This is a genomic window from Paenibacillus herberti, from assembly GCF_002233675.1.
GTDB classification, from domain to species: Bacteria; Bacillota; Bacilli; order Paenibacillales; family Paenibacillaceae; genus Paenibacillus_O; species Paenibacillus_O herberti.
On sequence record NZ_NMUQ01000003.1, the window covers coordinates 538,767 to 596,437 of the forward strand.

General features: G+C 48.8%; 44 protein-coding genes and 1 pseudogene (1 of these 45 only partly in view). 30 read left to right on the forward strand and 15 right to left on the reverse strand.

What is annotated here, in order from left to right; all coding sequences use genetic code 11:
• Window positions 1–147 precede the first annotated feature (147 nt).
• Complete coding sequence (locus tag CGZ75_RS25655; protein ID WP_141136864.1) at window positions 148–615, forward strand: hypothetical protein; 468 nt, start codon at window positions 148–150, stop codon at window positions 613–615.
• Between the two features lie 730 nt (window positions 616–1,345).
• Here the strand turns inward: CGZ75_RS25655 and CGZ75_RS21870 are convergent.
• Both CGZ75_RS21870 and CGZ75_RS21875 read right to left on the reverse strand, forming a co-directional pair.
• Window positions 1,346–2,668: pseudogene (locus CGZ75_RS21870) on the reverse strand (FAD-dependent oxidoreductase); the annotation flags it as partial.
• A gap of 722 nt (window positions 2,669–3,390) precedes the next feature.
• Window positions 3,391–4,575 (reverse strand): MalY/PatB family protein, encoded by a 1,185-nt coding sequence (locus CGZ75_RS21875; RefSeq protein WP_089526377.1) that lies wholly within the window; start codon window positions 4,573–4,575, stop codon window positions 3,391–3,393.
• A gap of 403 nt (window positions 4,576–4,978) precedes the next feature.
• Between CGZ75_RS21875 and CGZ75_RS21880 the strand changes: the two genes are divergently transcribed.
• Complete coding sequence (locus CGZ75_RS21880) at window positions 4,979–5,986, forward strand: iron-hydroxamate ABC transporter substrate-binding protein (protein ID WP_089526378.1); 1,008 nt, start codon at window positions 4,979–4,981, stop codon at window positions 5,984–5,986.
• A 59-nt stretch (window positions 5,987–6,045) separates the two neighbouring features.
• On the opposite strand, the gene CGZ75_RS21885 is transcribed toward CGZ75_RS21880, so the two are convergent.
• The 6 genes from CGZ75_RS21885 to desA form a co-directional block, all read right to left on the reverse strand.
• Entirely contained in the window at window positions 6,046–7,146 is a 1,101-nt protein-coding gene (locus CGZ75_RS21885; RefSeq protein ID WP_089526379.1) for a Ger(x)C family spore germination protein, read from the reverse strand.
• A complete protein-coding gene (locus tag CGZ75_RS21890; RefSeq protein ID WP_089526380.1) occupies window positions 7,143–8,240 on the reverse strand; it encodes a GerAB/ArcD/ProY family transporter in 1,098 nt (365 codons plus the stop codon). The genes CGZ75_RS21885 and CGZ75_RS21890 overlap by 4 nt, the downstream gene beginning before the upstream one ends.
• Window positions 8,237–9,604: a spore germination protein gene (locus CGZ75_RS21895; RefSeq protein WP_176444964.1), complete on the reverse strand. Its 1,368-nt coding sequence runs from the start codon at window positions 9,602–9,604 to the stop codon at window positions 8,237–8,239. The genes CGZ75_RS21890 and CGZ75_RS21895 overlap by 4 nt, the downstream gene beginning before the upstream one ends.
• Before the next feature lie 139 nt (window positions 9,605–9,743).
• Complete coding sequence (locus CGZ75_RS21900; RefSeq protein WP_089526382.1) at window positions 9,744–10,343, reverse strand: response regulator transcription factor; 600 nt, start codon at window positions 10,341–10,343, stop codon at window positions 9,744–9,746.
• On the reverse strand, window positions 10,340–11,479 hold the full coding sequence (locus CGZ75_RS21905; RefSeq protein WP_089526383.1) for a sensor histidine kinase: 1,140 nt from the start codon (window positions 11,477–11,479) through the stop codon (window positions 10,340–10,342). Before CGZ75_RS21905 ends, CGZ75_RS21900 begins: the two co-directional genes overlap by 4 nt.
• 132 nt (window positions 11,480–11,611) lie before the next feature.
• A complete protein-coding gene (desA, locus tag CGZ75_RS21910) occupies window positions 11,612–12,718 on the reverse strand; it encodes a Delta(5) desaturase DesA (RefSeq protein ID WP_089526384.1) in 1,107 nt (368 codons plus the stop codon).
• A gap of 236 nt (window positions 12,719–12,954) precedes the next feature.
• On the opposite strand from desA, the gene CGZ75_RS21915 reads away from it, so the two are divergent.
• From CGZ75_RS21915 to CGZ75_RS24875, 5 genes are all read left to right on the forward strand, one after another.
• A complete protein-coding gene (locus tag CGZ75_RS21915; RefSeq protein WP_089526385.1) occupies window positions 12,955–13,437 on the forward strand; it encodes a zinc ribbon domain-containing protein in 483 nt (160 codons plus the stop codon).
• Between the two features lie 454 nt (window positions 13,438–13,891).
• Window positions 13,892–14,746: a cation diffusion facilitator family transporter gene (locus CGZ75_RS21920; RefSeq protein WP_089526552.1), complete on the forward strand. Its 855-nt coding sequence runs from the start codon at window positions 13,892–13,894 to the stop codon at window positions 14,744–14,746.
• A gap of 599 nt (window positions 14,747–15,345) precedes the next feature.
• Window positions 15,346–17,025, forward strand: coding sequence for a C40 family peptidase (locus tag CGZ75_RS21925; RefSeq protein ID WP_176444965.1), 1,680 nt, complete (start codon window positions 15,346–15,348; stop codon window positions 17,023–17,025).
• Between the two features lie 254 nt (window positions 17,026–17,279).
• A complete protein-coding gene (locus CGZ75_RS21930; RefSeq protein WP_089526387.1) occupies window positions 17,280–17,618 on the forward strand; it encodes a hypothetical protein in 339 nt (112 codons plus the stop codon).
• A gap of 973 nt (window positions 17,619–18,591) precedes the next feature.
• Window positions 18,592–19,134, forward strand: coding sequence for a hypothetical protein (locus CGZ75_RS24875; RefSeq protein ID WP_141136867.1), 543 nt, complete (start codon window positions 18,592–18,594; stop codon window positions 19,132–19,134).
• Here CGZ75_RS24875 and CGZ75_RS21935 read toward each other — a convergent pair.
• Both CGZ75_RS21935 and CGZ75_RS21940 read right to left on the reverse strand, forming a co-directional pair.
• Window positions 19,052–20,464: an NAD-dependent malic enzyme gene (locus tag CGZ75_RS21935; RefSeq protein WP_089526388.1), complete on the reverse strand. Its 1,413-nt coding sequence runs from the start codon at window positions 20,462–20,464 to the stop codon at window positions 19,052–19,054. The genes CGZ75_RS24875 and CGZ75_RS21935 overlap by 83 nt on opposite strands.
• A 122-nt stretch (window positions 20,465–20,586) precedes the next feature.
• Window positions 20,587–21,705 carry an MGDG synthase family glycosyltransferase gene (locus tag CGZ75_RS21940; RefSeq protein WP_089526389.1) on the reverse strand — a complete coding sequence of 373 codons (1,119 nt, stop codon included), beginning with the start codon at window positions 21,703–21,705 and terminating at the stop codon, window positions 20,587–20,589.
• Window positions 21,706–21,839: 134 nt separating this feature from the next.
• On the opposite strand from CGZ75_RS21940, the gene kapB reads away from it, so the two are divergent.
• From kapB to CGZ75_RS22000, 12 genes are all read left to right on the forward strand, one after another.
• A complete protein-coding gene (gene kapB / locus CGZ75_RS21945) occupies window positions 21,840–22,226 on the forward strand; it encodes a sporulation phosphorelay system protein KapB (protein ID WP_089526390.1) in 387 nt (128 codons plus the stop codon).
• Between the two features lie 573 nt (window positions 22,227–22,799).
• A complete protein-coding gene (gltB, locus tag CGZ75_RS21950) occupies window positions 22,800–27,407 on the forward strand; it encodes a glutamate synthase large subunit (protein ID WP_089526391.1) in 4,608 nt (1,535 codons plus the stop codon).
• 213 nt (window positions 27,408–27,620) lie between these two features.
• Window positions 27,621–28,079 carry a hypothetical protein gene (locus CGZ75_RS21955; protein WP_089526392.1) on the forward strand — a complete coding sequence of 153 codons (459 nt, stop codon included), beginning with the start codon at window positions 27,621–27,623 and terminating at the stop codon, window positions 28,077–28,079.
• Window positions 28,080–28,264: 185 nt separating this feature from the next.
• Window positions 28,265–30,478: an AraC family transcriptional regulator gene (locus CGZ75_RS21960; RefSeq protein ID WP_089526393.1), complete on the forward strand. Its 2,214-nt coding sequence runs from the start codon at window positions 28,265–28,267 to the stop codon at window positions 30,476–30,478.
• 152 nt (window positions 30,479–30,630) lie between these two features.
• Window positions 30,631–31,581 (forward strand): ABC transporter permease, encoded by a 951-nt coding sequence (locus CGZ75_RS21965; RefSeq protein ID WP_245851040.1) that lies wholly within the window; start codon window positions 30,631–30,633, stop codon window positions 31,579–31,581.
• Between the two features lie 12 nt (window positions 31,582–31,593).
• Window positions 31,594–32,457, forward strand: coding sequence for a carbohydrate ABC transporter permease (locus CGZ75_RS21970; protein WP_089526394.1), 864 nt, complete (start codon window positions 31,594–31,596; stop codon window positions 32,455–32,457).
• A 30-nt stretch (window positions 32,458–32,487) separates the two neighbouring features.
• Entirely contained in the window at window positions 32,488–34,038 is a 1,551-nt protein-coding gene (locus tag CGZ75_RS21975) for an extracellular solute-binding protein (RefSeq protein ID WP_089526395.1), read from the forward strand.
• 12 nt (window positions 34,039–34,050) lie between these two features.
• Complete coding sequence (locus CGZ75_RS21980; protein ID WP_089526396.1) at window positions 34,051–35,421, forward strand: sulfatase family protein; 1,371 nt, start codon at window positions 34,051–34,053, stop codon at window positions 35,419–35,421.
• 151 nt (window positions 35,422–35,572) lie between these two features.
• Entirely contained in the window at window positions 35,573–37,126 is a 1,554-nt protein-coding gene (locus tag CGZ75_RS21985) for an RICIN domain-containing protein (protein WP_089526397.1), read from the forward strand.
• Window positions 37,127–37,633: 507 nt separating this feature from the next.
• Window positions 37,634–38,839 (forward strand): acyltransferase family protein, encoded by a 1,206-nt coding sequence (locus CGZ75_RS21990; protein WP_176444967.1) that lies wholly within the window; start codon window positions 37,634–37,636, stop codon window positions 38,837–38,839.
• 39 nt (window positions 38,840–38,878) lie between these two features.
• Window positions 38,879–39,427: an acyltransferase gene (locus CGZ75_RS26390; protein WP_089526399.1), complete on the forward strand. Its 549-nt coding sequence runs from the start codon at window positions 38,879–38,881 to the stop codon at window positions 39,425–39,427.
• A gap of 359 nt (window positions 39,428–39,786) precedes the next feature.
• Entirely contained in the window at window positions 39,787–40,806 is a 1,020-nt protein-coding gene (locus CGZ75_RS22000) for a carbohydrate-binding family 9-like protein (protein WP_089526400.1), read from the forward strand.
• Between the two features lie 231 nt (window positions 40,807–41,037).
• On the opposite strand, the gene CGZ75_RS25480 is transcribed toward CGZ75_RS22000, so the two are convergent.
• The 3 genes from CGZ75_RS25480 to CGZ75_RS22010 form a co-directional block, all read right to left on the reverse strand.
• Window positions 41,038–41,211, reverse strand: coding sequence for a hypothetical protein (locus tag CGZ75_RS25480; RefSeq protein ID WP_176444968.1), 174 nt, complete (start codon window positions 41,209–41,211; stop codon window positions 41,038–41,040).
• 238 nt (window positions 41,212–41,449) lie between these two features.
• Window positions 41,450–42,601: an IS4 family transposase gene (locus CGZ75_RS22005; RefSeq protein WP_089523815.1), complete on the reverse strand. Its 1,152-nt coding sequence runs from the start codon at window positions 42,599–42,601 to the stop codon at window positions 41,450–41,452.
• Window positions 42,602–42,923: 322 nt separating this feature from the next.
• Entirely contained in the window at window positions 42,924–43,292 is a 369-nt protein-coding gene (locus CGZ75_RS22010; protein ID WP_089526401.1) for a helix-turn-helix domain-containing protein, read from the reverse strand.
• A 239-nt stretch (window positions 43,293–43,531) separates the two neighbouring features.
• On the opposite strand from CGZ75_RS22010, the gene CGZ75_RS22015 reads away from it, so the two are divergent.
• From CGZ75_RS22015 to CGZ75_RS22040, 6 genes are all read left to right on the forward strand, one after another.
• On the forward strand, window positions 43,532–43,957 hold the full coding sequence (locus CGZ75_RS22015; RefSeq protein WP_089526402.1) for a hypothetical protein: 426 nt from the start codon (window positions 43,532–43,534) through the stop codon (window positions 43,955–43,957).
• Window positions 43,958–44,089: 132 nt separating this feature from the next.
• Window positions 44,090–44,989, forward strand: a complete 900-nt coding sequence (gene galU, locus CGZ75_RS22020; protein ID WP_089526403.1) for a UTP--glucose-1-phosphate uridylyltransferase GalU — start codon at window positions 44,090–44,092, stop codon at window positions 44,987–44,989.
• Between the two features lie 6 nt (window positions 44,990–44,995).
• Window positions 44,996–45,694 carry a sugar transferase gene (locus CGZ75_RS22025; RefSeq protein ID WP_089526404.1) on the forward strand — a complete coding sequence of 233 codons (699 nt, stop codon included), beginning with the start codon at window positions 44,996–44,998 and terminating at the stop codon, window positions 45,692–45,694.
• Between the two features lie 18 nt (window positions 45,695–45,712).
• Window positions 45,713–47,092 carry a sugar phosphate nucleotidyltransferase gene (locus tag CGZ75_RS22030; protein WP_089526405.1) on the forward strand — a complete coding sequence of 460 codons (1,380 nt, stop codon included), beginning with the start codon at window positions 45,713–45,715 and terminating at the stop codon, window positions 47,090–47,092.
• Between the two features lie 14 nt (window positions 47,093–47,106).
• Window positions 47,107–48,444, forward strand: a complete 1,338-nt coding sequence (locus tag CGZ75_RS22035; protein WP_089526406.1) for a UDP-glucose dehydrogenase family protein — start codon at window positions 47,107–47,109, stop codon at window positions 48,442–48,444.
• Window positions 48,445–48,460: 16 nt separating this feature from the next.
• Window positions 48,461–49,420 carry a glycosyltransferase family A protein gene (locus tag CGZ75_RS22040; protein ID WP_089526407.1) on the forward strand — a complete coding sequence of 320 codons (960 nt, stop codon included), beginning with the start codon at window positions 48,461–48,463 and terminating at the stop codon, window positions 49,418–49,420.
• Window positions 49,421–49,526: 106 nt separating this feature from the next.
• Here the strand turns inward: CGZ75_RS22040 and CGZ75_RS22045 are convergent, their stop codons facing one another.
• Both CGZ75_RS22045 and CGZ75_RS22050 read right to left on the reverse strand, forming a co-directional pair.
• Window positions 49,527–50,738 (reverse strand): IS701 family transposase, encoded by a 1,212-nt coding sequence (locus tag CGZ75_RS22045; protein ID WP_089526408.1) that lies wholly within the window; start codon window positions 50,736–50,738, stop codon window positions 49,527–49,529.
• Between the two features lie 191 nt (window positions 50,739–50,929).
• Complete coding sequence (locus tag CGZ75_RS22050; RefSeq protein WP_141136868.1) at window positions 50,930–53,800, reverse strand: PA14 domain-containing protein; 2,871 nt, start codon at window positions 53,798–53,800, stop codon at window positions 50,930–50,932.
• Between the two features lie 184 nt (window positions 53,801–53,984).
• Here CGZ75_RS22050 and CGZ75_RS22055 point away from each other — a divergent pair, with 184 nt between their 5' ends.
• The 5 genes from CGZ75_RS22055 to CGZ75_RS22070 form a co-directional block, all read left to right on the forward strand.
• Window positions 53,985–55,964: an asparagine synthase-related protein gene (locus tag CGZ75_RS22055; RefSeq protein WP_089526410.1), complete on the forward strand. Its 1,980-nt coding sequence runs from the start codon at window positions 53,985–53,987 to the stop codon at window positions 55,962–55,964.
• Window positions 55,924–56,046, forward strand: a complete 123-nt coding sequence (locus CGZ75_RS24880; protein ID WP_141136869.1) for a paeninodin family lasso peptide — start codon at window positions 55,924–55,926, stop codon at window positions 56,044–56,046. Before CGZ75_RS22055 ends, CGZ75_RS24880 begins: the two co-directional genes overlap by 41 nt.
• Before the next feature lie 85 nt (window positions 56,047–56,131).
• Complete coding sequence (locus CGZ75_RS22060) at window positions 56,132–57,088, forward strand: phosphoenolpyruvate carboxykinase (ATP) (protein ID WP_089526411.1); 957 nt, start codon at window positions 56,132–56,134, stop codon at window positions 57,086–57,088.
• Window positions 57,064–57,360 carry a lasso peptide biosynthesis PqqD family chaperone gene (locus CGZ75_RS22065; RefSeq protein WP_089526412.1) on the forward strand — a complete coding sequence of 99 codons (297 nt, stop codon included), beginning with the start codon at window positions 57,064–57,066 and terminating at the stop codon, window positions 57,358–57,360. The genes CGZ75_RS22060 and CGZ75_RS22065 overlap by 25 nt, the downstream gene beginning before the upstream one ends.
• A gap of 3 nt (window positions 57,361–57,363) precedes the next feature.
• A protein-coding gene (locus CGZ75_RS22070; RefSeq protein WP_245851041.1) for a lasso peptide biosynthesis B2 protein crosses the window boundary here: on the forward strand, window positions 57,364–57,671 show its 5' portion. Its footprint extends 175 nt past the window's final position; 308 of the gene's 483 nt are visible here — the first part of the coding sequence; its start codon is at window positions 57,364–57,366; its stop codon lies off the right edge, out of view.

The window sequence follows — 57,671 nt, forward strand, 5'->3', positions numbered from 1 at the left end:
GAGCTGAAAAGTCCGAATCAAGTAGTCAAAGCTACTTGAAAGGCGTGCCGCGAGCTGAAAAGTCCGAATCAAGTAGTCGAAGCTACTTGAAAGGTGGTGCCGCGGGCTTGATGGCTGAATCAAGTAGTCGAAGCTACTTGAAAAGCGGTGCCGCGAGCTGAAAAGTCCGAATCAAGTAGTCGAAGCTACTTGAAAGGCGTGCCGCGAGCTGAAAAGTCCGAATCAAGTAGTCGAAACTACTTGAAAGGTGGTGCCGCGGGCTTGATGGCTGAATCAAGTAGTCGAAGCTACTTGAAAGGTGGTGCCGCGGGCTTGATGGCTGAAGCAAGTAGTCAAAGCTACTTGAAAAGCGTGCCGCGAGCTGAAAAGTCCGAATCAAGTAGTCGAAGCTACTTGAAAGGCGTGCCGCGAGCTGAAAAGTCCGAATCAAGTAGTCGAAACTACTTGAAAGGTGGTGTCGCGGGCTTGATGGCTGAATCAAGTAGTCGAAGCTACTTGAAAGCGCAGCCGAAACTTCGTTTAAAGACAAAAAGGTACAACCAAGGCGTTATAATACGCACGAGGTTGTACCCAGAAATAGCAAGTAACATTGCCTTTATATTGAATCTATTATAACGGGGCAGAGAGTGGCGTGACAACCTTCAATCGCAGTTGGTGGAGGTAGATAAGTCACTTTGTAGGCCGGAGTTACATCTAGAACTATTAGGTAGCAAAACCGAAGCAAGTTTCTAACTAGTCAAGACTTTGAATTCTAGGCTTTCCATGTAAGCGCTCATGCCCACATACCTGCTAACCTGCACCGTGCTACCTACAAGTAAGCTCCGACGCAGAAACGGAAGACCGCACTCCGCGGGGCTACCGACATGCCTCGCCTCCATGCGCCGCTCTATAGACTGTTGATTCTCGCGGTCCTCAAGCGCTGACGCGCTGAGCTTTGCCCTGCTTGCACTTCGCGGTGGTTGCCGCAATACTGCGCCCTCATGCCCCGCACATAACCTGCCAGAGCGGGCAGTCCTCAAGCGCTGACGCGCTGAGCTTTGCCCTGCTTGCGCTCCGAAGCAGCATCGGCCCCTTGTTCCTCCGCAGCTTTGGCTCCATGATCCTCAGCGGCTTCCTCCGCAGCTTGGGCCCCTTGCACCTCAGCGGCTTCCTCCGCAGCTTGGGCCCCTTGCACCTCAGCGGCTTCCTCCGCAGCATCGGCCCCTTGTTCCTCCGCAGCTTTAGCTCCATGATCCTCAGCGGCTTCCTCCGCAGCTTGGGCCCCTTGCACCTCAGCGGCTTCTTCCGCAGCACCGGCTCCATGATCCTCAGCGGCGTCATCCGCAGCTTTAGCGCGTTGCTCCTCAGCAACCAAGCCGGCTTTATTCAGCAGGTTCCACGGATGGTTGTAATGAGGCTGGAAGAAGAAGTCTACATAAGCCAAGTCCTCGGCGGTCATGCGGTTCTGGATGCACACCGAGAGTGTATTGGCCGCCTGGGTCAGATCCGCCTTCGAAAGAATCTGCGCGCCGAGGAGGCGTCCGCTGTCTTTTTCGTAAACGATTTTCAGCAAAACTTCCTCGATATCCGGCATGAAGTCTGGTCGATGCGACTCGCGCAGCGTGACGGCAGCGGCGTTCAGGCCAGCCGCTTCCGCAGCTGCCTCAGTCATGCCGGTCGAGGCAATGTTGAGGTCGAATAGCTTAATTGCCGACGTACCCTGCGTTCCGCGATATTTTACTTTCTGCTCAGTCAGATTCTTTCCGGCCAGCGTGCCCATGCGCACAGCATTCGTCGCCAGTGGGATATAGGCAGCCTTGCCTGTTGGATTATAGCGCACCGCGCAGCTGTCCCCAGCGGCGAGCACATCAGGATTACTTGTACGCATGTACTCATCCACCAGCAACGCGCCGTTATCTAGCATGTCGAGTTGGCCTTTCAGCAGATCCGTGCCTGGGCGGAACCCGATGCAAAGGACGACAAGATCCGCCTCGTACTCTCCTTTGTCCGTAATGACTGTGGTTACACGTCCGTTCTCGCCCTTGAAGCGACTAACCTTCTCACCAAGTGCAGCACGGATGCCGCGGGCAGTCAGCTCTTCTTCGGCGATTTCCGTGAACTCGTGATCAAGATACTTCGCCATGACGCGGTCCATGTTGTCGAGGAGCGTAACCTCCTTGCCCAGCTCGCAAAAGGCTTCCGCCAGCTCGATGCCGATATACCCGGCCCCGATTACGGCTACACGACGCGCACCTTCGGCACGAGCGATAATCTCTTTGGCATGGAAGTAGTTTTTGCACAGCTGGATATTGTCCAGCTTGATGCCTTCCATGTCAGGTACAATTGGCCACGAGCCGGTCGTAACAACAAGCTTGTCGTAGCTATCTTGGAATTCCTCACCGCTCGTGAGGTTGCGAATGCGGAGCATTTTCGCAGCGGCGTCTACTTGAAGCACTTCATGGCGCATACGAGTGTCAACACCAAGTGCGGCCAGTTGCTCGGGGCTGCTATAGAAAAGTCCCTCGGGATCCTTCACCACGCCGCCTACATGAAGAGCGATACCGCACGACAGGAACGAGATGTTGTCGTTGCGCTCATAAACGGTAATCTGGGCTCCCGGGTGTTCAGCAGCGATAGCTTTGACGGCGGCGGTTCCGGCATGTGTACATCCAATAACGGCGATTTTCATAAGTGAATTCCTCCTAGGGGGATTGGTTTTTACCTATAACATTGTGAAAAAAATCACATAAAAAGATAAAATGGAGCCGGTCTTTACATAGCAATCGTTGATGGAGGTTATCGCTTGTTGCGCGAAAACGAAGCCGGATCGCAGTTGAGTGAAGCTAGACCGTCTAAATTCTATGTTGTGAAATTAATCACAATGTCTTTATGTGCTCATCATACCATTGGGGCGAGCATCATGCAAGGGGCGTTTGCAATGCAATTTTGCAATTGTGTGACAGGATTATATATTTGACATCTAATGAGCCTTCTTGCGAATTACATCTATTTATTAGTTAATTTATTAATTTAATTAGATTGCTAGCTAAGTATCGTGTTAGGTTTAAAGGTATCACTATGAAAAATTAACCATAAAGTGGTGATTTATTTATGCAGAAAAATGTTTCGTTATATCAGGCAATTACCATTATTTTAATGCTTGTTATTGCAGGAAGTCTCATTTACATCTGTAATGTTTTAGTTGATGTGGTTCATCTGCTTAATCTTATCTCTGAAGCTACTGCAAATGGTTAAATCTTATTCGTTTAGAGCTGCCCTCACGGGCAGCTTTTTTATTTAACTCCAGTTGATTATCGTAATGCTGGCCATCATAACATCGTTGAAAGAATAAACAGTCCCGGCAAGTGTTCCGCTGAGGAATCGTATCCCGATTCCTCAAGAACTAACGAACTAAGACTCCTCCGCCCGAAGCTCTTGCACAGCTGCCGCAATTCTCCGAGCCGCTTCCTCGGCGGTCTTTCGCGAGCAGGCGGCATTAAGCCGCATGAAGCCTGCGCCGCCCTCGCCAAACGCTGATCCAGCGCTGAGCTGCAGCCTGGCCCGCTCAAGGAAAAATAGCTGAAGCTCCCTGTCGTTAAGGCCAAGGCCTCTGCAGTCCAGCCAAAGCAAATAGGTTCCTTCGGGATGCACGACGTTAATCTCCGGGGCATGGAGTGCAAGCTCGTCCATGATCAGTTTCATATTGCCGCGGATATGGGCCAACACATCCTCCAGCCATTCCTCGCCATGATTGTAAGCCGCAATTACGGCTGCATGACCGAGTGCAGAGATGGAGCTAACCGAACTACGCCGCAGCTCAGCCGTAACGGCGGAGCGAAGCTGCTCGTTTGGAATGATCATATTGGAGGTGTTCATGCCGGCAATATTGAACGTTTTGGATGGGGAAGTGCACACGAGTACACGGTCTGCAATCTCATCCGACAGGGAAGCGAACGGAATGAACGCATCCTGCCGATGGGCCAGATCTCCATGGATCTCATCCGAGGCGACAAGTACGTCATACCGGATGCACAACTCCGCGATCCGCTCCAGCTCTTGGCGCGACCATACACGGCCGACCGGATTATGAGGATGGCAAAGAATCAGCATTCGAACCTGTTCGTCGGCAAGCTGCTGCTCCAGCTCAATGAAGTTTACCTCATATGAGCCGTCTTCCCGGCGCAGCAAAGGATTGAGCACAAGCTCCCGGCCGTTATCCTTTACAACGGAATGGAAAGGCGGATATACGGGCGGCTGGATTACGATGCGATCCCCCGGCGATGTACAAGCTCGCACGATAACGGAGAGCGAGGTGACAACTCCCGGGCAAAATCTTACCCATGACGGGTCGGCCTGCCAGCCGTACCGCCGGTTCATCCATCCGGTCACGGCTTCTTTATAGGAGGGCGTAATGTTGGTATACCCGAGCACACCATGTCTGATTCTTTCCTCCAGCGCGGCGAGTACCGCAGGTGGAGCGGGGAAATCCATATCTGCTACCCACATCGGCAAGATGTCCTTACCGCGATGGAGCTCCCATTTTTCGGAGGCGATGCCCTCGAAGGAAGGCAACTGTTCAAACTGATGAAGGGTCATGGAGACAGTCTCCTCTCTGTTTCTCCTGTATGAGGTTGTTCAAAAAGGCCACCATTGATCACGAAGTAAACCAGGAAGCGAACTCGACATCGAATCTTGTATTCACCTTCGAAGTCCGGTGCTCATGTAGGCTAACCTACACTCCGCTCCTCCTTCTTCTGGTTCATACAACCTTCTCGGTGCTGAATGGCAACCTTTTTGAACTTGCACTATAAGTTAAAGTTTGCTCGATCAGTCTACGGGATGCATCAGAAAAAGTCACGTCCCCCATTCCGAAAGCTAGGTAAATAATGGATTTGGCAAGCTCAATAACTTATGCTATATTGAAAACGATTCTCATTATCAGCAAAAAATTCAATCGATAGTGAGCACCTAAAACTATATAGATCAGGGGTTGAAGTTCTTGAAGTTTGTTTCTAACCGATTTTCCCGCCTTACGCTTCTCTCGATACCACTGACGCTTTCGCTGCTGCTTGCAGCTTGCAGTCAATCCTCCTCCTCATCACCGTCACCATCCCCATCCGCGTCGCCAGCGGCATCCGCTGAGCCGTCCACATCGCCAGCTGGTACAGGCGAGACGATGGTATTCAAAGCTGCAAATGGAGACATCACCGTGCCGAAAAACCCGCAGCGCATCGTGGATCTGACCGGTTCCTTCACAGGACATTTCCTTGCCCTTGGCATTAAGCCAGTAGGCATTCTCGACCAAGCGTTCAAAAATCCATTCTTCGAAGGATTGCTGGAGGGAGTAGGGAATGTCGGGAGCGGCGGTGAAGTAGAAAAAATTATCGCGCTTGATCCGGACCTTATTATTATGTTCAGCGGCGGAGAAGGTCTGGAGAAGTTGGAGAAAATCGCTCCGACAGTCGCGGTCCAGTATGGCCTCAAAACCTACAAAGAGCAGCTCAAGGAATTCGGTGTTCTGACGGGACAAGAGAAGAAGGCGCAGGAGTGGATCGATCAATGGGATGCCAAAATTGCTGAGGCCAAACCTCAGGTCGTCGAAGCTGTCGGCGATCGTACCGTTTCTATTTTGAACCCTTTCGCCAAGGGGCTGTATGTATTCGGACATAACTTCGGTCGCAGCGGCGAGATTATCTATGGCGAATTTGGTCTTAAAGCTCCTGCAATCGCGCAGAAGGAAGCGATCGACAGCGGTACAGGCTGGGCTGAAATCTCCCTGGAAAAGCTTCCGGAATATGCTGGCGATATTATTTTTACGAGCCCATGGTCAGGTGATGACGCCGACCCGAAGGTTGTTTATGACAATACACTTTGGAAATCCCTTCCTGCTGTTAAAGAAGGACGTGTATTCCAACTGAACGCCGATGGCGCCTACTTCAATGACCCGATCTCGTTGGACAAACAATTTGAGTTTGTTAAGGAAAGCCTGCTCTCCTTGAAAAAATAACCTCGAAAATTCAAAGATAGCCGGACGCCAATCCAAGCGTCCGGCTTTTAACTGTTCCGTTATTTCAGGAATTCCAAACCCGTATTGCGAAGCCTGACGTGGTATTGAACATCGATGTCGGCTTTTCTATAAAGCTCCGGCCAGCTTGTATATGTTTCTGGACGCAGTCTGCCGCGGTACCAGTTGCCGAAGCCGACGATATCAGAGCCGCTGCTCTGGGTTTTTTGCAGCATGGACTTAGTTAGTTTTTGTAACTGTTCGTTTAACTCCGCTTTGATGGTATCTTCAGTGACATTTTTCTCCTGGTGAGATTTATCTGTCAGCGCTACGCTAACCCAGATGGACACTTTAATCATGGGTTTTCCATCAACCAGTTTGGTTTTGATGCGAGTTTTTTTGTGGACGATTTTGAGGTCGGAGCGGCTCATCAGCACAATTTCGGAGTGGACCAATCTTTGGGTAATCATCTCATAAATGAGTGTTTCGTCCATCGTGAGCATTCCGGCGATTTTATCTTCGACAAAGTAGGCATTGCCGATCTGGGTAAAGAGACTTCTCTTGTCTTCCCTAAGTACGGGAATCAAATTGGCTTGCAACGGATTAAGCAGCTTGGAATAGACTTCCCACAGCATAGCCTTGTTTTTACGAGGGATGCCCCCCGCATAAGGTTCGAAGTACAGCTTGGTGTAAATGCCCGTCAATTCTCCGATAGGATTGGATCGTACAAAGATCGACCGCATATTTCCATCCACGATGGCGATAACGGCATCAAGAGGGACAGAACGGTCGCGGACGGCAAATTCCAAATAGGGTAGCAGTCCGGAATTAGCGATATCCTTGCTCAGCATCACGGTTCGAGTAGAGGAAACGTCAAGTGCTTTGGGAAGTTTGTACTGTAACTTGTTGATGGCGTCCATGACCGTTTCCCCATGTTGAATGAGCGAGAAAAAAGTGTCTTTTTCATTCCCGATTGCCGAACTGGTTATAGGCATGCGAAACCAGGCATTCAGTCGGCCGTCTTTCGTACTTTCAATACCGATTGCTCCGACTAACAGGCGGTTGTCCACATCTTTGGAGTCCCAACAGCCGCCCGCGGCAAGCAGGCAGAGGACTGCAGCTCCGATTGCAGTTAGACGTTGCGTTCTATGGAGTAAAGTCATGCTCCCCCCGCCTTTCTCTGCTTGAAATGCAGCCCAGCTAATGTAATCCCGGGAAAGACAAACATCGCGTAGAAGCGGAGAAAATAACTGTTAAACACCCATTTTTCCAAATCTCGCCATTCTGGAATAAGTTCCGCAGCGATGTAAATGATGACCGTTACGACGGCTAGTCCCCAATTTATTGAAACTTTTGGCCAGATGCCGGTCATGATACTCATTAGTGCCTTGAGTTTTAGAGCAATGACAAGAAGCAGACATAACATCGTAGCAGACATGAATATCGCCGTCAGGTTCTCGAGGACGATCCAGTATTGATAAATAGAGTCCATCTTCGAGACAAATGGAAATGTCAGTTGGCTGCTCATCTCCCTGCCGAATGTCATCACAGGAATGTAGATGAAACAGCCTACCATGAGGACGGATAGTACGAGCGCGATCATATTTCCTTTCTGATACAGCTTTGCTTGTTTAATTGTGAAAGGAGCAATCATAGCGATATAGGTAAATCCCATCCAGACGAAGGAGCCTCCGTAGAAATCGCCGTCTGTGAAAAAGTCTGCACTCATCTGAAACCAGGGGCCGCCAAGCTCCCAATGGGAGCCGCTCGTTCCAATTATCAAAAGAGAGATAATGGTTCCGGCACCCAAGAGAAATATCACTTTGGCAGCGCGGATAATGGGCATCAATCCTGCTGCCGCCAAGGCCGATGAGGCAAAAATCATGCCATTCAGAAAAAGTAGTGGAGTGGTCGGCAATAAAGTCATCGTTACCAGTTCCGTGAAAGAGCGCAGCATGACGGTAATCGCTGCGATAACGAACAGCAGTATAGGCAGCAGCAGCATAATGGCGGCCGGCTTTCCAAGTGAGCTTATAATGATGGGAACGAGCTCTTTACCGCGAAGCTTTAAGAGCATGCGGCCGTACAAGAAACAGCTGGAAAACGCTAAAAGAGCCCATACAACAATGGGTGCCCAGAGCGGACCGGTTGTGCTGTTAATCAGCAGACTAGGATAGAGGAAGCCCGCGGAGGCGCCTACATACAGCACTTGCAAAGAGAACATTTCATAACCAGTCAACGGAATGGTTTTATTCATTTTCTTCCTCCCTTACGGGGCAGCAGGGACGTCAGATAGGGCGTACCGAAAGATTCCAAGCTGCTTAAATAGAACACAAGGCAGGCAAGGCAGAAGACGATACCGAGCACACCGGCAACTGCCGCCCCGACGACAGTGAAATATTTGAGCACCCGCTGCACTAACCCCATCTGGTAATCGATGACGATAAAGTTGGCAATAGCGGTCGCCGCTACGATGATAACGAGCAGATTGCTCACAATATTGGCTTGGATGATCGCTTGTCCGAGCACAACACCGCCGACCATCGTCACGGTAGAGCTGATCGCTTTTGGCAGTCGAGTACCTGCTTCCGTAATGAAATCAATCATGATTAGCATCAGCATCGTCTCGATAAATACCGGATAAGGCACTCCCTCGCGGCTGGCCGCTGCAGCAAGACTGATTTCCAGCCGATTGACATCCACATTAATGGAGGTCAGCGCCACATAGAATGCGGGCAGCACCAAGTTGACTGTCATGGCCAGAAAGCGAAGCGTATTTTGAAAAACCGATACATAAGGATTCACGTAACTGTCCTCTGGAGAATGCCAAAAATCCGTGTAGACAGCGGGCAGCACCAAAGCGAAGGGAGAGCCGTCTACGAGAATGGTGAGCTTGCCTCGCAGGAGATCGGATGTTACCCGATCCGGCCTTTCGGTCAAAATCGCTTTTGGAAACAGCCTCATATACCGCTTTTTATCCAGCAGGCGGAGCAGCTCGCCGGTATCTTGGATGCCCTCGACGTCCATCTCAGTCAGCAGCTTCTTGACTTGGGCCAGGCAAGACTCGTCTACCACATCAGCGCAGTAGATGACGAATATCCTCGTGTTGGTGGAACGTCCAACCGTCGTTTCCCAAGCCTTAAGCTGAGATGTGCGGATGCGCTGACGGATCAACGCCGCATTGACCTCTAAATTCTCATTGAACGCATAAAGGGGACCTTGCAGAACCGTTTCTGTAAAAGGTGAATCAAGGCTGCGCTGCTGAACTTCCTGAAGATCGAGTATAAGACCTGTCGCCGAGCCGCGAAGGAATAACACAGCCGATCCGCTGCATAACGCAAGCTCACACTTTTTCGTGTCACCTTCGGAGATCGGAGTACCCTCGTACTCTTTCAACCGGATAGCCAGACTGGACTCATCCTCGTCGAACGCGAAGTGCAGCCTTGAGTTTAGGGATAAGGTAGCGAAATAACAGAGGTACACCTCGTTATCGCAGCTATTTCCAATTTTAGTGCATACATAATCGAATGAGTCTTTAAAAAGGTCGTTGAGCTCCTCAAACAGCCTGCCGCTACCTTTCTCGGTATGCAGGCGGTGCAGGTTGGTCAGCAGGCGTGACATGGCAGACGCTCCCTTTTGACAAGAGATTTGGTATGAATTAGTTTGCTCATCCTTTTCTGGAAATATGTACATATGATGATTGCTGCCAGGACAGCAAAAAGCCCATCATCGAGGGATGATGGGCTACTGAGTAGGGCTGCTACTTAAACCAGCCCTTTTCCTTGAAACGGGAAACGGCTTCGATCCGATTGCTTACGCCCAGCTTGTCCAGAATGACCGAGATATAATTACGGACCGTTCCGCTGGACAGATATAGCTGGCTGGCTATTTCCTTCGTGTTTTTGCCTGCTGATACAAGCTCCATCACTTCGCGTTCCCGCTCGGTGAGCGGATTTCCTTCGTTGTACACCTCATCTACCAGCTCGGGAGCATACAGCCTGCGGCCCTCCATGACACTACGGATTGAGATGGCTAATTCCTCGCTGGAGCTGTCTTTGAGAAGATAGGCTTGGACGCCTGCCTTGAGCGCTCGCTCGAAAAATCCTGACCGCGCAAACGTAGTCAGAATCATCACCTTACAGCCGCTTTCCTTCAGTTGCTCGGCGGCCTCTAATCCGTTCATCACGGGCATCTCGATGTCCATGATACAAATATCCGGTTTGTGCTTTCTCACAAGCTCAATTGCTGCCTGACCGTTGGCCGCCTGGCCGACGACCTTCATATCTTCCTCCAAATCGATCAAAGAGCCGAGTGCGCCAAGCAATAATCGCTGATCTTCGGCCAGAACAATGCGGATCATAAGGTATCCTCCTTTTCCATCCTGCTGACGTTATGGGGGGCCTTCATGTGTATGGCTGTACCTTCATTTCCTGTTATCTCCAGGCTGCCGTTGATAAATTCCAACCGCTCCTTCATGCCTTGCAGGCCGTTGCCACGATCCAACGCCTTACGAGGCTTGAGACCGACGCCGTTATCTTTGACCAGCACACGGATTAGATCCGGCTTCTGCTCGATGCGAACGAGGCAGCAGCTTGCTCGGCTATGCTTCACGACATTAGTGACAGCTTCCTTGATGCACATGCTCAGCACATTCTCGGTAAAACGAGAAGTATGGGAAAGCTTGGAGTCGCCTTCAAGGATAAACTCGATTTCTGCGGCTTTGAGAATTTGACCGACCCGGCCCAGCTCATCCTCAAGTCTGGCTCCGCGCATATGCGAAACCATGTCTCGAACTTCCTGCAGCGCGATTCTCGCTGTCTGATGCACATCCGCCATCTCATTGCGCGCTCGCTCCGGATCTTTGGTGACAAGCTTGCCGGCGAGATCGCTCTTGAGGCGAATGAGGGACAGTTGTTGGCCGAGTGTATCATGCAGGTCAAGTGCGATGCGTTGCCGTTCCTCCCGCACGAGCAGGTCGGCGATGCGTTTGTTGGCATCTTCCAGCTGATCCTGGAGCCGCTCCTGCTTGAGCCAGTTGTAGCGGCTGAACGGCAGCACCGAAACTCCGAGCAGTAAAATGACGATGAACGGTGACTGTTGAACGAAAAAGCTGTTTTTCATCGCATAGGTAGTGTAGATCGCAGTGGCCACGAGCACGAGGTGCACAATGTACAGGCTCAGAAACCCGCCTCTGCTGCGAGTATTGCCGATGTAGAACGCCAGGAAAAAACCGAAGTAGGGATAATGGAAATAAATCGTCATGACAACGGAGATGACCATCTGGATGGAAATTCCCGTGTACATCCGCCAGCCGCGGCCATGCCGAGTTAGCTGATAACAGAAGAAAAAGACGGCAACCATCTGGCTGCCGACAATGATACTTGCCGTATCCGAGAAGCGGAAAATGAAATAAAAAGGCAGGATGATGAAGATCAGCCAAAGATAGGGTCCCATACCCGCGTTGCGGGGAAGGATCTGATGCCATTTTTGCTGCATGTCGGATCGGCTCCTTGTCGCACGCCGGCGCTCAGTAGATTATATTTCCAGTGTAGCATATTTTTCTATGGGCATGAATTGGACGGACAGAACGGCAAGGGGCGGATGCCCCTTGCCGTTCTCGTTAATGCTTTAGCTGCCGGAAGCGGCTTTGTCGTTTGTTTTCAGTACGATCGGCTGGCTGTTTGGCTGCGCTTGAGAGGCTTTGTCAGCGTTCTGGCCATCAGACTTGTCGGATTGCCGACCTTCGGCTATGCGGCGAATGCCTTCGCGGAAGCTAACGAACTGGCGGCGCTCGTCATCCCAAAGATTGAAGCGGAGTGACTGCAGGCTGGCGCCGAGCGTGATCGTCGTCGCATGGGCGAGCGGTGGAGCAGCTTCATGCGCTTGTTGCAAATAATAGTTCGGCACACGTGGGCTCAGATGATGCACATGATGGAAGCCGATGTTGCCAGTCAGGAACTGCATCCATGAGGGCAGTTTATAGAAGGAGCTGCCTTCTACAGCAGCTTTCACATAATCCCAATCTTCCTGATGCTCGAAGTAAGAGTCTTCGAACTGATGTTGCACGTAGAACAGCCAAATACCAGCAGCGCCGGAAATCCAGAATACCGGAACGTGTACGAGCAGGAACGCCTGCCAGCCGATCGCCCAGATGACGAGAGCGAATAGGACAACGATGCTTACGTTGGTCAGATACGTGTTCATCCGTTCTTTGCGCCTAGCTCCCTTGGCGTTGAAGCGGTAGCCGAGCACAACCAAGGCAAAAGGACCAATTCCGAACAGTACGAGCGGGTTGCGGTAAATGCGATAACGAATTTTGGTCCAAGTCGAAGCTTCTTCATATTCGCGGACGGTTAGCAGCCACATGTCGCCCGTGCCGCGCTTTTCGAGGTTGCCGCTGCCGGCATGATGGATGTTATGGCTATGCTTCCACTGTTCATAGGGGAACATGGTCATGATACCCAATATCGTCCCGATAATATCATTAGCCCGGCGGTTGCGGAAAAACGATCCGTGACAACAGTCATGAAAAATAATAAAGCTGCGGATCAGAAATCCAGCAGAGAGAGCGGCAAATAGTAATGTCAAGGCATAGGAAACCTGCAGGCTGGCGTAAGCGGCAAGCCACAACAGGAGAAAAGGTGGCAGCGTGTTGAGCAGTTGACGAATGCTGGCAGATTGATTATTTTGCTCAAAGGGAGCGATCATTTTACGTAGCTGTTTCGTTTGTGACATGGCTGCCTCCTGGATGCGAGAGTGTAAATCCACTCAGGCTATTACTTCAATTATAGTGACCCGAAAGCGGGTGCGGCAGTCATATGCGTCAGTGATCCGATATGACAACTGTCATGTCTTGGCCTAATTTTTAGGAGAATGCGGGATGATCTGGGTGATTATCGCAGTTGCCGGTCAAGCATGGGATGTTGTAGCCTAGAGTTAGAACCCTCATTCCGGGAGCGGGGAGTGGAAGCATGTCCATATTTGACAAAATGAAGCAGGGTGCCGCAGAAGCGGCCAAAGCGGCGCAGCAGACGATGGAGACTGCTCGGCTGAAATCACAGGTTGCGCTCAGGCAGCGCGACATTTCGCGGTACAAGAAGGAAATAGGCGAAGCGGTATTCACCGCTTATATGAAGGACAATATCACCGGATCGCATGATAAGGCGTTTCAGCTCTGCCAGCAGATCGTCGCCGCCGAGGGACAGATTACGCAGCTAGAGGGGCAGATTCGCAGGCTCAAGGCGCTCAAAGCGTGCTCAGCTTGCGGACGTGAGGCCGATCACCAGGCTCATTTTTGCCGGGACTGTGGAGCGGCATTCCCTGAGGAAAGCGTGTTGCCGCCGCTGCAGTTGGAAGGCCAGGTGCATGTTTTATGCGGCCGCTGCAAAGCGGAGAATCCGCTGGATGCCCGACGCTGCACGCGCTGCGGTAGCGAGCTTGCTTCCTGGCAGTAGTGAGGGGCGGGATACACGGGACGGCGCATAGCGAGAGAGTTGCAACTGAACATGACAGTAGCAGCATAGATAATTGAAGGAGGAGGCCTCTTGATGAGGCCTCCAGAGTGTCGAGAAACCCTGCCGTCTTGTTCCAAGACGGCAGGGTTTCTTTTGTGTTCAACAGAAGAGCGAAGAGAGGAGGGCCACTGGCATAGTCCTTTTTTTGCGCTGCGCGAATATTTTTTAGGCTAATGGGGGGGCAAAAATTTCATTAACAGAGAGGGTAAAAATCCCAGTCACTGGGCAACCTAATCCCCGTTGCTCAAGGCTGAAAGTGTTGCGCGGAACCACAAAAAGGAGCACAAGGACAACAATGTTTCTCTAGACCCACTAGGGATCACAACGTTAAGGTAGGAGAAGTTGCTTATAGAGGGGAAGAAAGCCAGTGTCAACCGAACAACAATACGCCGATATGCGTAAAGGGGAAAAAGGCGCCTGGGTCAGCATCGTAGCCTATTTGGTGCTGTCAGCCGCTAAACTTGCGGCCGGGTACTTTTTCGCCTCAGAGGCTCTTACTGCGGACGGCTTCAATAACTTGACCGATATCGTAGCATCCTTTGCCGTGCTGATTGGCCTGCGCATCGCGCAAAAGCCGCCGGACAAGGACCATCCTTACGGCCATTTCCGGGCAGAAACGATCGCCTCGCTCATCGCCTCTTTCATCATGGCGACGGTGGGCTTGCAGGTACTCATAAGCTCTGTACAATCTTTGTTTAAAGGTCGGGAGGAAGCACCTAATATTCTGTCGGCAGTCGTAGCGATTTTATCCGCAATTGCGATGTACTTTGTCTATAGGTACAACCGCAATCTTGCCGCAAAGATCAAGAGCCAGGCGCTGGATGCAGCGGCCAAGGACAATCTGTCCGATGCGCTCGTGAGCATCGGTGCTGCAGTTGGTATCGGCGGAGCCGCGCTGGGCCTGAACTGGTTGGACGCGGTGGCTGCAATTGTGGTCGGTTTAATCATTTGCAAAACGGCCTGGGATATCTTCTACAGCTCTACACATGCGCTGACGGACGGGTTCGATGATATTGAGCTGCTGACGCTGAGAAGCTCCATTGAAAAGGTGGAGGGCGTCAAATCGATTAAGGATCTCAAAGCTCGTGTACATGGCAGCCATGTGCTCATCGATGTGATTGTACTTGTGGATGCCAAGCTGACCTTGGTGGAAAGCCATCGGATCAGCGACGAGATTGAGCGGCGGATGGAGCGCAAACATGACATTATGCATGTCCATGTTCATGTGGAACCTTGCGAGCTGGCCTGAGCGGCGCATGCGATGAATGTAAGTGCAGTCGGTAGCTGAGCGGCGCATGCGATGAATGTAAGTGCAGTCGGAAGCTGAGCGGCGCATGCGATGAATGTAAGTGCAGTGGGAAGCTGAGCGGCCATATACGATGAATGTAAGTGCAGTCGGAAGCTGAGCGGCGCATGCGATGAATGTAAGTGCAGTCGGAAGCTGAGCGGCCATATACGATGAATGTAAGTGCAGTGGGTAGCGAGAATTAGAGTGGCGCCACTGGCGAAGAATTCATACTGACTGTCAAACAAGCCTTTCAAATCGCGAACTCGCGATTCGAAAGGCTTGTTTTGTTTATTAACCATAAGGGAAGACATGACGGCTTCTATGAAATACCAGGGGCGCCCGACCTAAACTCTAGCAAAAATGGGAGCATGGGTCGATGCGCATTCGTCCGCAAAAATTTACAATAGAATCCAATACTTCGTAAAAACGCTGTGAATTCTACAGGACAAGCCTAAAAGTCGCCCCGTTAAATGCCGATAAAATCAGAGCAGGTCTAAGCTTCTGCTGCTGATCTTGACTAAAGACAACATAAATATTACCAGATGAGGAGTCGTGATCGAATGAGAAAGCCCATCGCTGCTGTTCTGGCCGCCGGCATCCTGCTGGCAGCAGCGCCGCTGACCCACGCCAGCACTGCCTCCCAAGCCGCTGTGACTAAGTCATCCATTAACCTTAGAGCCGAACCTTCTACGAAAGCCAAGGTACTGAAACTGATCGCCAAAGGAGAGACCTTGAATGTACTGAGCCATGAGAATGGTAGCTGGATCAAGGTCAAAGACAGCGGGGGCAAGGTCGGTTATGTCTCTTCATCGAGCCAATACATAAGTATCATCGAAGAAAAAGAGGTCGACCGCAAGTCGGAGACTGAAGCGGATGCGGAGATCCTGGCTACCCTCACAATGCGAGCGAGCGCCTCGACCACTAGCGACCGACTTAGCTATCTTAAAAAGGGTGATACCGTCGAGATTCTTTCCATTCCTACACCTTACTGGTATCGGATCAAGGATGAGCAGGGCGGCACTGGATACATAAGCTCCGATTCCAAATATATTAAGCTAATTGGCGATCTGCCGAGTAAAGCGTCGGTACCGACGCCAACACCGAGCAAAGCACCGACGGCGAGTGAAACGCCGACGCCAACGCCAACGCCGAGTAAGGCCCCGACGGCGAGCAAAGCGCCGACGCCAACGCCAACGCCGAGTAAGGCTCCGTCGGCGAGCAAAGCGCCGACACCAACGCCAACGCCAAGCAAGGCTCCGACGGCGAGCAAAGCGCCGACACCGACGCCAACGCCGAGCAAGGCTCCGACGGCGAGCAAAGCGCCGACGCCAACGCCAACGCCGAGCAAGGCTCCGACGGCGAGCAAAGCGCCGACACCAACGCCAACGCCGAGCAAGGCTCCGTCGCCGACACCAACGCCAGCACCGAGTAAAACTCCGTCGCCGACGCCAACGCCTACTGTAGCTCCTGGCTTTGAGTCAAATGGACAAGTTGTATCTACTGTAGCGCTGCGTCAGGGGCCGTCCACTTCGGAGGAGCGGATCCGCTATCTCAAGACAGGTGAGGTTATACAGATTATTGCTGTCACAAATCGCAGCTGGTATCATGTTCGGGACACCTCAGGTGAAATTGGCTTTGTGAGCTCCGATACGAAGTACACTACCGTCACCGGGACACTGCCCGTCAGTCCATCGCCTTCTGAAACACCAATACCAGCCGAACCAACACCGACGCCAGCACCAATCTCTCCGCCTTCGGCTACTCCAGGCAGTTACGATTCGGGTTCTGGGGAACTTGCTTCGACCGAACTGGAGGCTGTTATAGCTGCAGGACTGAAGTATTTGGGCACACCATACGAATTCGGTTCCAACCGTAGCGACACGACGACCTTTGACTGTTCGGACTTTGTGAGACAGGCCTTTATCGATGCCCTTGATTTAACTTTGCACGCAGACTCCCGTGGACAAGGGCTGCATGTCAAGAACAAGGGAGGCTACTCGATGGACTGGAGCAGTTTGAATAGAGGCGATCTCTTGTTCTTCACGACCTCGGCAATCAGCAAGGATATGACTGCGGAGGAACGCCTGGACACCTCGCTGATCTCGCATGTAGGTATTTACCTTGGTGACAACAAAATTCTGCAGACTTACTCCAAAGAGTCTGGCGGCGTGCAAGTTACAGAAATCCCGCAAAACTCGACTTGGAAGGATCGATTCATGTTTGGCGGCAGTGCATTGTAATTGATCCAAACTTCCGATGGAAATTTAAAAAAACCGTCTCATGAGAATGGAAGCTAGCTTCCACTTTCTGAGACGGTTTTTTTGATTTGAATGTTCGTAGGTATGAAACATTCGGCGTAGTTAATAGCGCAAAGCAAGTAGTAAAAGTTACTTGAGCGTACCACATTCGAGCGAAGAGGTCGAAGCAAGTAGCTAAAGTTACTTGAGGCGCGGCCTCATCGGGTGAAGAGGTCGAAGCAAGTAGCTAAAGTTACTTGAGCGCGGCCTCATCGGGTGAAGAGGTCGAAGCAAGTAGCCAAAGTTACTTGAGCGCGACCTCATCGGGTGTAGAGGTCGAAGCAAGTAGTAAAAGTTACTTGAGCGCGGCCTTATTGAGCGAAGAGGGCGAAGCAAGTAGTAAAAGTTACTTGAGCGCGGCCTTATTGAGCGAAGAGGGCGAAGCAAGTAGTAAAAGTTACTTGAGCGCGGCCTTATTGAGTGAAGCGGGCGAAGCAAGTAGTAAAAGTTACTTGAGCGCGGCCTTATTGAGCGAAGAGGGCGAATCAAGTAGTAAAAGTTACTTGAGCGCGGCCTTATCGGGTGAAACGGTCTAACCAAGTAGCTAAAGTTACTTGAGCGCGACCTTATCGGGTGAAGAGGTCGAAGCAAGTAGCCAAAGTTACTTGAGCGCGACCTCATCGGGTGAAGAGGTCCGAAGCAAGTAGCTAAAGTTACTTGAGCGCGGCCTCATCGGGTGAAGAGGTCGAAGCAAGTAGTAAAAGTTACTTGAGCGCGGCCTTGATCGGGTGAAGAGGTCGAAGCAAGTAGTAAAAGTTACTTGAGCGCGGCCTTGATCGAGCGAAGAGGTCTAACCAAGTAGCTAAAGTTACTTGAGCGCGGCCTCATCGGGTGAAGAGGTCGAAGCAAGTAGCCAAAGTTACTTGAGCGCGGCCTTATCGAGCGAAGAGGTCTAACCAAGTAGCTAAAGTTACTTGAGCGCGGCCTCATCGGGTGAAACGGTCTAACCAAGTAGCTAAAGTTACTTGAGCGCGACCTTATCGGGTGAAGAGGTCCGAAGCAAGTAGCTAAAGTTACTTGAGCGCGGCCTTATCGAGCGAAGAGGTCGAAGCAAGTAGCCAAAGTTACTTGAGCGCGACCTTATCGGGTGAAGAGGTCCGAAGCAAGTAGCTAAAGTTACTTGAGCGCGGCCTCATCGGGTGAAACGGTCTAACCAAGTAGCTAAAGTTACTTGAGCGCGGCCTCATCGGGTGAAGAGGTCGAAGCAAGTAGTAAAAGTTACTTGAGCGCGGCCTAATCGAGTGAAGAGGTCGAAGCAAGTAGCCAAAGTTACTTGAGCGCGGCCTAATCGAGTGAAGCGGGCGAATCAAGTAGTAAAAGTTACTTGAAGCGCGGCCTTATCGAGCGAAGAGGTCGAAGCAAGTAGTAAAAGTTACTTGAGCGCGGCCTAATCGAGTGAAGCGGGCGAATCAAGTAGTAAAAGCTACTTGAGCGCGGCCTAATCGAGTGAAGCGGGCGAATCAAGTAGTAAAAGTTACTTGAGCGCACTGTTGCCGCGCGCCATACCGCTTGGGATACCGGAGCTGCATCTGCGTCGGAACCGCAGCTCCTACGAAGCGCGGCACCGCCGCTACCTCGCGGAGCTACGGCTACGCCTATACCGCTCTCCTGCGGAGCGCAGCATTTACGCTACCGCTCTCCTGCGGAGCGCAGCATTTACGCTACCGCTCTCCTGCGAAGCGCGGCACCGCCGCTCTCCTGCGAAGCGCGGCACCGCCGCTACCTCGCGGAGCTACGGCTACGCCTATACCGCTCTCCTGCGGAGCGCTACGCGCCGCTACTCCTTCGGATTCCGGCGAGCGACGCCGCTACCGCTCTCCTGCGGAGCTACGGCTACGCCTATACCGCTTCTCCTGCGGAGCGCTACGCGCCGCTACTCCTTCGGATTCCGGCGAGCGACGCCGCTACCGCTCTCCTGCGGAGCTACGGCTACGCCGCTACCGCTTCTCCTGCGAAGCGCTACGCGCCGCTACTCCTTCGGATTCCGGCGAGCGACGCCGCTGTCGCGGGCCGCCTGCACGACACGACGACGTACTTCCTCAACTACCTTAGTGTTGAACACACTTGGAATAATGTAGCTGCGGCTAAGCTCATCCTCGCCTACGGTGGAGGCGATTGCTTCAGCTGCGGCCAGCTTCATTTCCTCATTGATCGTTACGGCACGGCAATCGAGCGCTCCGCGGAAAATGCCTGGGAAGCAAAGCACATTATTAATCTGGTTCGGGAAATCCGAACGGCCAGTGGCGATGACCGCTACGATATCCTCCGCGTCCTCGGGCCGAATTTCCGGGTCCGGGTTCGCCATTGCGAACACGATTGGCTGCTCGTTCATCGTCAGCACCATCTCGCGCTTGAGAATACCTCCGGCCGACAGGCCGATGAATACATCCGCTCCACGTAGCGCATCGGATAGGCCGCCGGTCATACGCTCCGGATTCGTGTTGGCTGCGTACCAATTCCACATTGGATGGGCATACTCGCGATCAGCTGTCAAAATCCCATCACGATCAACGCCAAGCACGTTGCGAGCTCCTCCGGCGATGAGCATTTTGGTACAGGCCGTACCAGCCGCTCCGATTCCGCATACGACGATGCGGGCATCCTCAATCCGCTTGCCAGTCAGGCGCAGCGCGTTGATCAAGCCTGCGTACAACACGACCGCGGTGCCATGCTGGTCATCGTGGAAAACCGGGATGTTCAGCTCTTCACGCAGCCGTTCCTCAATTTCAAAGCAGCGTGGGGAAGAGATATCCTCCAGGTTGATGCCACCGAACCCGGGTGCAATCGCTTTCACTACAGCAATGATTGCTTCGGTATCTTGGGTGTCCAGGCAGATCGGGAATGCATCCACATCCGCAAATTGCTTGAACAACATCGCTTTACCTTCCATAACGGGCATAGCTGCTTCTGGCCCGATATTGCCGAGTCCGAGAACCGCGCTTCCATCGGATACCACAGCAACCGTGTTACGTTTGATCGTCAGCGAGAACGCCTTGGATGGATCTTCGTAGATAGCTGTGCATACACGTGCGACTTCTGGGGTGTAAACCCTCGATAGATCATCCCGGTTCTGAATCGGGGTTTTAGGTTGGATGGTGATTTTGCCGCCAAGGTGAAGCAGGAATGTACGATCGGATGTATTGATAACCCGAATTCCGCGCAGCAGCCCTAGCGACTTGCCAAGTCTTTCTGTCGTACCCGTGTCCTTTACTTTGACTGTAAGGTCGCGCGTAGTGCTGCCTTTGCCCGTTTGAATGACGTCGATGGCAATTACGTCGCCCCCGGCAGCCTCGATTGCAGAAACGACCGAGCTGAAGTTGGTGCCCGACTCAATCTCTAACCTTACGATTACTGTTTTTCCATCCAATGCTTTGTTATTCATATATTCATCTCCTCGGTGGTCTTCCTAAAGAGTCGCAAGTTCATTCTTGGTGTTCAAAAATTTCAAAAAGGGAGGGGCCGGTTTCCCGTCCCCTGCATCATACATTTAAGCTACGCTTGCATTCATTTCATCAGCCGCAGCACAGCAGTCGGGCATTCCAGCGGATCGTACTGCTGGCTGCTCTTGGACTGTAGTCGCTGGCGATGCTGGCCAGAGCTGTACGGCTCCTGGATCTGGCGGAACCATCGATCAATCGTACCGAGAGAGTGCATCATTTCACCGAAGCCGCTGCTCACAAAATACTCCAGATTCTCTTCCTCTTGGCCGGGAATCGGTTTGTAGAACAGCATGGGGATGCCCTTGCTCATCCCCTCTGTGCACGTCATGCCGCCAGGCTTGGTGACGAGCAAGTCAGCGGCGTCCATCAGCTTGGAGATCTCGCGTGTGAAGCCGAGTACATGGATGTTGGGATGGACAAAGCGTTTGTCCGCCAGCATGCTTTCCCTCGATTTCTCGTTGGTACCGGAGCAGAAAATCAACTGTACCTTGTCACGAAATTTGGTCATGTAAGTAAAAAACCCGTCTTCTTCCTCCATCAGCCCCCAACCGCCGCCCATAATGAGCACGGTAGGCATGTTTTTCAGGCCGAGCTCGCTCCGCGCCTCCGCCTGGTCCTGAGACTGCCAGAACTGAGGGTGAACAGGGATGCTTGTAACTTCAATACGCTCAGGCGGAATCCCTCTCGCCATCAGCTTTGTTTTGACAACGGGTATGGACACGAGATAATGATTGACTTCCGTATTGGCCCAGGTTCCGTGCGCGTCATAATCTGTAATCAGCGTATACAGCGGGATGTCGAGGCCAAGCCTCTTGAGGCGGGCCACTGCGGCGTTGGGACCTGGATGCGTGCAGATGATGATCTCAGGCCTGAGCTGCTGGATGACCTGCTCGGTCTGGGTATAGAAGATCCGGTGAATAGCAAGCTGCGTGAACCGGTTGAAAGAACGCTTATAGTTGGTGCGGTACATCATGCCTACCAGCTTGGGCTGTTTGCCAACTGTCTTGCGATAGGCAGACATAATGAGAGGGGCTAACACCGGGTTCAGGAATTTGCCCAGCTCCAGAACTCGAGTCTGAACATCCGGAGATAGCTGCCTCAGGCCGGCAGCGAGGGCATATGCCGCTTGGGTATGACCGGACCCGAATCCCTCAGAGAGCAGCAGCACTCTTTTTTTACGCATGCACTCACCTACTTTTCTCTCTTCCAATATTACGACGAGCACGGTATAGAAGACAAGCTCGGGCTTGGTCGCTTGTCTCCGAGAGCAGCTTCCTATATTCTGTGGGGAGAATCGATAAAGGAGCGGATGCTGTTATGACATCGGAACAACAGACCCCAGCGAAGGAAGAATGGGTACAGTTTTCCTATAAAACAGGCGAATATGCGGGACGAATTGTTGAGGAGGGCTCCCCGCGCAGCGTCGTGGAGACATTGGCAGTACTTCGGCATCCCGAGCAAGGGGATCTGCATAATCCGTATAATCCGGATGTTCCTTTTTTCCATGAGCGGAAAGCTCTGGCCCATCGGGAGAAGGCACTCGTACTGAACCGGGAAATCAAGCCGTTCGCAGCTTCCGTACTGCCCGACTACAATGAATCCCGTGAGCGCGCGGTGCAACAGGCGCTAGAGGAGCTGGATCGGCTGCAGCGCTGGGCGGGTCGCGCGGCTGATCAGTTGCGGGCGGTAGCTTCGGAATACTGATAGCAGAATCCTTCCGGCAAGCTGACAACAAGATAGCGTTTACATTATTTTTAGGCTTCGAAGCATGTAGTTTTAGTCGGAAAATTTGCATGAGTATACATCTTTTGCATGACTTCGATCTGACGCCAGGTGTCAAGATTCGGGAAGATTCGCAATTCCTTAAACTTGCTATACCCAAGGGGTCAAACCGTATGATAGGATGAATGCAGAAGCGCCGCTGTAGCGTGGCGAAGCATGGGGTATGAACCTTCAAACCCTTGTCGCACAAGGGAAGCGAGTCGTCTTGATTAGAGATCGTAATCATGTTCATAAAAAGATTAAATTGATATACCTCGTTCCAAGTGATAAAATTGAGGAATAACTATATCTACCGGCCTATCTTTTAACGGGGTTTCGCCCCCGGAGAACCGACTGATTTCTGCCCTATTAATTACGGGACGGCAGTAAATGGATATGTATTAATATGCATCTTTATTCATCGGAGAGCCATCCGGAATGAAGATGTCTATATAATATGAAGCCTTAGCTGCTGTCCGTTTTTATATCCATCCTCCGACAGAAAGGTTGCATCCGATGAACAGTAAAATGACTGGATTGCCGCCGAAACAAGGCCTCTACGATCCTCAGTTCGAAAAAGATGCTTGCGGCATGGGTTTTGTCGCTCACATTAAGGGATTCAAATCCCACACGATCATTCAACAGGCGCTTACCGTCCTGGAGAATATGGAGCACCGCGGCGGCCAGGGCAGCGAGCCCAACACCGGCGACGGCGCAGGCATCATGCTACAGATTCCGCATGGTTTCTTCAAGCGTGAGATGAACCGCGATGGTATTCAGCTTCCTGCTGAGGGTGATTATGCGGTCGGTATGCTGTTTCTGCCGCAGGATGCGGCTGTGCGCGAAGCGCTTGAGGCCAAGCTTGAGGCGATCATCGCCGAGGAAGGCCAAGGGCTGATCGGCTGGCGTACCGTTCCAACTAACGACGAGAAGCTCGGAGAGTCCGCGCTGAAGGCCAAGCCTTATGTACGCCAAGTGTTTGTTTCCCGTAATGCGGCACTCGCGGATGAGTTGGCTTTTGAACGCAAGCTGTACATCATTCGCAAGCGTGCTGAGCTGGCAATTCGCTATGCCGGACTTGAGGGCGGGGACATGTTCTACTTCCCATCCTTCTCCTCCAAAAAGATCGTTTACAAAGGAATGCTGACGACGGAGCAAGTACGCTCCTTCTACATCGACCTTAACGATGAAACGTTGGAAACAGCGATTGCGCTCGTTCACTCCCGTTTCAGCACGAACACGTTCCCAAGCTGGGAACGCGCGCATCCGTACCGCTATTTGATCCACAATGGTGAGATCAACACGCTGCGCGGCAACGTCAACTGGATGCATGCCCGCCAGTCGCTGTTCGCCTCCGAGCTGTTCGGTGAGGATCTGGAGAAGATCAAGCCAATTATCAACCCGGACGGCTCTGATACCGCGATGTTCGATAACACGCTGGAGTTCCTCTATCTGGCTGGCCGCTCTTTGCCGCATGTGGCGATGATGATGGTGCCTGAGCCTTGGTCTAACCACGAGGATATGAGCCCGGAGAAAAAAGCTTTTTACGAATACCACAGCTGCCTGATGGAGCCTTGGGACGGACCGGCCGCAATGGCGTTCACCGACGGAACCCAGATCGGAGCTGTGCTCGACCGCAACGGTCTGCGTCCAGCCCGTTATTATGTAACCAAGGATGATGTCATCATTCTCGGCTCCGAGGCAGGTACGGTTCACGTTGAGCCAGAAGATATTCTTTACAAAGACCGCCTGCGTCCAGGTCGCATGCTGCTCGTTGACACGAAGGAAGGCCGCATCGTCTCAGATGAAGAGGTTAAGGATCGGATTGCTTCCGAGAAGCCTTACGGGCAGTGGCTTGAAGACAATCTCATCAGCTTGTCCGATCTGCCTGACGCACCGGAACTGCCGGAGCTGGAGCATGCAACGGTACAGCAGCGCCAGCAATCTTTTGGTTATACGTTTGAGGATCTGCGCAAAGTTCTTGAGCCAATGGCTTCCTCCGGTGTTGAGCCGGTCGGCTCCATGGGTTATGACTCACCGCTGGCTGTTCTTTCCGAGCGGCCGCAGCGTCTGTACAGCTACTTCAAGCAGCTGTTCGCACAAGTAACCAACCCGCCGATCGATGCGATCCGCGAGGAGATTATTACGGCTACCGGCACCTCGCTGGGACCGGAGCGCAATCTGCTCAACCCTGAGCCGGAGAGCGCGCGCCAGATTCGTCTGGATTCTCCGATTCTTTCCAACGAGGAGTTTGCCAAGCTGCGTCATGTGCGTCGTCCGGGCTTCAAGTCGATCACGCTGCCGATCTTTTTCCCGGCGGATGGAGGCGAGAAGGGCCTGCGTCAATCGCTGCAGACGATGTGCGAAGCAGCTGACCGCGTCATTGCCAGGGGTCATAACGTACTCATTCTGTCCGACTTCGGCTCGGATCGCGACAACTGCCCAATTCCGGCGCTGCTCGCTGTATCTTGTCTGCATCATCATCTCATCCGTGAGGGCACTCGTACCCGCGTCAGCATCCTGCTGGAGTCGGGCGAGCCGCGCGAAGTGCATCACTTCGCCTTGCTGCTTGGCTATGGCGTGAGCGCGATCAATCCGTATCTGGCATTCGAGACGCTGGATGACATGATTCGCCAGGGCATGCTGCGCGGCGTGACGCATGAGAAGGCCGTTAAGAATTTCATCAAGGCTGCAACGAAGGGTGTCTTGAAGATTCTTTCCAAAATGGGCATCTCTACGATTCAATCGTACCGTGGAGCTCAAATTTTCGAAGCAGTTGGTCTGCAGGAAGCGATTGTCGACAAGTATTTCACATGGACGCCTTCCCGCATCGGCGGCATCGGCCTGGACATTATCGCTCAAGAAACGCTGAAGCCTCATAACCGTGCTTATTCCGAACAGCAGGGCGGGGAGAAAGAGCTTGATTCCGGCGGCGAGTACCAATGGCGTAAGGATGGAGAGGACCATCTGTTCAGCCCGCAGACGATTCACACGCTGCAGATGGCTTCCCGCGCTAATGACTACAAGCTGTACAAAAAGTTCTCCCATCTCGTGCAAGGTGAGGACAGCAAGTTCATGACGCTGCGCTCGTTGCTCGACTTCAAGAAGGACCGCCAGCCGGTGCCGATCGAAGAGGTTGAGTCCATCGAGGACATTATGAAACGCTTCAAGTCCGGTGCGATGAGCTTCGGATCGATCTCCAAAGAAGCGCATGAAAGCCTCGCAATTGCGATGAACCGCATCGGCGGCAAGTCCAATACGGGCGAAGGCGGCGAGGATCCAGCGCGCTGGGTGCCGGACGCCAACGGCGATTCCCGCCGCAGCGCGATCAAGCAGGTTGCTTCGGGCCGCTTCGGCGTGACGAGCAACTATCTCGTCAACGCCGATGAGATTCAGATCAAGATGGCGCAAGGCGCCAAGCCAGGCGAGGGCGGACAGCTTCCAGGACGCAAGGTGTACCCTTGGGTTGCTGAGGTTCGCGGCTCCACGCCGGGTGTCGGTCTCATTTCGCCGCCACCGCATCATGATATCTACTCCATCGAGGATCTCGCGGAGCTGATTCATGATCTGAAGAATGCTAATCCGCGCGCACGCATTAACGTCAAGCTCGTTTCCGAGGTCGGCGTAGGTACGATTGCAGCAGGTGTGGCAAAAGGTCGCGCCGATGTCATTCTCGTCAGCGGTTATGACGGCGGCACGGGCGCATCCCCGATGAACTCGATGCGCCATGCCGGTCTGCCATGGGAGCTCGGCCTGGCCGAGACTCATCAGACGCTCATGCTCAACAATCTTCGCGACCGCGTCGTTGTTGAGACAGACGGCAAGATTATGAACGGCCGTGATCTCGCGATCGCTACGCTGCTTGGAGCCGAAGAATACGGCTTCTCGACAGCTCCGCTCGTTGTCCTTGGATGCGTCATGATGCGTGTATGCCAGTTGGACACTTGTCCGGTCGGCGTAGCGACTCAGAATCCGGAGCTTCGCAAGAAGTTCATGGGCGATCCGGGCCATGTCGTTAACTACATGCGCTTTATTGCCCAGGAAATGCGTGAGTATATGGCAGAGCTTGGCTTCCGTACGATCAACGAGATGGTTGGCCGAGTGGATCAGCTGGAGAGCAAACAGGTGGTTGACCGCTACAAGCTGAGCGGTATCGATCTGACGCCGCTGCTGCATCAGCCTGAGGTTCCTCAGGATGCAGTCCGCTACAACGTTCAGCAACAGAACCATGGCCTGGAGCTGTCGCTTGACATGCAGTCGTTGCTGCCAGTTGCCGAGGCGGCTCTGGAGCATGGCGAGAACGTTAAAGCGACGTTCCCAATCTGCAACACGAATCGGGTAGTCGGCACGATTCTCGGCAGCGAAGTAACTCGTCGTTACGGCGCGGCAGGGTTGCCAGAAGACACGATCTCCTTACACTTCGTCGGCTCTGCGGGCCAGAGCTTTGGGGCGTTCGTGCCGAAGGGCATCACGCTTTCGCTGGAGGGAGATTCTAACGACTATGTCGGTAAAGGTCTTTCCGGCGGCAAAATCATTGTCGCTCCATCGCCGAAGGCTACTTTTGCGGCGGAGAACAATGTCATCATCGGCAACACTGCCTTCTACGGCGCGACGGGTGGGGAAGCGTATATCCGCGGTATCGCAGGCGAGCGCTTCGCTGTACGGAACAGTGGTGTGAAGGTTGTAGTTGAAGGCACAGGCGACCACGGATGCGAATATATGACAGGTGGACGCGTTGTCGTGCTGGGGGGCACGGGACGGAACTTCGCGGCCGGTATGTCGGGTGGCGTGGCGTATGTGCTGGATGAGCAGAGGTTGTTCTACAAGCAGGTTAACCTGGAGATGGTATTGCTGGAGCGCGTCGAAGACGAGGCTGACATCCAAGAGCTGCGCGGCATGCTTGAGAACCACGTCCGTTACACGGGCAGTGCGATCGGCGACCGCATCCTTTCGAACTGGGAGCAGTCGCTCGGCGACTTCGTGCGTATCATTCCGAAGGATTACAAACGGATGCTGGAACAGATCCGCAAAGCCGAAGAGGAGCAAGGTCTAGAGGGTGACGAAGCCCTTCTGGCCGCGTTCGAGGCGAATATGAGAGAGCTGGCGCGCGTCGGAGGCAACTAATCTGATAGAAGCTTAATCCAATAGAGATAAGCCAGTGAACAAACAGCGCGTCCGCATATGGGGATGCGCTGTTTGTTTTTTTCGGTAGCCATGCGCTAACGAAACTCAGATTCGGGTCAAAAATGAGGATAGGACCGCGAAATCCGGCAGCCCTGTCAAAGCTATCAAACCTTTCATACTATGTTGATAGAACATGATATGGAGGTATGGGGCATGCAGCTAGGCTTAGTTTTAGTGTTGTTTATTTTGCTAGTTATTGTTACTAGTGTCTTCGGCTGCAATAGCCTGGAAGCAGAAGAGGACGTATCCATCGCGGCATCCAAAGGTTTTGTTTTGCAAAACAGAACCAGTGATTATACTTTTGTAAGCACCGCTTTTTCAGGAGACTTTGAATCTCCTGGGCCATCGCCAAATACGGTTTCTCCTGGGGGCAACTATCGTTTCGAGGTTGTGGCCAAATTTTTCTACCAAACGACTACTGCGGTTGCCCAATACGTTGTCTATTCAACAGGAGGGAATAGGATAGGCACACTTTCATTGACATTCGAAACTAGAAATAGCGGAATTGACTGGCGTGTATATATTGGGCGCCCCAGTTCAATAATTGGTGATACGAATCTCTACAACGGAGCCGTCAACGTAATTCTGAGAGACAACCCACCTTCACTATAAGGATAAAGATAAGGTGAGGCCGAAGGTAAACGTACTTCCTGTATGGTTCTATACGATTCTAAACGTCAGACTAGCTGGTCTACCAGGCGATCTGGCGTTTTTACTTTCATATTGACAAAGCTAAATTAGATTGACTACACTTTAGGCTGATAAGTTCCGAGACGGAAAGTAAGGAGGGGACATCATTGTTTTTGAAAAGGCTTACAAAGAAGCCGGTATTCAACCGCTCCTTGTTCCGCAAGCAACTGCTATCCTATTTCATTACGGTGCTTATTCCGACGCTCATGATCGTGTCGGTATATTCTTATACCATCAGTGAGGATTTGAAATCCCAGCTTAAACAGTCCTCTGACAACAGTGTGCAACGGGTTTCCAAAACAATCCAAGACATTATAGATCAAATTAATTTTTACTCCCTGCAATTATCTTTTTTGCCCGATATGAACCGAATGTTGAAAAATCCATCTGAGTTTACGATGTACGATTATTATCAGCTTAAGGAACAAGTGCGCAACCAAATCAATTCGAATGAATTATTTGATTCTGTATATATCTATAGCTCGCTGAATGAACGGTTTATGACCTCGGGTGAAGGGCTTTACGATGCGGCCGCTTTTTATGATCAGCCTGTCCTGAAGCAGATTCGTTCGCACAGCGATGAGTCATTCTGGTACGAGGTTCGGGACAACTTCATTACTTTTTACAAAGCGATTCCGGTCACGGAGTCCAAGCCGCTGGGCACTCTAGTCGTCAATATTCAGAAAGACAGGTTTCTGAACACGATCTATAGCTTGAATAACATCGATGATCAAAATGTTTATATCGTGGACAGCAATGGCAATGTTATTTCAGCCCACAACGAGGCGGAGCAAGGTGCGCTAAACCGTTTTATTGGAGAAAAAAACGTATCGTCTAGTTCGCTCCAGAAAGTACGTATGAATGATCGGACTTATTTGGCCCATATTCAAGCTGTGCAGGGCAACGGATGGACGGTTGTAAACCTGATTCCGTACGATGTTTATAAAGAGCTGCTCGCTGCCAAAATGTCCAAGCTGCTGCTGATCGTGCTTGTCGTTTTCCTGATCGGCCTGGCTGTTGCCTATACGTTTGCAGTCAGGATGTACAATCCTTGGAAGAAAATTATCGAGGTCATAACGGGCTCAGGAAACAGCAAACCGTCCGACGATGAATTTCTGCTGGTCAGCGGAGCGATCAGCTCCATGATCGATACTATTAAACAGAACGAACCGGTTATGAGGGATCATTTGATTTCGGATATTTTGCGAAACAATGTTTCAGATAATGCTGCAAGGCTGGAGCAGGCAGGCTTTGCTTTTCAAGAACCGTATTTTGCGGTCATCGTCGCTGTATTTGATGCCATGCGGCCAGAAGATGAAGAGGATCCGCAGCGCAAGCTGATTGTTTACAGCATGGTGTCGGAGACGTTGAAAAAGTATTTTCCTGTGGAAGGAACGATTCTGGATCGCAGTAAGCTGGGATTTATCGTGAATTTGCCGGAGAGCGGCATGGAGGATGACGTACGGCAACTCATTTATCAATGTTATTCCGAGATGAACGGGGTCGCACAGGACGAGCTGAACATCTCTCTTCAATTGATTGTCAGCGATGCGGAGCCCACGGATCGGCTGCATGTGGCCTACGAGCAGATTCGCCGGATGTTGAATTACAAGGCGGTCATCAACCGCAACGATATCGTCTTTTTGCAGGACCATAAAAGCGAGCTCAAATTGGTGTATCCGCTGCTGCTGCAGAAACAGCTTATTCATTCCGTTACGGCGATGAACATTGTCAAAGCGAATCAATGCGTCGCCGACCTGTTCGAGCAGTACATTTATAAATCGAAATATCCGTTCGAGAAGCTGCAGGGAATGATCGTCGTTTTGATGAGCTCCGTGCTGAATGAGCTGTTGAAGGAAGGGCATGACATCGGAAGCTTGAATGACGAGGTGGATATTTTCAAATTAAATGAATGCCAAAATAATGATGAGCTGTATCAGTTTATGATCACACATATCCGAAAAATCATCGATTTCCTGGAAGCGCAGCAGGACAAACAGGTTACGAATCAATATGTGACCAAAACGATTGTTTATATGGAAGCGCACTACGGGAGCAGCCTGTCCATTACGGAGATTGCCGAGGAAATAGGGGTCAGCAGCGGCCATTTAAGCCGCACGTTCAAAGCGGAAACCGGGAAATCCATGCTCGAATATTTAACGGAATTCCGTATTAACAAAAGCAAAGAGCTGTTGAGCAGCTGTAATGATTCCCTGCATGAGATAGGTCAATCTGTCGGTTACAATGATGTTCAAAGTTTTATCCGGTTTTTCAAAAAATACGAAGGTATGACGCCCGGCGAATATCGGAAAAGCATCTAGAAAAACGGATCTTTGTGCGGAATTTCCGGCATCAGACGAGCCAATATCAGAAAATCCTCATGGTTATCCCAAACTGAGGATTTTTTTGATGTCTATTCCCCCGTACGATGAAAGCGTAAACAACATGACCAAGGTTGAGGGGAGGGGATACGGTGAGTCATCAAGTTAAAGTACCACATGGAGCGCTTATGAATACGGGAAGCAAATCTAGATCGTCCGCATTTATGAAGTCGTTCCATAAACACAAGTACTATTATGTATTGCTTTTGCCCGGGATCATCTACTTCATACTATTCAAGTATATCCCGATGGGTGGGATCGCCATTGCATTCCAAGATTTCAGAATTGCTGGAAACGTATTCGACAGCCCGTGGGCAGGATTGAAATGGTTTAACATTTTGTTTGAATCTCCCGATTTTTGGACGGCGCTTAGGAATACCGTCATTATCAGCTTCTACAAGCTGCTTTTTAACTTCCCGGCTCCAATTATACTGGCGCTCCTGCTGAATGAACTTATTAACGGGGCGTTCAAGCGCATTGTGCAAACGATTATTTATTTCCCACACTTTGTATCTTGGGTTGTATTGGGAAGCATCTTGTTTTCGGTATTCTCCGTTGATACGGGAGTAACCAAATGGCTCGGCTTATCGACTTCACCGATTATGAATCCCGAATTATTCAGGGGCTTCCTGGTAGGTTCGGAAATGTGGAAAGAGGTCGGCTGGGGCACCGTGATTTATTTAGCGGCCATTGCAGGCGTCAACCAAGAGTTGTATGAAGCGGCCAAAATAGACGGCGCAAACCGATTCAAGCTTGTCTTGCATGTTACGCTGCCAAGCATTGCTTCAACGATTGTTGTTCTGCTCATTTTGCGTACCGGACAAATCTTGAATGTAGGCTTCGATCAGATCTTTATTCTATACAATCCACTCGTCTACAACGTTGCCGACGTTCTCGATACGTATGTGTACCGGGTAGGGCTGACAATGGGCAGATTCTCGCTTGCCACGGCTGCGGGACTGTTCCAAGCGGTTGTAGGTTTATGCTTGCTGGTATTTACGAACTGGCTCGTTAAGCGGATGGGCGAACGCGGACTTTGGTAAGGAGGTGTTGTTGTGATCCGAAAAAGTTGGGGTGAGCGCACGTTCGAAGCGGGCAATATGCTGCTTCTGGCGCTGCTTAGCTTGGTGACGCTTTATCCATTATGGCATGAAATATCGATATCTCTCAGTTCGGCTGCGGGAGCGATGAGAGGCGGGCTGTTCCTTTTCCCCAGAGGGTTTACATTGGACGCCTACAAAAGCGTATTGAGCTCGAGCTTTATTTGGCTGGCCTATCGAAACAGCATTTTTGTAGCCGTAGTTGGCACGGTTCTTCATGTGTTGTTTACAGCAACGACAGCGTATGCGCTCAATAAGAGAGGTTTACCAGGCGTGAAGGCCATGACGCTGCTGCTTATTTTTACGATGGTTTTTAGCGGCGGAATGATTCCGACCTATTTGCTGGTGAAGAGCTTGGGCCTGACCAACACGCTATGGGCGCTTATTTTTCCCGGCATGATTTCGGCATTTAACGTGATTGTCATGCAGAGTTTCATGCGGACTATCCCTGAAGAAGTTGAAGAATCAGCCATGATGGACGGAGCCAATCCGTTACGCATTTTTTTCACTATCATTATGCCGCTTTGTAAGCCTGTTATTGCCACAATCGCTTTGTGGGAATGCGTCGGGTTATGGAACAACTTTATGCAGGCCCTCATTTATTTGAACGATAAAAAGCTGTTCACGCTTCCTTTGCTGCTCAAAGAAATTATTGCGGGCCAGCAGCTTGCGACTGATTCCGGTCAGTTTACAACGTTCGCCGCTGAATCTGCGATTGCCGCAACCGTCATTGTGTCGATCGTTCCTATTCTTGCGGTCTATCCGTTCCTGCAGAAATATTTTATGAAGGGTACGATGCTAGGCTCGGTCAAATCCTGAATTAAACGAGATTGAAGGGGGAGCTTTGAAATGAAAAAGTTAACTAAAATGGTATCAGTTGTATGTATGACTTGTTTGCTGGGGACCCTTGCCGCCGGATGCTCGTCCAGCGAAAACGGGAATACCTCATCCAGCGCCAATCCGGCGGCCAAACCCGTTACGTATACTATGTTCTTCAACTACGGCATTCCGGAATTTCCGGACAATGGCGGAGAAGCAAAAGCAAAGATTATCGCTCAAATGGAAAAGGCAGGGGTGCAGGGCGTCGATTACAAAATCAGCATGATATCTGGCGATGAGTACAAAACAAAGCTGAATCTATTGATTTCATCTGGAGAAATCCCTGATTATTTCAATGTGGACTCAACGCAGCTTGCTATGTATGTCGATCAAGGTCTGCTAAGACCACTAGACGATCTGCTTGCCAAAGCTCCGAATTTGATGAAATTCATTCCGAAGGAGCGCTTTGAAGGGGTAACCTTTGACGGCAAAATCTACGCAATTCCTCAGGGTGTAAGAACGGAATCGTTCAACTCCCCCAATACGGCTGGTCTGCTCGTTCGGCAGGATTGGCTGGATAATCTGGGACTGAAGCAGCCTACTACATTGGATGAATTGCATACGGTATTGAAAGGTTTTACACATGATGATCCTGACAAAAACGGCCAGGACGATACGTATGGACTAGGCGGCAATAAAGCGACGGTGTTTAATACCGTATTTGGCGCATACGGAATCGGCTTGATGTCGGGCTCAATCTTCTGGACGGAGAAAGAGGGGAAAATCGTAAAAAGCTTCGTTACGCCGGAAGCCAAACAAGCGCTTGCCGTTCTGCAGCAATGGTATAAGGAAGGTTTGATTGATCCTGAATTCCCGGTTATGGAACCGAAACAAGGGGACGCCCGAATTATTAATTCCAAGGTAGGCGTTTTTGAAGGGGATGCTTTTGGCGTTAATGCAATCGGCGGCGGTTATTACACCTCGCTCCTGAAAGTGCTGCCAACGGCTAAAATAACGATGATTAATCGTATAACGGGTCCGGACGGCAAAAAGGGCTGGCCGGAAGTTAACCCGTACTCAGGCGGAGCGCTGCGCGCGATCAGCGTGGATGCCAAAGATCCAGAACGATTAATTCAAATGCTGGATTGGTCGGTTAGCGACGATGCGAACGGCGGCGTAAATCTACTGACTTACGGAGAAGAGAACGTAGATTATACGTTTGATGAAACGAAAAATTTAATAACGCAAAAGACCTCTTACTCGGATCTGTACGCAAAAGGGTTTTCTAACCCGGTTCGCTTCGTTCAAGTGACGGATCGTCGCTGGACAGATAATACCGTTCGTGCAGCGCTCGAGATTGCATCGTCAGAAATAGTCAAAAATGAATGGTGGAAAACGGTACCGGCAGAGCTGGACTATCCAGATCTAGAGAAAAAATTATGGACCGAATACTTCGTTAAAATAGTAACTGGCGTTTGGCCAGTTGATAGATTCGATGAATTCGTGCAAAATTATTATCAGCAAGGCGGTCAAAAAATAGAGCAGCAGGCTAACGAAGAATGGCAGAAGTCCAAAAACTAAACGTAAGGGTAGATGATGATGACAACGAAGACGACTAAAAGACCCAATCTGATTGTGTTTTTTACCGACCAGCAACGAGCTGACACGACGGGGGTTCATGGCAACCCCCTCGGGCTGACACCTAACTTTGATCGTATGGCGATGGAAGGCACACATGTCTTTAACTCCTATACGTGTCAGCCGGTATGCGGCCCGGCGAGATCTTCTCTGCAGACAGGGAAGTATGCAACCGAGACGGGCTGTTACGTCAACGGAATTCCGCTCAAACAAGATGAACTTACGCTTGCTCATCACTTTAATGAAACGGGTTACAGTACGGGCTATATCGGGAAATGGCATCTGGCTGGGCAGGAGCCTGTGCCTCAAGATCAACGGGGTGGGTATCAGTACTGGCTTGGTTCCAATGTGCTTGAGTTCTCCTCGGATGCGTACGATACGGTCATGTATGACAATGACAATAAACCCGTCAAGCTTCCGGGTTACCGTGTAGACGCGCAGACGGATGCAGCGATTCGGTATATCGATCAGCATAAGGATGAACCGTTCTTTTTGTTCCTGTCTTATCTAGAGCCTCATCATCAAAACCATTCCGATAACTATCCGGCTCCGCGCGGATATGAAGGCCGTTATAGCGGCAGCCAATTTGTTCCCGGAGATCTGGCTTCGCTTGGAGGAACGGCGCATGCGCATCTCGGCGGCTATTACGGAATGGTTAAACGCATTGATGAAGCGCTGGGACGCATCTTCGACAGCTTGATCAGCCTGGGGCTGGAAGAGGACACGATTGTCATGTTCACTTCCGATCACGGCTGCCACTTCAAGACGAGAAACAGCGAATACAAGCGTTCCTGCCATGACAGCTCGATCCGCGTGCCGACCGCATTTATCGGTGGCCCTTTCAGATCGGGCGGACGTCTGCAAGAAATGATATCCCTCGTAGATTTACCGCCAACCTTGCTGGATGCCGCCGGCATACCGGTTCCAGAGTCCATGCAAGGCCGCTCTATTCTTCCGCTGCTGCGCGGGGAGAGAGAAGGCTGGCCGGAGGAAGTATTGGTTCAAATCAGCGAAGCGCAAGTCGGCAGGGCGATTCGGACACAGCGCTGGAAGTACAGCGTCAGCGCGGCGGATGCGAATGCTTGGAAGGACGCCGGATCCGCTGCCTATGTGGAGGAGTTCCTGTACGATTTGCAGTCTGATCCGCATGAGCTCAACAACCTAGTTGGGATCGAGTCGTTCAACGACATCGCCTCTGACTTGCGTGAACGCTTAATTCGCCGGATGCAGGAAGCGGGCGAGGCTGCGCCAGTAATTGAGCCGGCGGCACAGCGCGGTTCAGGCGCTAGACGGGCTTCCGTTACTGAGCTTCGCAAGAAGCTGTAAGGCTCCGCCAAGGTCGGCTCCGCTACTCTAGTCTAATCATCATGTGAAAGATGGTTAGACTAGAGTTTTTTATACCCAAAATTGTAAACGTTCCATTTTGGAAGGGGGGATGTGCAGGGAAATCCAGAACGCTAACGCTGCAGGATTTTAGATGAAACAAGATTTTAAAAACGTTCGAGAGAGGATGAATGTAATGTTACTAAGTCAGAGGATTATTCCCAGAAAAATTTTGACTGCTATGCTGGCTCTAGCTCTTGTTTTAACGACCTTTGGCTTTGCTCCATCCGTTAAAGCGGCGCCGGCCGCTATTGTGAACAACACCAATTGGTTTGATACGGATGGTAACCAGATCTGGTCACAGGGCGGCTGGGTTATGCAGGATGGCAATACATTTTATTGGTACGGGGTCGACTATTCGGTTAACGGTGCCAAAAAAGTGAATTTGTATACATCGACGGATATGGCAACTTGGGACTATCAGGGAAATGTCGTTGACTTTACCGGTTTTACCGATGCGTCCGGCGGTTATTCGGGCAACGACTGGTTAGGCCGGCCGGTCGTTGCTTACAACAGCTTAAATAACAACTATGTCATGATTATCGAATGGAATAATTCCGTCGGCACCATTCGTAAAGGGCTGACTTATCTGACCAGCTCGTCTCCGACAGGTCCATTTGTTTTTAACAATAACGATCCGCTGCCAACCGGAAATACCGTGGGAGATTTAGGGTCAATCTTTAAGGACACCAACGGAAAAACGTACATTTCGATGACAGTTGATTATCCTGGAATTAACGGCTCGCTGCGTATTGCCGAGCTGGCGCCGGACTATTTAAGCGTAGTGTCCACGGTCAAAACGATTGGGGCCACCTACCCGAACAAAGAGGCGTCCACGCTCATTAAAGTAGGATCCACCTACTGGATGTTCGCGTCCGCTACTAACGGCTGGGGCTCAAGCCAAACGTACTGCATGTCGGCGACTAGTCTGTCCGGCACATGGAGCGCGCAGAACGTGTGCGCAGTTAAGCCGGCTACAACAAATTCATACGATACGCAAACGGATCAGATTCTGCCGATTCAAGGCACCTCGGGTACGTTGTATGTTTACTTGGGCGACCGTTGGAACAACATGTCGGGAGGACCGACTGCCGCAGGAAGAAACAACTGGCATCCGGTTACCTTCAACAGTTCAGGAGTGCCTACCATTAACGGTAACGCGAGCTGGTCAATCGATACTGCAGCAGGTACGTGGAGCCCTGTGAACGTTACTATTGATCTAACGAAAACATACTCCATTACGAATCAAAATAGCGGCAAGGCTTTAGGTATAACCGGAAATTCAACTGCGGACGGCGCAGCGGCTGTGCAGAATACGTTTTCGAACGCTGCAGGCCAAGTCTGGAAGTTTTATGATGCAGGCGGCGGCTATTACAAAATTCAAAACGTGAACAGTGGCAAGTATTTGAATATTAATGGAGCTGCTACGGCAGACGGGGCGGCGGCCATTCAGTATACGTCCACGACTTCGATTAATCAGCACTGGCAGATCATCCCTACTGGCGCAGGAACGTTTAAGCTCAAAAACCGCAACAGCGGGAAAGTCATTGGTATCAACGGAGAGTCTACAGCCGATGGGGCAAGCGTTGTCCAATCGTCCGATGCGGGAGTTTTGAATCAAAGATGGGGTTTTACTGCACTGGATTAGGTGTACGGAGAATTAGCGCTGAAGATCGGCTTACCGGTCGCTGTCCATAACGGTTAAAATATGACGTCAAAGGCGAACGCTCCTGTTAGTGAGGGTGTAACCTTTGACGTCGCTTTTTGCACTATAGATGACTAATGTAGGAGGTCTAGTAGTGGGCAAGGTAAATGCACTAATTGGCCTCGATGTGCTTTGACCGAGTGAACCATGACACTCTGATGGCGGGAGTAGTGTGAAAAGTGATAGTGATGGATAAGCGTGTACTGAAACTTATACAGGGGTCAGGTTGAATAGAGCGTTAGCTGGATGACCTGGACAAAGAGCTGACCAAATGAGGGCTGTAATCGAATTATTGGAATTTACTGTAGGCAGGCTAGTAAACGAATACCGTGAAGAGAATCTGTAGTATAACATCGATTGGGCTGGCGGTGAGAAAGAGGCATAAATTCATTGACAAGAACCTACAATATGATACATTATGTATCTAAAATGGTAGGTGGTGGAAGCTGCATGAGAGCAGTCGGGTCTAGACTTAATTTGGTCAATCCGGGGAGCCGAGCATCTGTTTATTTGGATTTGATCAGATTTGTTGCTGCGGCGATAGTCGTCCTGTCTCACTTAGGGACGCCTGATTGGTCGACTGGCCCGCTATTTATATGGAAACAGATCACCAGTCTTGGTTTTCCATCTGTGATCATCTTCTTTGTGCTCAGCGGGTACTTTATTTCCAGCTCCGTTCTCAAGATGCAGGATAGCGGAAGATGGTCATGGAGGGATTACCTAATTAACAGGGGGACGCGTCTCTGGATTGTTTTGATTCCAGCGCTACTGCTGACTCTATTTTGGGGAGTGCTCCAGTCTCAATTGTACGGACAAGAGTATACCCGCGAAGGCGTAGCAATGACTGACGCATTGAGTATCAAGTATTTCTTTTCTAATCTTGTCTTTATGCAGCATATTTACTCTCCTACATTCGGACTAAACAATCCGCTGTGGAGCCTGAGCTTCGAGTTCTGGTATTACATCCTCTTTCCGTGCTTACTCTTGGTGTTCAAAGCTAAAACCAAGCGAGGGAAGGTTTTGAGTTTTATAGTGTTTTCTTCCATTTCCCTATTTGTAGGATGGAAGGTTATGCTCTACTTCTTAATTTGGCTTCTTGGTGCAGTAGTAGCGATTATTAAGCCGATTAAGCTGAAAAATATGTTTGTCAAAATTCTTCTTGTTGTTGGCACGCTGATGGCTGCTATAATGGTGTCCATTGCGCCAAAAGCTTTCAACATTTATCCTACTTACTACTTGCCACTTAAACAGTACGGCTTTGATTTTGCACTTGGCTTAGTAGCTGCGTTCCTAGTGTATATGATCATATCCTTCTACAATCTTTCAAACACGAGCCGCCCTGCTGCCGTTTTTACCAATCTGGCTGGATTTTCCTACACGCTTTATTTGGTACATTACCCTGTAATCAACTTCATCTCAAAAGCATCTGGACGCAAAGCTGCTGGAAGTTCGGATTTTATTTGGCAACAGAGCACAACAAACTATTTCTTATATCTGCCGATTGTCTTTACAGCGTTGCTGTTGTATGCATGGCTGATCTCTTTAATAACGGAAGCTAAAACCTCGGGGGCAAGAGAAATTGTTAGTCGAGTTATTGGAAATATGAAAAAAAACAGAGCGCCGTCTGTGTCGGTAGTAGAATCTTATGAGAAATAGCGTTCATTATGAGTGGGATGGGGAGGAGAAAAATTTATTATGGCTTTTGGACTGTTGAAAACATTGTTGAAGCCGTCATTTTGGAGGTACACCCTTAAAAAGATCGAGAGCAGCTATAATACAAGTCTTGGAGCAATTCCACGGCTTGGTAGCTACGGTGGCGGCTTTATCGACTCTTCGATGACCTTTCGGTCGCCGGAGAATGTTCACCTCGGTGAAAGGGTCTGGATTAATGAAGGCTGTAAGGTATGGGCCTCCAAAAGCTCTAAAGTCACAATTGGAGCTCACACACTACTCGGACCTAATGCTGTGATTGTGGCTGATAATCATGGCATTCAGATGGACGCTGGATACATTCAGGACCAGCCAATGGAAGAGAAGGACATTTCCATTGGCCCCGATTGCTGGATAGGAGCTAATGTGGTTATCTTGGCAGGTGTCACCGTTGGAGAAGGAGCTGTCGTAGCTGCAAGTGCTGTCGTAAATAAGGACGTACCACCTTACTCTATCGTTGGTGGTGTGCCTGCAAAGGTTATCTCCCACCGTAAGTCGGTGGAGAAGAATGTTTTGCTTCATCGCGCTAGGTAGCAACCAAAGGTCACTCCATAGAGTGGCTTTTTTCATTTTCATATCATCCTTCACGAGCTTGTAGGAGGACAGATGTAGTCCGTTGCCTTGTATGCGGTCCTAAGAATCTACGAACAACTGTCGGTAATCGAGTTTGTAACGATCTGTTGGAACGAGCAAAGAAGGCCAATGACTTAGTTATTACAGTTTTTATCCACGATTGCAGCCACTACTTCGGTTGAAACTACCAACCCACATTACCTGTTTGTCCGCACTCTGGATCATGATACAATGTTCTCGCCAAACAGGGTTTGTTAGGTTATGTTTTTAGCTAAATCCACCTAACATTTTAAAGCGAATGAGAGCAGGAGGAATGATCCATGTCTTACGACAACGTGCCTGAACCAAGTCTTGTTTTTAATCCAAAACATTATGTATGCAGGAAATCCAGCGAGCCACTCGTATTAGATGGCCGTCTGGACAAATCGTTCTGGTCGCAGGTTCCATGGACCGATGATTTTGTTGATATTGAAGGTGATCTGCGGCCGAAACCGGCCAAACAGACTCGCGTCAAAATGGCGTGGGACGACGAATACTTTTATTTTGGAGTCGAGCTCATTGAAGATGAAATATGGGCGACGCTGACCGAAAGGGACTCCGTCATTTTTTACGACAATGACTTTGAGATTTTCATCGACCCGGACGGAGATACCCATCAATACTATGAGTTTGAGATAAACGCCTTCAACACGGTATGGGATCTTCTGCTCGTTAAGCCTTACCGGGACGGCGGGCCTCCAGTGAACGGATGGGATATTAACGGCCTCAAAACGGCGGTTCATATTGACGGGGAAATCAACAAGCCGGGCGCGGCGAACCGCAAGTGGACGTTAGAGGTGGCGATGCCGTGGAGCGCTTTGAAGGAATGCGCCAAGGGCGGCCGTCCTCCTGGAGCAGGGGAATATTGGAGAGTCAATTTCTCGCGTGTGGAGTGGCATACAGATATCGTGAACGGCCAATATGTGAAGCGCAAAAATGAGCAGACGGGCAAACCGCTACCGGAAGAAAACTGGGTGTGGTCTCCTATGGGCATCGTCAATATGCATTATCCGGAGTTATGGGGATTGGTATGGTTCTCGGAAGGCGACCATCCGATAGACACTAAACTGCCACAGGTGGAGATTGCAAAATGGGAGCTGCGTAAGCTCTATTATCGGCAACGGAAGCATTATACGGAGCATGGACAGTTTTGCGATGATCTCTCTGCATTGATGAGCGATGATAGCTGGACCGTTGAGCCTCATCTGGAGGCTACCAAAGGAATGTTCCATATTTCCGCGAGGCTGGCATCTGGGGAACAGGTTCATATACGCGAGGACAGCAGGGTGTGGGTATCCTAATTCTAAGTGAATAGATTGCTTGAAATATACGATAAAAAATAGACAGCTCCGGTAACCACTCGGAAGGCTGTCTATTTATTTTTCATGCAATTTTGAGACGATATGTATCTGGTGAATATATACGGTATGTAGCATGAATGTGTAGCGAGGAACAATCGATCCGCTTAATCTCATTAATAAGGCATACTTCTAGGGGGGAAGAGTCCTCAAGAATGGGAAAGGCTTACGACATCAAGTCCGTTTGGGGGAGTTGTGCTCATCCTGCACTTCAATCGGCAAACTCTGTTCTCCGAAGATTTCTTTCATGGCTGTAGTCGGGTCGATACCGAGCTGTTCGAGCACTTGTCGTACATCCAGTACCTTCACAGGAGGTCTCTCGTTCTTCTCTTGATGCTTATTATCCATTTCCTGTACCCCACTCCCATTTCCTATATTTTTTCTCTACGTATTGGGAACATAGGATAAAGTATATCTGACCACTAGCGTTGCATAAACCTTCACAATAAAATAAATTGAATATTCAAACACACTATCGATGTCAACAAAACCAAAAGGTCGAACTCCTCTCAAAGGTAGTCCTGTCCATTTGGTAGTTTATGTATATTCTGCTACGTGAATACCAACAGGCCTCAGGCCCTTTTGCTCAGGTTGAATTCAACCTTCGGCGTCCTGCCGACTTGCGGCTCGGTGGCCGATGAATCCGCCTTAACCATTGCTCTGCCGGCTTCCACAACAGTACCCGGAGCCAGCGGCTTAGCATCAGCAGCGAATGCGGCGTCTGCGTCTTTTTTTTCACCAGCACGAGCAGGCAGTAGGCAATGAGCGCCATCCAGACCTGGTTTTGCACGGCCCGTTCGCTGGTGCCGTAAAACCGTTTGATTCGAAGATGCTGCTTCATCCACTTGAAGAACGTTTCAATTGCCCAGCGGCTCCGGTACATATCCGAAATCTCGTCGCACGTCAGTTCGAAGCGGTTGGTCACTAGGATGAGCAGATTTCCTTCCGAATCCGCCGTTTCAATCATGCGGTACTCCCGCTTAGCCCGCTTGGACGCCGATCCGATCCGTACGCGTTCATCCATCGTCACCCTGCTTTCCATCGGGATGGGGAAGGATTCTAGGGGTTCAATGACAGCGTTGTTTTTCAGCCGGGTGACGAAGTGGATGCCGCGCTCCGTGTAATCATCGAACGCCTTGTAATCCACATAACCGCGATCGAATAGATACGTGGCGCCTTCCTCGTCGATAAGGGCGTCCATCTGTGTACGGTCGTTTTTCTTCGCCGTCGTAATTGTCGCACGCTCAGGCAGAACGCTCTCTTTCCCCATAAACGCCAGACGTAGATGAATCTTAATGCCCGCTTTGGTTTGACGGAATTCGGCCCATTTGTATCTCTGCAGGCACAGGGAAATGGTGGTCGAGTCGATCACCTGGACGGTTTTACGATCTGCAGCCGTGGCGCCTTCGCTACGTAGGACCTTCCTGGCTAGCTGCTCAAACAGATTTTCGAGCAAGGCAGGATTCACCTGGTTGTTCTTGCGGCATAGCTGGCTAAACGAGATGGACTCAAAACCCAGTTCTTGCTGAAAGTCTTTGCTCAGGACATCATCTGCAATGCTCCGGAGTCCTTCGCGCTGTTGAAGCTGGGCATGCAAGAATAGTTTCAAATAGGCCGGAACCGTAAGCTTCTTGACGTAGGCATCTGCGTGATTCTGAGCAAGTTGATCTAAAAACGTTGTTGAAAAAATGGGTGCAACCCATTTACCAAATGAAGAAAATAGGGTATCCTTATCCATGCGCTGATCCTTTCAGTGGATTATGGACAGGAACTACCTCCCATACCCATTGTAAAGGATCTTTTTTTGTGTCGAAATAGGGAAACTGAAGATTTTGAACATTCGGAAATTATTTATGCAACGCTAGTGATATCTGACCTAGGACGCAAAGACTGTCGGAATGTGAGGTTATATTGACAGAAGAAAACAGGAACATTTGTCGAAATAGGACTGAAGAATCAGTAAAATGTCTAAAGTGATTCAAATTATCTATGTGTAATAAGATGCATGGAAATTAAAAAAAACCTGCTTATAAGCAGGTTTTATGAAAAATAATTCTTTATTATTTCATGGAACGGTTAGCCCGAATAAAAGCAATAAACATCTTGGACTCCTCCGTCGTAAGCGGGCTGCCATCGATAGAGAAAGCAAACTTCTCCAATATCTCCTGATCGGACAGCTCGATACTGCCAGCAAAATCCCTCACATCCGCATCAAGCGTTGAATCCGGATTGTCAGTTCTTCCCACCAGATAGTCGATGGACACTTGATAAATATCGGCAAATTTAGCGAGCGTATCTGTATCCGGCTCACGTCGGTTTTTTTCGTAGTGACTCAAGGCTGCGCGGGATATTCCAAGCGACTGAGAAGTCTGTTCTTGAGTCCATCCACGCTGTTCCCTCAGACTTGCAAGCCGAGATCCAATGTCCACTTACGTACCTCCTAATTCTCTATATATTCAAGTTTAATACGGAAACGTCCAACCTCAAAGGAATGATACAAAAAGACGCAATTTTTGGAGAGAGGCATGAAAAGTCCTTGACATGTTACGAATCGTATCGTAAAGTTGGGAATACAAAGGATACAATTCGTATCATATTTAAATTATTCTACCCTACCAGTGACCGCTTCATACTTCGGCCTGGCGGCGGCATTTGTCGGAGGTGAACCATGGTTATTTGTCGGAATACGGAGACTCGCGCTGACGCAATCCCCCGAGTGAGGTTGAACCGGCAACTGCTCGCCGATCTTCATATCTCTCAAGTCAGGGGAGAGGCTGTCGTATCGAGCTCACGAAAAGTCCTCTTGCATCATATGAGCACGGACGGGTTAGAATTCTCCACAACTCTCCGTTTCCCTGTCGATGAACAATACCGGCTCACCTTCAGTGTACAAATGGGACGTAAGATTGTTCAGTTAAGCGGCATCGTGACCTCACGCGCCAAACAAAACTACCTCTATGAATACGATCTTCGCATCTTAGATCGGTCGATTTCCAGAACAGAATGGATAAAAGAGCTGAACGAATGGATTCTACGCCATCGTCCTTCTCTTCCTGAACATAAAGTCCACTATGCTTATCGGAACTTGAATTAAATATTCGTCCTAATGTCATTTAGATAATTATCCCACAATAAGTCTGCGTTTTCAAAGGAAAACAAGAGAGAGAAACGCAGTCTGAATTTTGCAGCCAAAGAAGAAATAGAGAAATAAGGGTAGGTGAGTGAGATGAGAAAAGTACGAAAAGCAATTATTCCAGCAGCAGGATTAGGAACACGTTTTTTGCCAGCAACAAAAGCGATGCCAAAAGAAATGTTACCGATTGTCGACAAACCAACCATTCAATACATTGTTGAAGAAGCCATTCAATCGGGAATTGAAGAAATAATCATCGTGACTGGAAAAGGGAAGCGGGCAATCGAGGATCATTTTGATAGCGCCTTTGAACTCGAGCATACCTTAATTGAAAAAGGGAAATTCACTTTGTTGCGTGAAGTGCAAAAATCCTCAAACTTGGAAATTCACTACATAAGGCAAAAAGAAGCAAAGGGTCTAGGGCATGCCGTTTGGTGTGCACGAAAATTTATTGGCAATGAGCCTTTCGCCGTGTTGCTGGGTGACGACATTGTTCAGGGTGAAATCCCCTGCACGAAGCAACTCATGGATCAGTATGAAAAAACAGGGAGTTCCATAATTGGGGTTCAGGCTGTAGGAGTTGAGCAAACAGAGCGTTATGGCATAGTTGATCCGCTTGAATGTATCGATCGCTTAATCAAAGTGAATCGTTTCGTTGAGAAACCAAGCAAAGGAACAGCACCTTCTAACTTGGCTATTATGGGCCGTTATGTATTTACTCCCGAAATATTTACTTTCTTGGATCAACATCAGATTGGTTCGGGCGGAGAAATTCAACTGACTGATGCTATTCAACAATTGAACGAGACGCAAGGAGTCTACGCTTATGATTTTGAGGGAACTCGATACGACGTAGGGGAGAAACTCGGGTTTATACTAACAACATTAGATTTTGCTCTACGCAATGATGAACTTAAGTATCCCTTGATGACCGCCCTAGAAGAATTGGTTGAGAAATATTCCAAAAGCACTCATTCCTTAGGATTAGGGTGATTGTAGATGAGTCTAATTCCCAATAAAGATAAGGCGGAGGTTGTTTTAGAATCTTCTCCGTACTACGCAGCTTATGCTTTGGAGCCAAAATGGAATATCAGGCTCTATATCCGAATAAAAAGAGCGATGGATTTATTGCTGGCCGGATCGGGCTTGCTCTTGTTGTCGCCTGTTTTCTTTTTACTGGCCCTTATTATCAAAATTGAAGATCCAAGAGGTTCGATCATTTTTTCTCAAGTACGTGTTGGCAAGGGTGAAAGAACTTTTCGTATGTATAAGTTTCGTTCAATGGTGGCGAATGCAGAGGAACTGCTTCCTGCTTTGTTGGACCAAAATGAGATCGATGGCGCCATGTTTAAAATGAAAAAAGATCCTAGAGTTACAAAGATCGGATACATAATCCGCAAAACAAGCTTGGATGAATTACCTCAGCTATGGAATGTAATTCGAGGTGACATGTCTCTGGTTGGCCCTCGTCCGCCGCTCCCTCGCGAAGTTGAAATCTATACGACTTATGACAAGCAAAGGCTGCGTGTTACGCCTGGCTGTACCGGATTATGGCAGATAAGCGGGAGAAATAATATTGATTTTCCTCAAATGGTTGAGCTTGACCTGGAATATATTCGTAATCGTTCCATTATCAATGATCTAAAAATTATTATCCGTACGATTTTAATGCTCTCAGGCTCAAAAGGCGCCTATTAAAAGTCAGGAGGACGTCAGATGAGAACTGTACTTTTATCAGGAGGATCTGGAAAACGTCTTTGGCCATTGTCCAATGATTTGCGATCCAAGCAGTTTCTTCCTTTGTTGAGAAATGCAGAAGGCAATGCGGAGTCGATGGTTCAACGCGTCTGGAATCAATTGAAAAAAGCAGGTATGAGTGAGAATAGCTATATTGCAACCAGTCGTTCTCAGCTCGAAGTGCTGCAAAGCCAGCTGGGGCAGGATGCTGCTGTCATAGTCGAGCCGGAAAGAAGAGATACTTTTCCTGCTATTGCACTTGCATCCACATACTTATATTCCATTGTTGGCGTTCCACTAGATGAGGTTATCACGATAATGCCAGTGGATCCTTTTGTTGAGGATTCTTTTTTTCATACCGTTCAAAGCCTAGAAGCTGCTATGCTCAATGCCAACGCTGAGCTTGGGCTGATAGGGGTTGTACCCGATCATCCTTCAGAGAGCTTCGGTTATATTGTGCCTGTAACGGACCACGATCAAGAAACGGAAGTATTTAAGCTAGTAAAGGGCTTCAGAGAGAAGCCAAAGCTTGAGGAAGCGCAGGCATTGCTTGAGCAAGGGGCACTATGGAATTGCGGAGTTTTTGCTTTCCGGCTGGATCTAATGATTAACCTGCTCATAGAGATGAACTTGCCTATTCAATATGAAGAAATGATTAAGCAATACAGCAAGCTGCCCAAAAATAGTTTTGATTATGAGGTCGTCGAAAAACTGAAGCATTTGATTGTAACTCCTTATAACGGAACATGGCGCGATCTTGGCAGCTGGAGCATGCTGGCAGGGGAGATGCAACAACCTGTTATCGGGAAAGGGGTAGTCACGGAAGATTGCGTCAATACCCATCTTATCAATGAATTAGATATTCCTATAACGGTAATCGGGTTATCGGAGACGATTGTTGCAGCAAGCCCCGACGGCATTCTCGTGTCTTCAAAATCAGCAAGTTCAAAGATCAAGGACTTGAATGGCGATAGTGCTCAAAGGCCTATGTTTGAGGAAAGACGTTGGGGATCTTACAAGGTGATCGACTATGTCAAATATGAGTACGGATATGAGGTGCTGACGAAGCGTATCCGCATTTCTATAGGTAAAAATTTAAGTTATCAGTATCATCAGCATCGAAATGAGATATGGACCATTACATCTGGCGTTGGCGAGTTGATTCTGGATGGAGTTTACAAAACATTAAGAGTCGGTGACGTGGTAGAGGTTCCAGCGGGAAGACGGCACAGTGTAAGAGCGATTACCGATCTGGAATTTATTGAAGTCCAGAATGGCAGTCAACTGAATGAAGAAGATATCGTGCGGCTTTCCTTGGAGTGGCAAGACATACTTTTGTATGTGGAACAGACGGGTTAAGGGGCGGTAATGGGATGAAAATAGCGGTAATCGGTACTGGTTATGTAGGCCTAGTATCCGGAGTTTGTTTTGCGGAGATTGGCAATGAGGTCATCTGCGTCGATAAAGCTGAGGACAAAATTGTTTGTCTTCAGAACGGTAAAGTGCCCATCTATGAGCCTGGATTAAAGGAAATGATTCATAAAAATGTTACAGGCGGTCGACTGGCATTTACGACAGACCTTCCTACAGCCGTGGCAGCCACTGAGCTTATTATCCTTGCTGTTGGAACACCCTCCTTACCTGATGGCCAAGCCGACCTCAGTTATTTAATAGCGGCTGCAGAGGAAATAGGCAGAGCGATGAATGGTTACAAGATCATTGCTATAAAAAGCACTGTCCCCGTAGGCACAAATGAGAAGATCCGCAGCTTGATTCAGATGCATACCATTTATCCTTTTGATATAGCTTCTATCCCTGAGTTTCTGCGTGAAGGCTCAGCAATCAGCGATACTCTAAATCCAGATCGAATTATAATCGGTGTCGACCATGAAGAGCCGATTGCTGAACTGCTAGAGCTGCATCGTCCTTTGACTGATCAAATACTTGTCACCGACATCCGTAGTGCGGAAATGATTAAGTATGCGTCCAATGCTTTTTTGGCGACCAAAATTTCTTTCATCAATGAGATTGCCAATATATGCGAGAAAGTTGGGGCGGATGTAAGTCAAGTTGCTACTGGAATGGGATATGACAAAAGAATAGGCCCTTCGTTTCTACGTGCCGGAATTGGTTATGGCGGATCTTGCTTTCCTAAGGATACAGAAGCACTCATTCAGATTGCCGGAAACGTAGATTATGAGTTTAAGCTGCTTAAATCTGTTGTTGAAGTCAATCGTGATCAGCGGTTCAATATTATCCGTAAGTTGGAGCTCGAGTTATCTGATTTGAAAGGGAAAACGATTGCGATTTGGGGGCTGGCCTTCAAGCCGGAAACGGATGATGTCCGAGATTCTCCAGCCATTGAAATTATCCAAACTTTATTGAGCCGAGGGGCTCAAGTCAAAGCTTATGATCCTGTTGCACAAGATAATTTCAGGCGTCAGTTAACTCATTCTTCCTTAACCTACTGTTCCACAGCAGAAGACGCCGCTGCACATGCGGATGCTCTTTGTTTGTTGACGGAGTGGAAGGAGTTCCGCGAGATGTCTTTAACACGGCTGGAAACGCTGCTTCGCAACCCTCTGTTAATTGATGGTCGCAACCAATTTTCGGAAGAACAATTGGCCTCCACTTCGTTCATTTATTATTCGGTAGGACGTCCGAATCTCAGTAAAGGGATCAAAGAGCCAAGACCGGTTATTCTGTTCTGATGTGGAGGGAAGAGTTATGAATATGCCTACGATTAGTGTAGCCGTGCCTACCTGCGGAAGACCCCATTATCTTGAAGAATCCCTGAATTCAATTATGGCTCAAACGAGATTACCCGATGAAATCGTTGTAAGCGAGGATGGGGCGGATCTCCAGACAAAGGAGATTATAGACAACTGGAAACGGAAAATGGAAGGTAAAGTAAGACTTATGCATGTTTCAAATACACCGGGTCTTGGGCAGCTCGCTAATCGTCAGCAGGCCATTCAACTTGCAAGTGGAGATTATATCGCCATGCTTGATGACGATGATATGTGGTTTCCTCCGTTTTTGGAAAAGTCATTCGTAGCATTGAAAAATGAGCCGGAAGCGGCATTCTGTTCTGCCAATCATAGCTTTATGGATGATAATAGTATTGTAATCGCTGAAAAAAGTAAAGAGTTTGAACAATACTGCGGCAGATCAGGTATGGAAAGCGGGCTTTATAGGGATGTATTCAGAAGAACATTAGTAAATAAGGCATGTGTATTCTCTCTGCATGTAACCTTATTCAGGAGTAATGCATTGAAAGCTATAGGATACTTTCAAGCTTACGGTGGACTTGTCCCTGATTATGCTCTTTTTCTTAAGCTTGGCGCGAAGCGTTTTAATGGAATTTTTATTAAAGATTACTTGGGTAGCTGCCGAATTCATAATGGCCAGCAGTCTAAAAAAAGACTAGAGAATTCAGTCAGCAAGGTTGAATGCCTGACTATGACAAGAGAGCAAACTGCAGTAGGCTTAAATCAGCAGGAGCGGGAGCTGCTTGAAGCAAAGTTGCGAGCTGCTATTCTGGAATGTTCCATTGCCTATGCCCATGAAAATCGTAGACGGGATGCTTTAAGACAAGTCGGTCAAATGGGCCAGGTTGGTTACCGTCTATGGCCTTTTAAACGTTGGGCTGTGCTGATGGCATTAATGGCTGGTGTGAAAAAATAAGATCAAGTGCTTGCCGAATGGCAAGTATTTTTTGAGCTTGGACTTTAAACTAGAAACTTAATAACTATAAACGAGCAAAATCGGATACAGAAAATCCTAAATACACTTAGGCCAATTTAAATTGTTTACGAACAACGTCAAACGGAATCCCATTCTGACCGCAATCGTAGACAAACTGGAGCCGATCCAGTTGGACTTGCTTACGAACGGTACGCAATCCATCGCCAAATGGGCAAGGTCGTTCTAGACCGGTGGTACAGTACAAATGCGTCCAGGCCAGCAGCGCCCACAGACGGATAAAGGAAGTTGCCGAACGAACCTGGTACGTGTCGAAACCCAGGTTATTTTTAGACTGGCGAAAAAAGATCTCGATCGGCCAACGTTTGCTATAGTACGTGGAAATCGTTTCGGCATCCAAGGAGACGTCGGTGCACAAAAAAGCACGTAGGGCTTTGGGCACGCCAAACGCTTGCTCTGGCCAGCACAGAAGGACAGCGGCATTTTCAATATCATTTAAGGTGCCTTCATATCGATACGTCCAGTACGAAGTTCCGTTCACGGTCACAAGGCGAACGTCTTCTTTGCGAATATGGGCGGCAAAATCTTGCACGGAAATGCGAATGCCTTGCGGGTAAATGATTCGATTGGTTTTAAGACCCCCTATTAGGTGATACCCAGCAGAGGCGTAGCTATCAATGACCCGTGTACCTGTAAACCAAGAATCGACAAGCACATAGCCGCCATGAGGTGGAAGTGGAAGCGTAGCAGCCATCTCGCACACGTGATCGATTTTCGTATACGGGGTGCCGTCGGGATTCGTTTTCGTTTTGTCGTACAAGTCAATAGAGTGAATTAATGAAGTGTCACTGCTTTGGACCACCGTCGCTTGCACTTGATGGCCCCATACGATTTTTCCTTCCAGATGAGAATGATGAAATCCGGTCTGTTCTATCGGAGATTGTGCCTGTGACGAAGGCTTGGTCTTCTTGGAGATCGTATCATCATGAATGACAAACAGCGGCTCTGCCGTCTGGTTGGCGATTTGGACCACGCGCCGAAGCGACTCGTTCTTGACTTTATTTTGCAACACCGTTTCATCCCACTTGCCTTCAGCCAGAAAGTGTCCAAGCGTTGTACGATGGCAGTTACTATACTCGGCCAGATCCACAACCTTGCCACGAAAGCCTTTCGCCGTAGCGGCTGCCATGTATGTCTCGATATGCGCGACGACAGGTTTAGAGTAGTAAAGCGGCAAACGCTGCTGTAACAAGTAGTTGCGTAGCGCGGAATGATCAGGTACGATGACGGTATGAGACATAGCAATTTCTCCTTGGTGTGAAAATCGGTTGTGGTGACTACTTTTTACCACAAGGAGAACGCAATGTCTCTATTTTTTTGTCATTTTACAGTTCACTGGAAGTGAATTTGCTCATTTATAGTTAATAAAAAGAAACTCAGCCCCTTCAATTTCTTAGGAATCGAAGGGGCTGAGCTATGTCATGGAACGAGTTAAGGCTGGTTTTCCCACCAGACACCTCGGGTATCATAATCCCAGTTTGGAAAACGGGTTGTCAAACTGTCATCATTCGTAGTAAACGATACTTTTACGCCGTCTCCCTTTTTAAAGTCTGGAAGCTGTACAGAAGCTGGCGAATTTCCGACCAAGTCAATCGTTGTTTCATTAATGCCTGCTGAATCAGCCGGAACTAAAGTTTTGGCTACAGTCTCGCTAGCCCAATATAAAGAAATAAAAGATTTTCCTGAAGAATGAACATTTAAGAGAGTCATTTCGAGCTCATAGGTTTTACCAGCTTCTAAGTAAATCTCATTCGCTTTTGGCGACGTGCCGCAACCGGAAGTAATGGGCTGATTATTGACTTTCAAAGAAGCATTACATGATGCTGTGTCCATAATGAAGGAGTAGTGCTCCGAAAACTTTGGTCTCAATATCCCCTTCCATTTCCAATAGCCTTTAGTCAATGCCGGCATCATATCTTTATTAATAAGAGGGATTTGATAAGTTTGCAAAGGCGCTGGATCTTGTTTAGATGCATATTTTTCAAGAGTGAATGCACCGCTGGATCGAGCCGGATAGGTCCCCCAGCTAACGATTGCTTTTCCCGAAACATTGGACTTGAGGCTAAATGAAGCACCAGCATTTGAACTTGCAGCAACTAATTCGGTTTCGGTAAGCAGCGGTCCCGGGGCTTTTTCCTCGACCATCAATAATCTTGGGTAATCCACCGTATTCACTTCCACTGTCAGTGTATTAGGGGAGCTATTTTTAATCACTACATTTTCTTTTTCTTGTGTTATTGGATCCAAAACGTATACCTTCGCATCTATACCCGCTACATTGGACAATGTAATTTCAAACTTCTGCGGAATCATCGTATAACGTTTTGGATCTAAAAGACCGTAGGAGCCCTGGAATGGTTGAGTCATATTCCGTGTCACCACATAATAAGCGATAGCGAATCGTTTATCATTCAATTGATAAGGAAGAATGGCAAGATCATCGCGGTTATATCGGTCTGGGTTGGCAGTGCTGCCATCACCTTTCCAGACAAGTCTTTCCACCGGTTCAACGACTTTCTCGACATGAAGTGCTCTTGTATTCTTAATAGGCTGACCTTCACGCATGATTGCACTGAATGTCTTCATAGCCTTTATTTGCGGCCCAGCAGCAGCTCGCACCTCATCCGTTAACTTGTAGTTATTCGCTTTAAGCACTTTAAAAAACTTATCTGAAAATACGCCATGATTCAAATCTCCGCCTTTTGCCGAATAGATATTGACCGTTTGAATTCCTTTATGAGAAGCCATAGTCAGAAGTCTTAAAGTAGTTTTAGCACCAATTTGCTGCATGAGCGATGTTAAACGAGGGTCTGTTTTGCGGACTTTTGCTTTTTTCATGAGCTCATCGGCAAACGGGCCTCGCCACCAGTTGGTTTCGGTCATCCACACTTGAGCAGATTGGCCATTGCCATTATTGGCATATCGTGAATGAAGGGTCCATGGGCCGGGAAACGGTTGAATATCTCTCACCACAAACTCGGTTTTATAACCGTAAAACCAGTACTCTGGCATAGCAGCGACATGGTTAGGAACAAAAACCTCTTTCCCAGTTACAGACTGACCATTGGAATAAAGATGTTTGTAACGAAGGGTTGAGTCACTTTGCCTCGTGATCAACGAATTGGCTGAATACTCAGTGTAGTAGTGGCGGCTGAATCCATTTTGACCATTCAAAAGCTCAGTTCCGTTATCCCAAGGCCGTTGATTAGAGAATCCATTAATAACATTTACATTAGGTAAGCGGTTTTCTGTGTCTTTGATATATTGAATCGTAAGGGGCAATAAAGTAATGATCCCCTTTGAAGTACGATCTCCCTGAACGAGGGTATACTCTTTGGAAAACTTGATTTTTTTCTCATAGTAATGATTTATGTCCAGAAACTGGCTTCCGAATGTAAGCTCGTTCCAAACTTCCAAGTCAAAACCGGCATCATCTTTATTTTCTGTATTCAAGATGCGCTTTACTTCAGTTGTTAATGTTTTAACGTATTTAAGCCAGCCTGCATATGTTTGAGCGCCATATGGATTTACTTTACCATCACTATACTCAATGCCAGAAAAGGGACGATATTTAAGCTGGGTCAATTTCAATTCACCAGCATTGAGATTTTTAGTCAATGGCGCGGAAAGTTTGAGACGGCCTGTTTTTGCATCTACGTCCGTAATAATCGGATACATCGTTTGATAGGCTTGCCCTGAAAGACCTGTAAAGTTAGGCTTAATGTTCGAGGTAGTGCTTACATATATTTCACGAGCCCCTTTTTTTGCGGCTCGTTTTAGTTTTGTTTTGACAAGTTTAGAGGGAACTGGATTTCCTGAGTTTGCATTTAGAAGAATGATTGGGCGCAGGTTATGTTTCTGTAAGGCTTGAAGAATTATTGACATATTTTCCTTCGCATGAGGTACAAGCTTTGATTCGTTATCAAAGGATATATTCCCCCAGCCTATTTCAACTCTTGCAGATCGAAATCCGGCTTCAGCCAATACTTGCGCGGTTGCATCTGCCTCCTTGGCTGATACCCCATTAAATACAACTCCGGCCGTTTCCAAAAAGCGGTTCCCATCCCATGTATCCATGTAAGATCGCCATGGAGATAAATTAAATGATGCCGTACCAAAGGGAACCTCTTGTTGTCTCCAATCCGTATAGGATGAATTTAATACTCCCTTTTCTTCAGCTGCACTTACTTTCAGTGGTATAGAATTATTATTGAAAATCAATATCAATGTAAAGACTGAGATCATAATTAAGCTCGAAAATAAAAGTAATCGCTTTTTTTGGTGATTAGCCGACCCATTCATTGTACAATTCCTCCACTCTTATCTTTATACATATTGTATCAAATCAGCTATGTAGTTACCAACATAAGGATAAAAATTAAGTTGAATTTTGTCTAAATATATTGCTTGACAGTAAACTCAGAAATACAGTATATTTTAGTTGCTACAATATGTATCGCTCTGATTCAACTGTAGGAGGAGAGAGATGGGGGCTATCGCAGGTTATTCCAATCAAGAATTAAGTCTACCTATTAATATCGTTTCCGAGCGAATGATGTCCCATTTCGAATGTTATCCCTCCGATCATATTGGAAACTGGTTCGATAAGACCATTTTTATTGGCTGTGTATCCCAGTGGATTACACCAGAGGATATTGGTCTTCAGCAGCCAAATGTCTCTGGTTTCGAAAAAAAAATAGTGCTTGCGGCGGATGCCATTCTCGACAATCGCTCGGAATTATTTGAGAGATTATCTCTCAGGAATTGGCCCGACCGGGTCATAACAGATTCTGAATTGATCCTTCTGAGTTATGAAAAATGGGGTGAAAGCTGCCCTGACTACTTGATCGGTGATTTTGCATTTATGCTTTGGGATACAGAAAAACAGCAATGGTTCGGGGCAAGAGACTTTTCTGGTAATCGCACTCTCTATTATACGCAGTCGGAAGGAATGTTTGCCTTTTGTACACTCATTCGTCCGTTGCTGCATTTAACGGAAATAGATTCTGCTCTGAATGAGCAGTGGGTAGCAGAGTTCCTTGCAAATCCTGGACGTATTGAAACAATGGATCCCAACAGCACCGTGTTTCAATGCATCAAACAGCTCCCTCCGTTTCATAGCATTACCGTAAAAGATGGACGTACAACAATCAAGCGTTATGGGGAAATAAAGCCAGAAAACATAGGACGCCTTAGTGATGCGGAGCATGTGGAGGCATTTAAAGAACGTTTTAGTACAGCAGTCACTTCTCGATTGCGTACTCACCGTCAGGTTGGCTCTTTTCTAAGCGGTGGCCTGGATTCAGGTGCGGTGGCAGCTTTTGCCGCCAAAGAGCTTAGACTTAGGGGCAAGCAACTGCACTCGTTCAGCTATATTCCGCTTGATGATTTTGAGGATTGGACAACCGGAAGCCGATTAGCAGACGAGCGGCCATACATAAAAAGTACGGTTGAGTTTTCTGGAAATATACGAGATTCCTACTTCAGCTTTGCGGATCGGAGTCCATTATCTGATATAGATCAATGGCTGGAGACGTTGGAGATGCCTTATAAATTTATTGAAAACTCTTACTGGCTCTCTGGAATCTTTGAAAAAGCAGAAGTTTCTGGTGTAGGCGTTCTGTTAAATGGGGGAAGAGGAAACTATACCCTATCGTGGGGACCGGCACTGGATTATTACGCTCAGCTAATGAAACAGTTTAGGTTTCTAGATTTATACAAGGAAATATCCTGTTACTCAAAAAATCGTGGAATCGGCCGAAAAAAACTGCTTTCTTTAATTAAATCAAGAGCATTCCCTTCCCGGGGTTCAGCCCGACCATTAACTCCTCTTGAACAAATGATTAATCCTGAATTTGCAGCTACAACCAACATCTACGAAGGTCTTGCTCATTCAGGGGTTTACAAAGCAGGTGCCCCTTCTTCCACGATGTTCGAGGCAAGAAGCCGGCAATTTGAGCAGGTCATACATTGGACGAACAGCGGGGTCAGTGGAACAAAACTTTCTTTAAAACACAAGGTTTGGTATCGGGACCCTACGAATGATCGCAGACTGGTGGAATTTTGCCTTGGTTTGCCTGTTAATCAGTTCGTTAAGGATGGAATGGATCGAGCTATGGTTCGGAGGGCAACTCAAGGGCTCTTGCCAGATCGAGTGAGACTGAATTATAACATTCGCGGAATCCAAGGAGCCGATGGAATTCTTCGTATGAAGGACCAATGGTTGCAATTCCTGAATGAGATGGAGCAGCTCTGCAAAGATCCTCAAATGGCGGTATACATGAATATCCCCATGATTCAAAGAGCAATAAGTGAAAATAGGAAGCTGCCCGAGGCTCATGCCGTTTATGGCGGAGATTTTGCAATGATGATGCGTGCCTTAGTGTTATATCGCTTCATTAATAAAGTGAAAGGGGGTGAAATACATGAGCAAACAATGGAACAAGCCATCTCTGGAAGTTCTTGACGTTAAGCTGACGCTCGCAGGTCCTGGCGTAGCTATACCGGACTCTTTTGATCCAGATGAGGAAACTCAACATCATAGCTGATGTTGCTCCCATGAAAAAGGCCCTTATGCTGCAAGGGATAAGGGCCTTTTTCATATTAATGCCATCGTTTAGGAGTGAGGCGAGAATGATGGATTATTGCTATCAGGTCTTTGGACTAAACTTTCACAGCGATCTTCCTTTGACAGAGCTTTTGGACAGTTATGCTGATCTACTTAACACGACTCCGGATTTTGTCATCGTCAGAGGCTCGCTTCAAGATGACTGGAGAGAAGTTTCTGGCCAGAGTAAAAATACCTTTTTGTCAGAAGGTAGATTATTGTTCCGCATTGAAGGAACGGCACTATTTGAAGTACTGGACGGACGAACAATACGATATGATCCGGAAGACAATGTTAAGCTCGATAAGCTCAGATTGTACTTGTTGGGTACTTGCATGGGTGCGCTGCTTATGCAAAGAAGAACATTGGCTCTTCACGGGAGCTGTATCCAAATTGGCGAAAAAGCTTACGCATTCGTTGGACATTCTGGTGCAGGAAAATCGACGCTTGCAAACTGTTTTATGCAGCGTGGATGTTTGCTTTTATCGGATGATGTTATTGCATTAGAAGGTTATGAAGCTGGGGTGCCGATTGTTAGTCCGGCTTATCCGCAGCAGAAGCTTTGGCAAGAAAGCCTTCAAGAGCTTGGTTTAACTAACGATGAATATCGCCCTATTTTTGAGAGGGAAGCAAAATATGCGATCCCTATAAAAAATAGGTTTAAAAACAGTCCTGTACCGCTAGGCGGCATTTTTGAGCTTGTTCAGACGGACAACGAGACAATGACGTTGAATGAATTAAACGGACTGCATAAACTCGGTGTTTTGCATCAGCATACTTTCCGTAAGTCTCTTATTGAAGGGATGGGCTTGAGCGATTGGCATTTTCAGAGCTTAACCGCTCTTGCGGCGTCTACAACGGTAAAACGGCTTGAACGGCCCGGAAAAACGGCCGGCTTTACTGCCCCATTGATGGTAGACAGGTTGATAAGCAAACTTGAAAAAGGAGATGTTCAGCAATGGCAGCAACAATTAATGTTTTGAGCGTTGTTTCTCAGCAGCCTGGTCTGCTCGCGAGTGATATGGATGGAGAAAAAGTCATGCTGAGCATCAGTGATGGTAAATATTATAACCTGGGAGCTATTGGGGGAAGGATATGGGAGCTCATAGAGACTCCTTGCACGATCCAGGAACTAAAAGCTCAACTGATGCAGGAATACGGCGTAGCCGAATCAGATTGCGAAGAGGATCTTTCTGAATTCTTGAATCAGCTGCTGTCAGAGAAACTCATTACTGTAGAGCCTGCGGAGGGTTAAAGGGTGAAGCTTAGTGCTTCGATACGCATCTTTTTCAAGCTGAAAAAGGGCGAAAAAGGGCTGCTACTGGAAGCCTTTTGTTATTTGGCTCTTGCCAGAGTGATGGTCATGATCCCCTTTGCCAAAATGGTACCTTGGCTCGGCGATGCACATGCAGAATCACCTAGGGAGATAGTAACGGAAAAGAAGCAGCTAAAACAGATCTCCTATTTCCTGCATATGGTTGCTCGAAACACTCCATTTGACAGTAAATGCCTCGTAAGGGCAATCGCGGCACTGAAAATGTTGGAGCGGAGAGGCTTTGAAAGCAC

What these genes read in the sequence shown, in the direction of transcription:
- kapB (WP_089526390.1), top strand. Translation starts at nt 21,840, where the DNA reads ATGACATCGGAACAACAGACCCCAGCGAAGGAAGAATGGGTACAGTTT.
- CGZ75_RS21875 (WP_089526377.1), bottom strand. Translation starts at nt 4,575, where the DNA reads ATGACCCTTCATCAGTTTGAACAGTTGCCTTCCTTCGAGGGCATCGCC.
- CGZ75_RS22000 (WP_089526400.1), top strand. Translation starts at nt 39,787, where the DNA reads ATGTCTTACGACAACGTGCCTGAACCAAGTCTTGTTTTTAATCCAAAA.
- CGZ75_RS22040 (WP_089526407.1), top strand. Translation starts at nt 48,461, where the DNA reads ATGAATATGCCTACGATTAGTGTAGCCGTGCCTACCTGCGGAAGACCC.
- CGZ75_RS21940 (WP_089526389.1), bottom strand. Translation starts at nt 21,705, where the DNA reads ATGCGTAAAAAAAGAGTGCTGCTGCTCTCTGAGGGATTCGGGTCCGGT.
- CGZ75_RS21900 (WP_089526382.1), bottom strand. Translation starts at nt 10,343, where the DNA reads ATGATCCGCATTGTTCTGGCCGAAGATCAGCGATTATTGCTTGGCGCA.
- CGZ75_RS22015 (WP_089526402.1), top strand. Translation starts at nt 43,532, where the DNA reads ATGGTTATTTGTCGGAATACGGAGACTCGCGCTGACGCAATCCCCCGA.
- CGZ75_RS22060 (WP_089526411.1), top strand. Translation starts at nt 56,132, where the DNA reads ATGATGGATTATTGCTATCAGGTCTTTGGACTAAACTTTCACAGCGAT.
- CGZ75_RS21890 (WP_089526380.1), bottom strand. Translation starts at nt 8,240, where the DNA reads ATGAATAAAACCATTCCGTTGACTGGTTATGAAATGTTCTCTTTGCAA.
- CGZ75_RS25480 (WP_176444968.1), bottom strand. Translation starts at nt 41,211, where the DNA reads ATGGATAATAAGCATCAAGAGAAGAACGAGAGACCTCCTGTGAAGGTA.
- CGZ75_RS21980 (WP_089526396.1), top strand. Translation starts at nt 34,051, where the DNA reads ATGATGATGACAACGAAGACGACTAAAAGACCCAATCTGATTGTGTTT.
- CGZ75_RS21885 (WP_089526379.1), bottom strand. Translation starts at nt 7,146, where the DNA reads ATGACTTTACTCCATAGAACGCAACGTCTAACTGCAATCGGAGCTGCA.
- CGZ75_RS22045 (WP_089526408.1), bottom strand. Translation starts at nt 50,738, where the DNA reads ATGTCTCATACCGTCATCGTACCTGATCATTCCGCGCTACGCAACTAC.
- galU (WP_089526403.1), top strand. Translation starts at nt 44,090, where the DNA reads ATGAGAAAAGTACGAAAAGCAATTATTCCAGCAGCAGGATTAGGAACA.
- CGZ75_RS22035 (WP_089526406.1), top strand. Translation starts at nt 47,107, where the DNA reads ATGAAAATAGCGGTAATCGGTACTGGTTATGTAGGCCTAGTATCCGGA.
- CGZ75_RS22005 (WP_089523815.1), bottom strand. Translation starts at nt 42,601, where the DNA reads ATGGATAAGGATACCCTATTTTCTTCATTTGGTAAATGGGTTGCACCC.
- CGZ75_RS22050 (WP_141136868.1), bottom strand. Translation starts at nt 53,800, where the DNA reads ATGAATGGGTCGGCTAATCACCAAAAAAAGCGATTACTTTTATTTTCG.
- CGZ75_RS21920 (WP_089526552.1), top strand. Translation starts at nt 13,892, where the DNA reads ATGCGTAAAGGGGAAAAAGGCGCCTGGGTCAGCATCGTAGCCTATTTG.
- CGZ75_RS22065 (WP_089526412.1), top strand. Translation starts at nt 57,064, where the DNA reads ATGGCAGCAACAATTAATGTTTTGAGCGTTGTTTCTCAGCAGCCTGGT.
- CGZ75_RS21955 (WP_089526392.1), top strand. Translation starts at nt 27,621, where the DNA reads ATGCAGCTAGGCTTAGTTTTAGTGTTGTTTATTTTGCTAGTTATTGTT.
- desA (WP_089526384.1), bottom strand. Translation starts at nt 12,718, where the DNA reads ATGTCACAAACGAAACAGCTACGTAAAATGATCGCTCCCTTTGAGCAA.
- CGZ75_RS24880 (WP_141136869.1), top strand. Translation starts at nt 55,924, where the DNA reads ATGAGCAAACAATGGAACAAGCCATCTCTGGAAGTTCTTGACGTTAAG.
- CGZ75_RS21925 (WP_176444965.1), top strand. Translation starts at nt 15,346, where the DNA reads ATGAGAAAGCCCATCGCTGCTGTTCTGGCCGCCGGCATCCTGCTGGCA.
- CGZ75_RS21905 (WP_089526383.1), bottom strand. Translation starts at nt 11,479, where the DNA reads ATGCAGCAAAAATGGCATCAGATCCTTCCCCGCAACGCGGGTATGGGA.
- CGZ75_RS21975 (WP_089526395.1), top strand. Translation starts at nt 32,488, where the DNA reads ATGAAAAAGTTAACTAAAATGGTATCAGTTGTATGTATGACTTGTTTG.
- gltB (WP_089526391.1), top strand. Translation starts at nt 22,800, where the DNA reads ATGAACAGTAAAATGACTGGATTGCCGCCGAAACAAGGCCTCTACGAT.
- CGZ75_RS21895 (WP_176444964.1), bottom strand. Translation starts at nt 9,604, where the DNA reads ATGTCACGCCTGCTGACCAACCTGCACCGCCTGCATACCGAGAAAGGT.
- CGZ75_RS21935 (WP_089526388.1), bottom strand. Translation starts at nt 20,464, where the DNA reads ATGAATAACAAAGCATTGGATGGAAAAACAGTAATCGTAAGGTTAGAG.
- CGZ75_RS22030 (WP_089526405.1), top strand. Translation starts at nt 45,713, where the DNA reads ATGAGAACTGTACTTTTATCAGGAGGATCTGGAAAACGTCTTTGGCCA.
- CGZ75_RS21915 (WP_089526385.1), top strand. Translation starts at nt 12,955, where the DNA reads ATGTCCATATTTGACAAAATGAAGCAGGGTGCCGCAGAAGCGGCCAAA.
- CGZ75_RS21990 (WP_176444967.1), top strand. Translation starts at nt 37,634, where the DNA reads ATGAGAGCAGTCGGGTCTAGACTTAATTTGGTCAATCCGGGGAGCCGA.
- CGZ75_RS22055 (WP_089526410.1), top strand. Translation starts at nt 53,985, where the DNA reads ATGGGGGCTATCGCAGGTTATTCCAATCAAGAATTAAGTCTACCTATT.
- CGZ75_RS22025 (WP_089526404.1), top strand. Translation starts at nt 44,996, where the DNA reads ATGAGTCTAATTCCCAATAAAGATAAGGCGGAGGTTGTTTTAGAATCT.
- CGZ75_RS26390 (WP_089526399.1), top strand. Translation starts at nt 38,879, where the DNA reads ATGGCTTTTGGACTGTTGAAAACATTGTTGAAGCCGTCATTTTGGAGG.
- CGZ75_RS21985 (WP_089526397.1), top strand. Translation starts at nt 35,573, where the DNA reads ATGAAACAAGATTTTAAAAACGTTCGAGAGAGGATGAATGTAATGTTA.